The organism is Pyxidicoccus caerfyrddinensis (genome assembly GCF_010894405.1).
Taxonomy (GTDB): domain Bacteria; phylum Myxococcota; class Myxococcia; order Myxococcales; family Myxococcaceae; genus Myxococcus; species Myxococcus caerfyrddinensis.
Map to the genome: position 1 here is coordinate 1 of NZ_JAAIYA010000031.1, position 52,565 is coordinate 52,565.

A 52,565-nucleotide genomic window follows, 5' to 3' on the forward strand; every position below is an offset into this window, starting at 1 on the left:
GCTCGACGAAGGTGGTGCGCAGGGTTTCGTGGCGGCGCACCAGTTCGTTGAGGGCGGCGCGCAGGGCGGCGTCATCCAGCTGTCCGGAGAGGCGGACGGAGACGGAGACGTTGAGGGTGGCGCTGCCTGGAGCCAGACGCTCCTGGACCCACATGCGCTCCTGGGCGAAGGAAGCGGGGGCGCGCTGGAGTTGACGGTTCTTCTCGCGCAGCAGCTCGGCGAGCCGCGCGCGCTTCTGGTCAGGAGTCAGGGCCATGGATGAAGTGTTTCCTCGCGCCACGCGGCTCGACGGTCTCACCGCCGCCCCCTGAGGTGCCCCTCGGGACGTGGTCGACAACGTGCGCTGGCCGGGGAGAATCGCGCAATGTCACGAGATTAGGCCAGCCCAAGTGGGCAGGTTGGCGCGGCTTCACCCGGGGAGTGGTGACGCTTGACTGGTGGTCGTGCGGGCTCGACAGGACCCCGAGGCATCGGCGGCGGCCACATGTTTCGAGGCCCTGGTGGAGCGGGTGGTGCTGACCAGGGCTCCGGCGCTGCTCCAGTCCGCGCCGGAGTCCGTGCACGTGCCGTTCGCCGGGGGCGAGGACATGGCGGACCACGCTGGCGCTGCGCTGGGGCTGAGCCCGGTGGGCTCAGGTGTGACGGGGAAGGCCACCATGCGCCCGCCCCGTCCCGGCCCTGCGAGTCGTGTTCAGCAGCTCAGGATCATCTGGATGTAGTCGACGGAGGAGGCGTCCTGCATCTGGAACTGGAGCATGTCGCCCACGAGGTTCATGTTGAGCGGCATGCACATGGTGGCGACCTGGCCCGGGTTCCACGAGGCCTGGAGGTTGGGCACCACCGGCACGCTGGCGACCTGCGGGAAGGCATAGGTGCCGAAGTCGGTGTTGTAGACGGTGACGCGGTCGTTCTGCGGGACGCCCAGGAGCGCGCGGGCGCGGAAGCACAGCTGCAGCGTGCAGTTGGCCGCGAAGCAGCTGCGCAGGCCGTGGCGCAGCGTGGCCACCGTGTGCTTGCCGGTCGTGCCGTCATCCAGCGTCTTGAGCTGCGCGGTGGGGATGCCCTGCCCGTTGAGGTAGCTGACGAAGTCCGGCAGGGCCGTGGGCGCGTAGGGAAGCGGGTCCGGCCCGCCGGCGAAGTTGTCGATGGTGCCGAAGGTGACGGTGGTGACGCCGGGACACACGGCCTGGGCCTGCGTACCGGTGGACTCGTCCGGGGTCTCCAGCTCGTCCACGGGACCACAGGCGACCAGGGCGAACGGCAGCACGGCGAACAGTGAGCGAAGTGACATGAGTACCTCGGTTACAGCGGGTGGTGGAAGGAGCATGGGGGCTGCCTCCACCCCGCACAACGAAAACCCCGGTGAATCTTCCCGGGCCCTTTTTCGCGTCCGGGCCATGGCGCGACGCGGCGGATGCTCGCGAGGCCTTGATGCCGGGACGCCGCGGTGGGAATGCTAGCGGTCTCTCCCTTCCCCCGAGGTCTCCTCCGCATGTCCCGCTCCCGCCTGTCGCGTAGCCTCGCCGTGCTCTCCCTCGCATTGGCCGCGCCAGTGCTCGCGGGGGCCCAGGAGGCCGCTCCCCCCGCGCGTGAGCGCGAGGCCTCGCTGCTCGTCGGCGCGGTGCTGGGAGGGACGCCGATGCTGGAGGACCTGCGCTCACTGGTGGACGAGGTGGGCGGCCGTGCCACCGGCTCCGACTCCAACCGTCGCTCCGTGGAGTGGGCGCTGGAGCGCTTCAAGGCCGCGGGCGTGACGGCGCGCGCGGAGCCCTTCCGCATGCCGGCGCTGTGGCTGGAGCGCTCCGCCGCCGCCACGGTGCAGGGCCCGGGCGTGCGCTTCGCCCCGCGCGTGGCCGCGATGCCGTTCTCCTCCGCCACGACGAAGGGCGGCTTCAAGGCCCCGCTGCTGGACCTGGGGCGCGGCACCGAGGCGGACTTCAAGCGCACCGGCGAGAAGGTGCGCGGCGCGTTCCTCCTCGTCGAGACGGACGAACTGCGCGACGTGGACGGCCTGTTCCGCGAGTACAACGAGGCGACGGACATCGAGTCCCGCGCCTTCGCGGCGGGCGCGGCCGGCGTCGTCTACATGGGCAGCCGGCCCGGCAACCAGCTCTACCGCCACAACGTCTCCGTGGGCCCGAAGAACACCCGTCCCATGATGGTGATGGAGCGCGACGGCGCGAAGCGCGCGCTGCGCCTGCTGCGCTCGGGCACACCGCTCACGCTCACCGCCGCGCTGGATTTGCAGACGGGGGGCCCCTACGAGTCGCGGAACGTCATCGGCGAGATTCGCGGCACCACCCGGCCGGACGAGGTCGTCGTCGTGGGCGCGCACCTGGACAGCTGGGACCTGGGCGGCGGCGCGCTGGACAACGGCGCCAACGTGGCGATGCTCATCGACCTCGCGCGGCAGATGCAGCGGCTGGGCCTGAAGCCCGAGCGCACCATCCGCTTCGCCCTGTGGAACGGTGAGGAGCAGGGCATGCACGGCTCGGCGGGCTACGTGCGCACGCACGCCGCGGAGCTGGACGGGCACGCGATGACGCTGTCGGTGGACATCGGCTGCGGCCGCATCACCGGCTTCTTCACCAATGGCCGGCCGCCGCTGGTGCCGCTGATGGACAAGGCGCTGAAGCCCGTGGAGGGGCTGGGGCCCTTCGCGCAGGTGGACGTGCCTGTGGTGGGCACCGACAACTTCGACTTCATGCTGCACGGCGTGGCCAACCTCATCGCCAACCAGGAGGCGGCCACCTACGGGCCCAACTACCACGCGCGCTCGGACGAGTTCGAGCAGTGCGATGCCCGGACGCTGCGCACCAACGCGGCCGTGGTGGGCGCGCTCACGTGGGGCTTCGCCAACATGGAGGACAGGCTGCCCCGCCAGAGCCGCGCCGAGGTGGAGGCGCTCATCAAGAGCACCGACCTGGGCCAGCAGATGAAGTCCTTCAACGTCTGGGACGAGTGGGCCGCCGGCACCCGCGGCCGCGCCCCCGAGCGCCAGACGGCGCCCGCCCCCCGCTGACGCGTCGGCGCACGCCTCGCCGCTGGAGCACGTCTGGAGGGCATCCGAGCCAGCAGGCCCTGGCTGGGGTGGGCTGGAGGGGCATGCGCCGGCTGCTCGCTCATTCAAATTCTCTACGGCATGAAGACCCGACCGTTGAGGCAGTCGTGGGTCCTGCTGCTCGCACTCGCCACGCCCGCGTTGGCGGCCGAGGAGGGTGGACAGGAAGGTGTGGAAGGGCGCGTCGACGAGCTGTTCCTGGGAGATGAGGCGCCCCTCAACCAGCGGCATGAGCTGGAGGCGGGCAGCGGCCTCGACTGGGAGGAGGATGATGGCGAGGCCACCTTCGAGGTGCCGCTGCATGTCGAGTACGGACTGACCGACTGGCTCCAACTGCAGGGCGAGGCCGGTCTGTCACCGGACGGCGAGGCGTCCACGCTTCAGGAGGGAAGCGTGGGGATGAGCCTGGCCCTGGTGAATGACGGTGAGCGCGGGCTGGCGGTGTCCGCGGGCGCGCAGGTGCAGGCGCTGCGGGACTCGCCCGAGGAGTCGATGCGTCCGGCCGTGACGCCCTTCCTGCTTGCGTACAAGAACCTGGGCCCGGTGGGGCTCAACGCGAGCGCGGAGGTGGACCTGCTGCCGTCGAGCGGTGGCCGCGACGGCACGGTGCATCCGGACCTGAGCGTGGGTGTGGTGTTGGGGGACGGCGTGCTGCGGCCCACGGCCGAGGCGGCCTGGCGCAACGAGCAGGGGACGAATACCGGCATCCTCGCGCCGGGCCTCTACGTGCACCCCGCGAAGTCCGTGGAGGTGGGCGTCTCCGTGCCGTGGCGCTTGCAGAGCGGCGGTGAGAGCAGCCTCGGTGTCAGCGCCCTCCTCACCTGGAGCGGCGGCGGCTCGGAGTGAGTCCGGCGCGCCTGATGGAGGCCCGGCACGTTCAATCCCGGTCCGGCGCTCCCAGCGGGAAGAGCGGCCGGAACGACCTCGCCTCCTCCACTGCGCGGGCGAAGGACGGGCGCGCGAGCAACCGCGCGCGGTAGGCGCGCAGCACGGGAAAGGCCTCGGAAATCCGGTGCGTCCAGTCCGCGTAGAACAGCGAGGGCGCGGCCGCGCAGTCCGCCAGCGTGAAGTCCGCGCCAGCGACGGCCCACGTCCTGCCGGCGAGCTGCCCTTCGAGCCAGGCGTAGGCGAGCTCCAGCTTCTGCGTGGCAAAGGCCAGTCCCTCCTGGCGCTTCACCGGATCCCCCGTCAGCGCACCGCCCACCGCGTGCTGCACCACGTTCATGACGTGCAGGTCGAAGAAGCGGTCGAGAAAGCGCACGTCCAACGCGGCCATCGGGGCCGCGGGCAGCAGGCGCACGGGGCCGGGATGCACGAGCTGCAGGTACTCGATGATGATGCTGGTCTCGACGATGTTGCGCTCGCCGTCCACCAGCAGCGGGAACTTGCCCAGCGGCCAGCGCCGCAGCCACTCGGCCGAGTGCTGAGGCGTCTCCGGCCCGATGCTGCGGAACTCGAAGGGGATGCCATTCTCGTACAGCGCAATGAGGACTTTCTGCGTGTACGAGGAGAAGGGATGACCGTAGAGCGCGAGTGACATCGTGGGAGTCCTGGTTCACACCACTTGCGGATTGCAAGTGGTCTGAATCCTGCTCCTACCACTTGCGTCCTGCAAGTAGTAATCTCAGGACGATGGCCGTGTCACAGACAGGGCGCTCCGGCTGCCCGATCAACCTGACGCTCGAACAGCTCGGCGACCGCTGGAGCCTGATCGTCATCCGCGACGTCATGTTCGGAAACAGGCGCAGCTACGGCGAGCTGCTCGCGCAGAGCGAGGAAGGCATCGCCTCGAACATCCTCGCAGACCGGCTGAAGCGCCTGACCGCGTCCGGCCTGTTGTCGCGACGCCCCGATCCGAAACACCGGCAGAAAGGCATCTACAGCCTCACGGAAGCGTCCATCCAGCTCGTGCCACTCCTCGCGCACATGGGCGCCTGGGGCCGCCGGCATACGCGCCCGAGCAAGGAATTGTCCGTGCGCGCGGAGCTGCTGGAAAAGGGCGGCGCTCCGCTTTGGAACGCCTTCATGGACGAGCTGCGCCACCTGCATCTCGGCGCGTCGCGTCCGGCGCGCTCGGTGTTCGGCGAGCTGCAGGCCGCCTACGAGAAGGCACTGGCGCACCGCGCCCGCTGAAGGAAGCCTGTAGGTGCCCAAGCCCGGCGCGTCGAACCCTTCGCCGGGCTGAGGTCTGCCAACACGCACTAGCCGAGCTCCACCCGTCCATCCGCCCCCACCCGCAGCACCACCTGCGCGGGTGGGGCGCTCGCGTGCGCGGCGAGCCACTGCGCCAGGGGCGTCACCACGTGCTGCTCCACCGCGCGCTTCAGGGGCCGGGCGCCGTAGCGCGCGTCGAAGCCGGTGCGCGCGAGGTGCTCCACCACGTCCTCACCGAAGGACACCTTCACGCCACGGCGGGTGAGGCCCTCGCGCGTCAGGGCCGCTTCCAGCGTGCGCCGGGCCAGCGCGCGGATGACCTCCGGCGTGAGCGAGCGGTAGGGCACCACCTGGTCCAGCCGGTTCAGCAGCTCCGGCCGGAAGAAGGCGGTGGCGGCGCCCAGGTAGTGCTGCTCCATGTCGCGCACGCTGCCTCCGCCGAAGCCGACCGAGCGCCCCGCGTTGTCCGCCCCCAGGTTGCTGGTGAGCAGCACCACGGTGTTGCGGAAGCTGACGGTGCGGCCGGTGCCGTCCGTGAGGCGCCCCTCGCCCAACACCTGCAACAGCAGGTCATGGACGCCCGCGTCCGCCTTCTCCACCTCGTCCAGCAACACCACGCCGAAGGGCTGCTCGCGCACGCGCCTCGCGAGGCCGCCCTGTTGGCCGCCCACCTCGCCCACCAGCCGCGCGGCGCTGCCGGGCGCCGCGTACTCCGCCATGTCGAAGCGGGCCAGCCGGGCCGTGTCGCCGAAGAGGTACTCCGCCAGCGCGAGCGCCGACTCCGTCTTCCCCACGCCGGTGGGCCCCAATAGCAGGAAGGCGCCCAGCGGACGCGATGGGTCCGCCAGCCCCGTCTTCAGCGTGACGATGAGATTGCGTAGCAGCAGCGTGGCCTCGTCCTGGCCGACGATGCGCTCGCGGAAGCGCCGCAGCAGCGCCTCCGGGTCCAGGCGCACGGACGTGTCCACCAATTCGCGCGGGTAGCCGGTGCGCGTGCAGAAGGCCCGCGTCACTCCGGCCGCGTCCACCTCGCCGGTGGCGGAGGGCTGGGTGCTGGCCGAGCGCAGCAGGGACACCGCCCCACCGGGAGGCGGGCCGTCTCCGAAGCGCTCCGTCAGCTCGGCGGCGCGGTCCAGCGCGTCCAGGCTGAAGCGCACCTTGCGCGCGCGGGCCACCCGCTGCGAGGCCTGCTGGAGCGCGGAGCGCGCGGCCACGGAGGCCAGGGGCGCCACCGAGAAGTGCCGCAGCGCCTGCAGGAAGGCCCCGTGGGTCCGCTCCGCGCGGGCTACGTCCTCCGGGGTGGCCTCCAGCACCAGTGCCACCTCGCCGCCCTCCAGTGCCGGCAACAGGTGGCGCGCCACGTCCAGGCCCGTGTCGCCGCCGCCCAGCGAGAGCAGCTCCGACAGGCTGTCCAGGTGCAGCACCGCGCGGCGCACGCGGAGCGCCTCCACCATGCGCTGCACGCGCTCCTGCCACTGCCCCAGGTAGCGCATGCCCGCCATGATGCGGCCGCCCGACGTGCTGTACACCTCCAGGCCGTGCAGCGGATTGCCGGCCGCGGCGCCCTCCGCGCGCTGCACCAGCTCATGCACCAGCGCCGTCTTGCCCACCGACGGAGGCCCCACCAGCAGCACGCTGGCGCGGGTGCTCGCGGTGACGGCCTCGGCGAGCCGGGCCACCTCCGTGTCGCGCTCCCACGCCCGCTCCAGCAGGCCGGCGCGGGCCTCCTCGTTGAGGCAGCGGCTGGCCTCGGCGAGCCCCGGGGGAGGAGGCGGACGCTTCGGCTGCTTCGCGGCCTCCTCCGAGGCACGGGCCTTCGGCGTCTGCTTCACGCGCGCCGGCACCGACAGCGTCTCCACCGACTCTTCACCCAGGTACGCCAGCCCATGCAGCCGCTCCAGCGGCGCGAGGTACAGCTCGTGGCGGACCAGCTCCTCGACGTACGGCTCCAGGTCCGCCACGTCCTCCAGCGTGCCCTCCACGCCCACGCGAGGCACCCACACCCGCAGCGGCCCCTTCGTGTCGCCCTTGCGCACGGTCCGGGAGCCGCGGCGTCCGCCATGCGTCACCACCGTGAGACGCAAGGGCACGGGCAGCAGCCGCCCATGCTGCATGGCGCGCACGGTGAGGGCCATGCGGCGCTGGCGCAGGTCCGCCCAGTGCGTCACCTCGTCCCACAGCTCACCGCGACGCAGGAGGCGGCCCACCACCTCCGCCAGGTCGAGCCGCGCCGTGTTCAAGTCACTGGCGAACGAGGCCAGGTGCGGGTGTGTCAGCACATGGGCCGCCACGCCCAGTCCCGGGTAGCGGCGCACGAAGAGATGGAAGTCCTTGTCCATGTCAGCCCTCCTCCCGGGCCGTCCGCCGCAGCACGCGTCCCGCCCAGGCGAGCGCTTCGGACGGAGTACGCCGGCTCGCCAGGTGCAGCAGCCCGCTCTCACTTCCCTCCATCACCACGCGGCCCGCGCCCTGCTCCTGTGCCGTCCCCGCCCGCCGCGCCTCGCGCTCCTTCGCACGTACCGCGTCCCGCGAAGCCACCGCCGTCGACACTTCGTCCAGCAGCCCCGCATCGCCTTCCAGCAGCTCCACGCGCACGGGCGCCGGGCGCACCACGTCGCCACGGAGGGTCTCCACCAGCGTGTAGCCCTCCAGCGGCGCCAGCACCTCCGCGAGGCCGAAGGCCGCGAGGCTCACGGCAATGCGGCGCACCCGCACTCCCGCGGGCCGCTGCGAGCCGGGCTCCGCCCAACCGATGCGCCCATCCGGCTCCACACGCTCCTCGTGCACCGCCGTGCGGCCCAGGGACTGCGGCAGTGCGCGCACCACCGCCTCCAGCGCGGCCACCGGCGCATCGCCCAGTCCCTCGATGAGGACCGCCCGCGTGTCCGGCCCGCGCTCACGGCATGCGAGCTGGTGCGCCAGCCACTCCACCTCGTCCCGCAGGGCCACGACGCGAGGCCGGCAGCGGCGCAGCCGCTCCTCGGGAGACACCGGCTGGGGCACGGAGGAATAGGTCGGTCTGGGCCGGAGGCCACCGCGTCCGGGGTTGCGTGGCCAGTAGGGGTCGTAGTTGCGCTCGACTTCCTTCGGCACGGGCTGCTCCAGCTCCAGGAAGTCCCGCTCCGCCAGCTCGTTCTCGCGGATGTCCACCGCCTCCACCGCGAGGCGCTCCAGCCGCTCCACCAGTTCCACCGCTTCCGGGTGCACGTCCGCTTTCCGGGGCCGCGAGGCCTCGCGCGACGTGAGCGCGTCCAGCCGGGCCGCCGTCTCCTCCAGCACGCGGGACACCTCGCCCAGCGACCAGCCGGAAGGGTCCGGCTCCGGCGCCCAGGTGGGCTCGCGCACCATCAGCTCCACGGACAGGCCCATGTCATCGCCCCGGCGGAACAGCTCCACCCGGGCGAGGTCCTCGGCGCCGCGCCGCACCAGGTGGTGGGCCAGGGGCACCGTGAGGCGCCGCTCCAGCGCGCGCTTGAGGGGACGCGCGCCGTAGCGCGGGTCATAGGCCTGCTCCACGAGCAGGTCCAGCAGCGCGGGCTCCACCTCCACCAGCACGTTGCCGCGGCGGATGCCCCGACGCGACAGCAGCGACTCCAGCGCGTGCTCCACCACCACGCGCAGCGCGGCGGGCGTCAGCGGGCGGAAGGGCACCACCCGGTCCAACCGGTTGAAGAACTCCGGACGGAAGAAGGCGCGCACCGAGGAGAGGTAGTGCGCCTCCGCGCTCTCGGCGGTGCGCGCGAAGCCGGTGCGTGCGGCCGCCTCGCGCACGCCCAGGTTGGACGTCAGCACCACCACCGCCTGGCGCGCGTCCACCGTACGGCCGGCGCCGTCCGTCAGCCGTCCCTCACCGAGGAACTGGAGCAGGGCGTCGAAGATGCGCGGGTGGGCCTTCTCCACCTCGTCGAAGAGCACCACGCAGAAGGGCTGGGTGCGCAGCGCGGTGGTCAGCTCCCCGTCCGGCGCGCCTGGCATGCCGAGCAGCCGGGTGATGCTGGACGCGGACACGAACTCCGACATGTCGAAGCGCACCAGCCGCCCCTCGCTGCCGAAGAGGGTGCGCGCCAGGGCCTTGGCCGTCTCCGTCTTGCCCACGCCAGTGGGGCCCACGAAGAGGTAGGTGGCCAGCGGCTTGTCCGGCGGCTGCAATGAGCGCTGCAGCGTGAGGATGGCGTCCACCACCGCGGACACCGCCTCCGGCTGGCCCGCCACCTGCGCGGCCAGCTCTCGCTCCAGCGTCTCGCGCGTCTTCGGCGGCGCGCTGCCCAGCACGAAGTCCGGCAGGCCCGTCTGCTCGCGCATGGCGGAGGTGACGTCCTCCTGCGTGAAGCGGCGCACGCCTCCCTCGTCGGTGCCGGGCCGCGACACCACCCGGCGCAGCAGCCGGACAGCCTTGCCCGGGAATGCCTCGTGCGCGACGAAGCGCTGCTGCAGGTCGAGCAGCGTCTCCAGCGCCAGCGGCGACAGCCGCACCGCACCGGCGTGGCTCGCGGCCTCCAACTCCCGCAGCGTGCCGAGCAGGGCGGGCAGCGTGTTGCGCGCATCCAGCGCGGGCACGTGCACCACGCGGAAGAGCGATGCGAAGGTGGGGGCCTCCTCGCGTACGCGCTCGAAGCGCTCCGGCGTGGACTCGGCCAGCACCGTCAGCTCGCCGCGCGCCAGGTGCGGCTCGATGTACTGCGCCACGTTGGTGCGCTCGTTGCGCGTGCGCCCCGCGTAGACGAGCGAGGCCAGGTCGTCCACGTAGAGCAGGTCACCCACCTCCACCAGCTCCTGCACCACGCCGCGCGCGCGGGCCTCCCACTGTCCCACGTACATCATGCCGGCGATGAACTGGTTGCCGTCCACGCGCCACACATCGCGCCGGTTGCCGGCGGCGTCCTGCCGCGCGGTGAGGCGGCTGACCACCTCGTGCACCAGCGCCGTCTTGCCGGAGCCAGAAGGCCCCACCAGGACGATGGCCGCACCCTCGCGGCCTTCCAGCGCGTCCACCACCTCGCGCACCAGCGCCTCGCGGCCGAAGCAGCGCTCCAGCGCGCCGTCCCGCGCGCCATGGCTCAGGTTGCGCGCCACCGCGCGCAGCTCCACCAGGGACAGGCGGCGCCGGTTGCGGCGGGCCTCACGCTGCTCGGGCGTCTCCGGGGCTGGCTCGCCCTTCTTCTTCTCGGTGGCCTTGCGGCGGCGGGCCACGGTGGGGGGCTTGGGCGGCGTCCGGGGGAGGATGGTGGGCGCGTAGGCATCCACCTCCAGCAGCTCCAGCCGCTCGCGCCCGGAGGCCCAGGCCTCATCGAGATGGGTCAGGTCGCGCTCCAGGCACCACGCGGCCAGCCGGCGCGCGAGCGCCTGGGGCAGCGCATCCGGGGCGTTGATGGCGAAGCGCGCCTCGGGCAGCCGGGTGGGCGTCACCACCCAGAAGTCATCGCGCGGCCACTTCTCCAGCAGCACGGCCATGCGGCCCTTGAGGACGACGCGTGTGTTCTTCTCGCGGTCCCTCGCCTCCGTGTCCACCTTCACGTGGCGCAGCGCCAGGTGAGGGGGGAGCTGGTAGGCCGCGACATTGGCCGCGGGCTCCCTCTCGAAGCGCTCCATCACGGCGAGCGCCAGTTCGTCGCGCAGGCTGGAGAGGCTGGGGCCCACGCCGCTCAGCCGGGGCCAGAAGGCGGGCACCCACGCCTGCACCAGTCGTCCGCCGAGCGGCACCACCACCAGGGGCAGCTTGAGGTCCATGGTGTCAGTCCTCCTCCCGCGCGCCGAAGACGCGCCACTGCACCCACGCTTCCAGCAGCGCTTCCAGGTCCGGGCCCTCCGGCCCATAGCGCTGCTTCGCGCCGGTGCGCAGGTCCTCCAGCGAGCCGCCCACCATGTCGCTGGTGGAAGGACGCACCCGGCGCACCTCCTGCTTCGTCAGGGACTTCTCCAGGTCCGCCAGCGCGGGCATCGCGTGCAGGGACAGGGGCTGCGGCTCGAAGCGGGCACGCACCAGCGAGGCCTGGCTGCCCTCGACGAAGCGGTGCACGCCATGCTCACCCGCGAGCAGCAGCGGCAGCGTGCCGCCGGTGAGCTGCAGCGCATACGCGGCGGGTGGCGGCTTCAGCTCCTCCAGTGGCTTCTTCTTCTCCCAGCCCCAGAAGAGCGGGGTGTCCTTGCGTACGGGCTGCGGCTTCTCGCCTTCCTTCGGCTCGGCGGGCCTCAGCAGGGCGCGCTGGAAGGAGATGGACTGCGACGCCGCCCAGGCCTCGTACGCCTTCGCCAGCACGCACAGGTGTGGCCACGCGCCGCGTCCGGGGACGAGGTAGAGGGTGGCTCCACGCGAGGAGTGGAAGAGGCTGGCGTAGAGGCGCTCGCGCAGGGGCAGGAAGGTCCGCCGCAGCTGCGACACGTCGCGGGCCAGGGACTCCGCCTGTCCCACGGCGCGCGTGAGGTGCGCCTCGAAGAGGAGGTCCTCCACCGCCTCGGCCTGCTGCGCGCAGTCTCGGAAGGCCTTGTCCAGCTCGCGCGCCTCGGACGACTTGCGCGAGGACTCCTCGGCCAGGGCGCGCTCCTCCCAATAAGCCGGCTGCCGCGACGCCTTGTCGAAGACGGACAGCTCGCGGCGCAAGGCCAGCATGGGCTCGGAGCGGCTCCAGCGCTGCACTTCCGCGCGCAGGGTGGCCGACTCCTCCAGCACCTTCTCGATGGCCTGTCGTCCCAGGCCCTCGGCGTCGCCGCCCACGGCCTCCGCGCGCAGCGAAAGCCCCGCGTCACCGGCCTCCACATACAACTTCACCGCGCCGCCCCGGGGGTGCGCGGCGAGCCACGCCGCCACTGGCACCACCAGCTCCCGCTCCAGCGCGCGCTTGAGAGGCCGGGCACCGTAGCGCGGGTCGAAGCCGCGAGCCGCCAGCCAGTCCAGCGCGGAAGGGGAGACTTCCAGCCCCGCGTCGTGGAGGGACAATCCGGGGCGGCGGCACACGGCCTCCACCTCGCGCACCACCAGCCGGCGCAGCAGGTCCGCGGACAGCGGCGAGAAGACGACGACGTCATCCAGCCGGTTGAACAGCTCCGGGCGGAAGAAGCGCTGCACCTCGGCGAGGTAGTGCGCGCGCAGCGCGGCGGTGTCGGGCGCGCCGCCGGTGGAGTCGAAGCCCACGCGGGCCCGCCAGGTGTCCGCGCCCAGGTTGCTGGTGAGGACGAGCACCGCGTTGCGGAAGTCGGTGAAGCGGCCGGACGCGTCGGTGAGCCGGCCCTCGCCCAGCACGCCAAGCAGCGCGTCGTGCACGGCCGGGTGGGCCTTCTCCACCTCGTCCAGCAGCACCACGCAGAAGGGCTGGCGGCGCACCGCCGCGGACAGGTGCCCGGGCGTCTCGCCGTCGCCCAGGAGGCGCAGCAGCGCGTCCGGGCCGGCGTACTCGCCCATGTCCAGGCGGACCATGCGCTCCTTCGCGCCGAAGAGCAGCTCCGCCAGCGCCTTGGACAACTCCGTCTTGCCCACGCCGGTGGGGCCCACGAAGAGCAGCACGCCCAGCGGACGGCGCGTGTCGGCGAGGCCCGCCTTCAGCACGGACACCACGGACGCGGCGCGTTCGACCGCGGCCTCCTGCCCCAGCACGCGCGTGGAGAGGAAGGCGCGCACCTGGCCCGCCTCGAGAGGCACATCGTCGCGCAGGAGGGACTCGGGGATGCCGGACTCGGAGGCGAACTGGCGGATGGCGTCCAGGCGGGTGACGCGCGGCTGCGCGGCGTGCGAGCACGTGGCCAGCAGGCGGCGGAGGAAGGCCACCGCGTTGCCCACCTGCGCGCCGTAGGGCAGGAAGCGGCGGCAGAGGAAGCGCGCCTCGTCGAGCGCCTCGGGCAGCACCGCCAGCGGCTTCGGCCCCGCGTCGTCCTCGGCCACGCGCGCGAGGATGCGGGCCAGTGCGTCCGGCTCCGGCTCCTCCACGCGCACCACGGAGAAGAGGCGGGCGAAGCTGGTGTTGCGGCGCTCCACCTGGGCCCACGTCTCCGGCGTGGCCTCGGCCACCACGGACACCTCGCGGGTGGCGAGCAGCGGCAACAGGAGCTGGGCCACGTTCTGGTCGCTGTGGGCGCTCTTGCCCGCGTCCAGCAGGTCCACCGCATGGCCCAGGGAGAGGAGCGCATGGGACTCGGCGGCCTCGCGGAAGCAGCGCACCACCTGCTGCTGCCAGTCGCCCCACATGCCCTCGCCCGCGATGAGGCGGCTGCCGTCGAGGAAGAAAAAGGGCCGGGCCTTCTCGGACGCGGTGGCGGTGGGGGCGCGCAGCGCCTGGGCGAGCGCGTGCAGCACCGCCGTCTTCCCGACTCCGGAGGGGCCCACCAGCACGACGGACTCGGCGTCCTTCGCGGCGAGGCGCGCGCGGAGCAGCGTCACCAGGGCGTCCTGCTCGTACGCGGCGTCGAGCTGCCCGTCCTGCGCCAGCTTGTGCCAGGGCACCGCGATGCGGTCCAGCGTGGGCGTGGGCGGAGGCTTCTCCGGCTTCGCGCCCGAGTCGCGGCGGGCACGGCGGCGGCGCGGCTCCCACGTGTCCAGGTCCAGCGCGTTCTCGTCGTCGTCATCCAGGCCTGCGTCCGCCTTCTCGGAGGGCGCATCCGGAGGCCGAGGCGGCGGGCGGATGTCCAGGTGGAGCTGGCGCGGGGTGAGGGTGGAGAGTGGGCCAGGCGTGGCCTGCACCTCCAGCTCCACCAGCGACTCGGGTCCGTCCGGGCGCAGCGCGAGAAGACGCGCGTCGGAGAGCTCCTCCAGCTGCTTGCCCAGCCGCTCCGCCGCGTCACTGGGGAGTGACTTGCCCTGGAACCACAGGTGCGTGCCGAGGCGCGGGGCATGCAGTCCAGTGAAGGACTGGTGCGCGGGGGCGACGACGGCGGAGAAGGGCAGCGGCGAGACGGTGTCGTCCACCGTGCCCCAGACCTTGATGCCCGGGACTTCGAGCGTGTGGAGGACGCCGTCCGACGTGGCGATGAACTCGGGCACGCGGCGGGGGTGGACGCGGGTGAGCTGGTCATCCAGCGCGAGCGTCAGCTCCTCGGTGGCCTTCTCCAGCGTGTCCGCATGCACGGCGAGGGAGGGAAGGGCCAGCGGTGTGAGCGTGACCCGTCCGCTGGCATGTCGCTGCACCCAGCATTGAAAACGGAAGTTCATGGAGAAGGCTCACGCTAGCACGGCGCGGCACAGCGACGGCGCGGGCCCGGGGGAGCTGACGGGCTCTCGCGGAGCCCGCGCTCCATGCGCGTGTCCTCGTCGGGCGGGAGGGGCGGGCGCCCAGGCCCGGCCTCTCCCTGGTGACCTTCAGCGCGTCGTCAGGGCGCGAACTTCCAGGGCACCGTGACCGCGGGCTGGAAGCAGTGCACGTTGGCGATGCTACCAGCCCCCAACTCCTGCACCACGCCCGCGCCATAGCCGCGCCCCTGGCACCACCGGCTCACCTCCAGCTTGGAGTCCGCGGAGGTGAAGTTGCCCGCGTTGGACGCGGGCCCGAGCTGGTCCTTGGGCACGTCCTGGATGAGGCCCGCGTTGAAGCAGGCCACCCACGGCCGCGTGGTCGTCTCGAAAATCTGTCCCGTCGTCCAACCCAGGCCATTGCACCAGCGGTGCACGGCAGCGGAGCAGTCGAAGCTCTGCGCCACGCGCTCGTCTGTGCAGCCCGCGTGACGGCGCGCCAGCTCCTCGAAGGTGACGGCGAGGCTCTGGTGCTGGATGGGCGCGCACGCCACGCTCACATCCGTGGTCGTGGCACCGGCCGGCACGCCCAGGAGGGAGATGGGCGGACGGTTGCCGATGAGCTGCTGAATCGTCTCGTACACGTTGGTGCTGGTGGCCAGCGCATCATTCGCCCCGCGCTGCGCGCAGACGCGGTGCATGGCCGACGCGCACGCCTGTGTCCCCAGCGCCGAATACGCATTGCAGCTCGGCTGCTGCTGATTCATGCCGAACTGGCCGCCGGTGGGCGACACCTGGATGGCGTCGTCCTTACAGTCAGAGCCGTACGTCGTCAGACACACGCTGCGGTTGGAGCGCGCGTGCGTGAAGAAGCGGACCTCGTCGATGGCGCCTCGGAACGAGCCCTCGCCGTTGGTGGGGCAGGCCTGCGTGTTCATCACGTTGCCCGCACCGATAGCCAGCGAGCCCGTACCCAGCCGGAACGAGCCGGTGACGACGGGCAGCGCGCGCCCCGTGGATACGCCGTTGAGGTACTCGTTGAACTGCCCGGTGACGCCGTCCCACGTATAGGCGAGCTGGCTCCACACGCCCACAGGAAGCGCGGGGCTCCGGCCCAGCCGCACGCGCTGGCCGTTGAGCTGGAAGGACATCTGCACCGTGTTGTCCACCTCGTAGATGAGGTCCAGCCCACCCGACTTCGCCAGGAGGTAGCGATAGGGATTGCCCGTGCAGCCCTGGTTGATGGCCGCATCCGGACGGATGGCGAGCTGCACGGTGAAGCCGCGCACGTAGGCGCCCACGCCGGGCACCGTGCCATTCGGGTCCGTGAGGTTCACCGTGACGGCGCCGCCGCCCGGAAGGACGAGCGCCTTGCCCTTGCCCTGCGGCTCCCACACCGAGCCCGACGCCGGCTGCGTCACCGCGTTGCTCGGAGAAATCTGCGCCGTGCCCGTCAGCGTGCCCGTGTTGAAGCGGCCGGACAGGTCCGGCGTGCGCGCCAGGTCATACGCTCCCGCCCGCGTGACGAGCTCGTTCATGGGCAGGTAGAGCAGGTGGTAGGGGTCGCTCAGGTCTCCGAGGTCCACCTCGTTGTAGTCCGCCGTGTTGCTGCCGAAGAGCGCGAGCACGTCGTGCGTCTTGGTGACGGGCAGGTAGCGCGTCTCGTTGCTGGAGCCCGGCGGGAAGTTCTGCGCGGGGCTGCGCTCCTGCTCGAAGTTCCACATCGGACCCGAGTAGAAGAGGTGCGCGATGTCGAGCCGGTCCGTATTGAGGCTTCCGTCGATGTGGTACGCCGTCCAGCCCGTGTCCGCGCCAATCAGGCTCATCGCCTCGCGGCGCGCGCCGTCGGTGTAGACCACGGCGGCATAGAGGACGTTGCGTCCCTCGTGGTCCACCCAGGCATAGGCGCCGCGAACGTAGGCCCCCGCGCCGTAGGCCTCGCCGGTGGCGGCCTTCAGCGGCTGCCACGCGAGCGGGTAGCGCTTTACGCCCGCGTTGGTGTCGCTGTACATCGCCGACAGCGGGCGCGGGTTGCTCCAGCCGGACGCAGCGCACGGCGTGGCGTTGTACGTGTACATCAGGTGGTCGATGGCGCCGTCGTTGTTCGGTCCGCCCTGGTAGATGAGCAGGCGGCCGTCGGAGGTCATCGTCGGCTCGATGCCGCGAATCCTCGCGCCGGTGGTCGTCGTCAGCTCCTCCAGGTTGCCGGTGGTGAACGACGAGATGTCCGCCTGCGCCGTGAACGGCAGCGACACGCGCAGGTCCACGGGCCGGCGGCGGAACACGTTGTCGCCGTTGAACATCCGCGAGTCGAAGACGTACGGCTGATACACCGCGAGCCCGCCGGACAGCGTGTACGGCTGGGCCGGGTTGGTGAAGCAGAACGCCAGCGCATTCTCTCCGTTCGTCACGTTGACGGTGCGCCCGGCGGAGAAGGCACTGTCGAAGCCGGGGCGGCCCTGCGCGTCGTACGTCACGGCCTCGGGACGGAACACGCGTGCCAGCCAGGTGGTCGTCGTCGTCGCGTGGTCCTCGCGGATGTTGCCCACGAAGATGCGCCCATCAATCGTGGAGGAATGGCCGTTGGCGCCGAAGGGCGTGCGGATGCGCGTGTTCACCAGCGAGGGACGTCCGGCTGCGGTGGCCTCCAGAGACGCGAGGGACAGTGCGAGCAGCGCCGCGGAGAGCAGCGCGCGCGGTGACGGGGCACGTCGGGCCATGATGGCTCCTTTCGGGGAATGCCATGTATACTTGAATTGACCGGTTAGGGCCGAGCACCTCCGTTGACAACGCAGCGAGCGGCAGGCATCGTGCCGTTCGCTCATGACCCTCGCGCCCGTCACCGCTTGTTGCTGCTGTGAAGCACCTGCGGTGGGCGCCTGTTCGCCAGTGGCCTGAAGAGCCCTGGTAGAGCCGGTCCGGAAAAGCCCACTGCCCGCGAGGGAGTGGGCTTTTGAGTTTCAGGACCCGGACCTGGCCCATCCCATCGCGTCCTCTCGATTCACAACCGAGGTCACGTATGGAAGGTGCAGCAGGTCGTTCCCTCATCCTTGGCATGGGGCTGTTGCTGGCCCCGCTCGCGGGCGCCCAGACAGCCGCGCCTGAAGCCACGCCCGTTCAGCCCGCTTCCTCCGCCGCGCCCGCGGAGCCCGCGCCTCCCGCGCCGGCTGCCCAGCCCGCGGCGCCTGCCCAGCCCGCTCAGCCCGAGGTCATCATCAAGGCCTCGTCGGAGGGCTTCTCCTTCTCGTCACCGGACAAGTCGTTCCTCATCAAGCTGCGCGGCTACATCCATGCGGACACTCGCATGTTCGCGAGCGACGCGGACCGTCCCGGCTCGAGCACCTTCCTGGTTCGCCGGGCCCGACCCCTCGTGGAGGGGACGCTCTACGGCGTCTTCGACTTCCGCCTCCTGACGGACTTCGCGGCGGGAGCTCCCGCGCTGTGGGATGCCTACCTGGAGTTCCGGCCGCGCAAGGAATTGCGGCTGCGCGCGGGCAAGTTCAAGCCGGCGGTGGGCCTGGAGCGGCTCCAGTCCGCGACGAACACCATCTTCCTCGAGCGTGCGCTGCCCACGGACCTGGTGCCCAACCGGGACATCGGGCTCCAGGTCCACGGTGAGCTGGCGGGTGGGGCGCTGACGTACGCGCTGGGGGCCTTCAACGGCACGGCCGACGGCGCCAGCACCGACACCAACCTCGACGACAGCTTCGATCTCGCGGCGCGCGTGTTCGCCCAGCCCTTCAAGGCCGGTGGCCCGAGTCCTCTGTCGGGCCTGGGCCTGGGCGTCGCCGCGACGAATGGCCAGGAGTTCGGCTCGGCCACCTCCACGGGCCTGACGGTGCTGCGCACCACGGGCCAGCAGACCTTCTTCAGCTACCGGACGGGCGCCACCGCGGCGGAGACCGTCATCGCCAGTGGCAACCACTTCCGCTTCACGCCCCAGGGCTACTTCTACGCGGGGCCGCTCGGGGTGCTCGCCGAGTACGTCAGCTCCGCGCAGGAGGTGAGCCGGGGCCCGGAGCACGCCCGCCTCCGTCACACGGCGTGGCAGGCCACCGCGTCCTTCGTCCTCTTCGGCGGTGACGCGTCCTACGAGGGCGTGCGCCCGCGCAACCCCTTCAAGTCGTCCGGAGAAGGGTGGGGCGCGGTGGAGCTCGCGGGCCGCTACTCCGAGCTGCACGTGGACCCGGACGCCTTCCCCATCTACGCCGACCCGGTCCGCTCCGCCCACGACGCCGCGGACTGGGGCGTGGGTGCGAACTGGTATCTCAACTCCAACGTGCGCGTCGCCGCCAACTTCGACCACACCACCTTCGAGGGCGGCGCCGCCGAGGGCGACCGCACCGCCGAGTCCATCTTCATCTCCCGCTTCCAGGTCAGCTGGTGAAAGGCTCCCGCTCCATGCGCACCCAGATTTTGCTTCCCCTGTTCCTCGCGCTCTCCCTGGCGGGTTGCTCCAAGTCGAGCAGTGACGCGTCCGCGCCCTCGAAGGGCACCGAGGACGTCACCCTGCTCAACGTCTCGTATGACCCGACGCGCGAGCTGTACGCGGACTTCAACGCCGCGTTCGCGAAGCAGTGGGAGGCGAAGCACGGGCAGAAGGTCACCATCAAGCAGTCCCACGGCGGCTCCGGCAAGCAGGCGCGGGCCGTCATCGACGGGCTGGATGCGGACGTCGTCACGCTGGCGCTCGCGTACGACGTGGACATGCTCCACGACAAGGCCCAGCTCATCCCCCAGAACTGGCAGACGCGACTGCTGGACAACAGCGCTCCGTACACATCCACCATCGTCTTCGTGGTCCGCAAGGGCAACCCCAAGGGCATCAAGGACTGGGAGGACCTCGTGAAGGAGGGCGTCTCCGTCATCACCCCCAACCCGAAGACGTCCGGCGGCGCGCGGTGGAACTACCTGGCGGCGTGGGGCTACGCGCTGCGCAAGCAGGGTGGCAGCGAGGCCACCGCGCAGGCCTTCATCGAGAAGCTGTTCCGCAACGTCCCCGTGCTGGACTCGGGCGCGCGCGGCTCCACCACCACCTTCGCCGAGCGTGGTCTGGGTGACGTGCTCATCGCCTGGGAGAACGAGGCCTTCCTGCTCACGAAGGAAGTGGGCAAGGACAAATTCGAAATCGTCGTCCCGTCGGTGAGCATCCTCGCGGAGCCGCCCGTCACCGTGGTGGACAAGAACGTGGACAAGCGCGGCACCCGCGCCGTTGCCGAGGCGTATCTCCAGTACCTCTACTCGGACGAGGGCCAGGAGCTGGCCGCGAAGCACTACTACCGGCCCCGCTCGCAGGCCGTGGCCGCGAAGCACGCCGCGCTCTTCCCGAAGGTGAGCCTCTTCACCATCGCCGACGTCTTCGGCGGCTGGAAGAAGGCGCAGGCCGCGCACTTCGACGACGGCGGCGTGTTCGACCGCATCTACGTCCCCCAGGCCCGCTGAGAGGGCGCCCGCACCATGGCCGTGTCCTCCCGACGCCGCGTCCTCCCAGGCTTCAGGCTGTCTCTGGGCTTCAGCTGGTTCTATCTGGGGCTCCTCGTCCTGCTGCCGCTGTCCGGCCTGTTCCTGCGGACCTTCACGCTCACCTGGGCGCAGTTCTGGGAGACGGTGACGTCCGCGCGGGCGCTCGCGGCGTACCAGCTCACCTTCGGGGCGTCGCTCGCCGCGGCCCTGGCCAACGTCGTCTTCGGACTGCTGGTGGCCTGGGTGCTGGTGCGCTACCGCTTCCCGGGGAGGGATTTGGTGGAGGCGCTGGTGGACCTGCCCTTCGCGCTGCCCACCGCGGTGGCGGGGCTGACGCTGACGACGTTGTTCTCCGCCAACGGCTGGTATGGCCGACACCTGGAGGCGCTGGGCCTCAAGGTGGCGTACACGTCGCTCGGCGTCGCGGTGGCGCTCACCTTCATCGGGCTGCCCTTCGTCGTGCGCACGGTGCAGCCGGTGCTGGAGGACATCGACGTGGACGTGGAGGAGGCCGCGGCGACGCTGGGCGCGACGCCGTGGCAGACCTTCGCGCGCGTCCTCTTCCCGGGCATCCTTCCCGCGCTGCTCAGCGGCTTCACGCTCGCGTTCGCCCGGGCGCTGGGCGAGTACGGCTCGGTCGTCTTCATCTCCGGCAACATGCCGCTGCGGACTGAAATCGTCCCGCTGCTCATCATCACCAAGCTGGAGCAGTACGACTACGCGGGCGCGACGGCCATCGCCGTCGTCATGCTGACGGCGTCGTTCCTGTTGCTGCTGGCCGTCAACCTGCTCCACCGCTGGAGCCACCGCCGGCTGGAAGCCCGGTCCGGACACTGAGCCGCCATGCACCCCTCCACCCTCGTCCTCCGGCGGCGGACCCGGACCCTTGGCGGGCCGGCGGTCATCCGCTGGACGCTCATCGGGCTGGCGCTGCTGTTCCTCGGCGTCTTCCTCGTCGTCCCGCTGGTGGCCGTCTTCACCTTCGCGTTCCAGAAGGGCTGGGAGGCCTACGCCGCGGCCATCAGCCACCCGGAGGCGCTGTCGGCCATGCGCCTGACGCTGACGGCGGCGGCCATCGCCGTGCCCCTCAACCTCGTCTTCGGAGTGGCCGCCGCGTGGCTCATCGCCCGGTTCCGCTTCCCCGGGCGCTCGCTGCTCATCACCCTCATCGACCTGCCCTTCAGCGTGTCGCCGGTCATCGCGGGGCTCATCTTCGTGCTGATGTTCGGGCGACAGGGCTGGCTGGGCCCATGGCTGGCGGAGCACGACCTGCACGTCATCTTCGCGGTGCCCGGCATCGTGCTGGCCACCGTCTTCATCACGTTCCCCTTCGTCGCGCGCGAGGTGCTGCCGGTGATGCAGGCCCAGGGCAGCGACGAGGAGGAGGCGGCGCTGACGCTGGGCGCGAGCGGCTGGCGGATGTTCTGGCGTGTCACGCTGCCCAAGGTGAAGTGGGGCGTCATCTACGGCGTCATCCTCTGCAACGCGCGGGCGATGGGCGAGTTCGGCGCCGTGTCGGTGGTGTCCGGGCACGTGCGCGGCGTCACCACGACGCTGCCGCTGCACGCGGAGATTCTCTACAACGAGTATGACTTCGTCGGTGCCTTCGCCGTGGCCTCGTTGCTGACACTGCTCGCGCTCGTCACGCTGGTGGTCAAGAAATACGTGGAGTGGAGGAGTGTGGCGTCATGAGCATCATCGTCGAGCAGGTCACCCGGCGCTTCACCGAGAAGGGGACTCCGGCCGTCGCGGACGTCTCCTTCCAGGCGCCCGCGGGCGCCATCACCTCGCTGCTGGGGCCGTCGGGCGCGGGCAAGTCCACGCTGCTGCGGCTCGTGGCCGGGCTGGAGGTGCCAGACGCGGGTCGCATCCACATCGACGGCGTGGACTGTACGTCCATGCCCGTGCAGCAGCGCGGCGTGGGCGTCGTGTTCCAGAGCTATGCCCTGTTCCGGCACATGACGGTGCGGGAGAACGTCGCCTTCGGACTGGAGGTGCGGGGCACGCCGCGCGCGGAGACGGCCGCGCGGGTGGACGAGATGCTGCGCCTGGTACAACTGGAGGACCTGGGCAGCCGCTTCCCTGGACAGCTCTCCGGCGGGCAGCGGCAGCGCGTGGCCTTCGCGCGCGCGCTGGCCATCCGTCCCCGCGTGCTGCTGTTGGACGAGCCCTTCGGCGCGCTCGACACACGGGTGCGCGAGGAATTGCGCGAGTGGCTGCATGACCTGCACACGCGCACGGGCCTCACCACGCTGCTGGTGACACATGACCAGCAGGAGGCGCTGGAGATTTCGCAGCACGTCGTGGTGATGAGCGAGGGCCGGGTGGCGCAGGCGGGCTCGCCGGAGGACGTCTACAGCCGGCCCGCGTCGCCCTTCGTGGCCTCCTTCATCGGCGGGGCCAGCGTGCTGCGCGGGCAGGTGCGCTCGGGCCGGGTGGCCATGGGCTCGCTGTCGGTGGACGTGCCGGCGGCGGCGCGCGAGGGCGAGTCCGTCCAGGCCTTCGTTCGGCCTCACGACATCAAGCTGGTGAAGTCACCGGTGGGCGCGGTGAACGGGCACGCGGCCACCGGCCGGGTGGAGCGCTTCAAGCCCGTGGGCGGTTACGTGAAGGTGCTCCTGCGCCTGCCCACCGGGGACGAAGTCACAGTGGAGGTGCCGCGCTCGGAGTTCGACGCGCTGGGGGTGGCCGAGGGCGACGCGGTGCGCGCGGATGTCCGGTCCGCGACTGTCTTTCTCGGCGACTACGCCATCTGAGACCGAGCCAGGGACGGCCAGAAAAGCCCGGACTTTCTCCATTCATCGAAAAAAGTGTTTTAGCATGCGGTCCCGGCGAGTAAGTCCAGGGTGGATGTCCTGGGCTTCCCTTCCCGGAGAGTGACATGCACAGACGACAGGTTGGGCGTTCGATGCTGTGGGCCGCGGGCGTGCTGGCGCTGGCCAGCGGGTGCGGCGCGGAGAGTTCCTCCGCGCCCGAGCCGCTTCCGCTCGAAAGTCAGGCGCAGGGCGAGCTCGGGTATGACCCGGGGCCGGGGTGGAACCTCGGCTGGCAGGACGACTTCACCGGGACGGCGCTGAATGGCGCGAACTGGACCGTGCTGACGAGCAACTACGACCCCGTCACCAACAACTGCAACTTCGGGACGGGCGAGCTGGAGTTCCCCCGCGCGCAGAACGTCACCGTCGGCGGCGGCAAGCTGGTCATCACCGCGGAGCGGACCGGGGATGGGCCCATGGACTCGCGTTGCACGGGCTACGGGCCGCGCTCGTTCTACTCGGGCCGCATCCACACGAAGGGGAAGGTGGAGCGGCGCTACGGGAAGCTCGTGGCCAGCATCAAGGTGCCGTCCGGCTACGGCATGTGGCCGGCGTTCTGGACGCTGGGCGGCAACATCTCCACGGTGGGCTGGCCGAGCTCGGGCGAAATCGACATCCTCGAGTGGCACTCCAATGAGCCGACGTGGATGAAGTCGGCGGTGCACTACTTCGCCAACGGGGCGGCGCAGCACTTCGGCACGGGCGCCAACCGGGGCTACAGCCTCGCGGACGGCTTCCACGTGTACGAGGTGGAGTGGACGGCGGGGCAGATGGTGTTCCGGCTGGACAACCAGGTTCGGGCCACCGCGGACTTCTTCCACAACCAGCCCGCGTTCCAGCAGAACCACTACATCCTCCTGAACCTGGCGCTGGGCGGGAACTGGTACGGCAACGCGCCGGCCAGCTCCATCGCGCTCGCGTCGGGCGAGCGCAAGACGATGGAGGTGGAGTGGGTGCGCTGGTACGACGCGGGCAGCGTGCCGCCCGCGACGCTCACCAACCCCGGCTTCGAGTCCGGCATGACGGGCTGGGCGACGTGGAGCCCCAACGCCACCGAGGCCGCGGACTTCAGCGAGACGTACAACGGCGGGCACTCGGGCAGCTACCACCTGACGCACTGGAACAACGGCTCGCCGTTCGAGGTGTGGACGTACCAGGTCGCTTCGGGACTGCCCTCGGGCAACTACAAGGTCCGCGCGTGGGTGCGGAAGGGCGGCGCATTCGACATCGCGCGCCTCCAGGCGAAGACGTGCGGCGGCTGCGCGCCCGTGTACACGGACCTCGGGACGTATGGGGCGTGGACGCTCGTGGAGACGCCCGCCATCTCCGTCACCGGCGGCTCCCTGGAGCTGGGGTTCCACACGCGGGCCACGGTGGGGAACTCGGGCAACTTCATCCACATGGATGACGTGGAGCTCATCCGCCTCTGAGGCTCACGAGGAAGCCATCGAGGGCCCGGTTGACGTCACCGGGCCGCTCGAGGTGCACCCAGTGGCTGCCTTCGCGGAGCACCTGGTGGGGGAAGCCCCTGCCCAGCCGGTGGAAGCTGTGCTCCGTGTCATTGGAGGGCAGCACCAGTGAGAGGGCGGGCCCGGGATAGCGCGCGAGCGCGGTGACGGGGTCGAAGCACAGGTGGGCGCGCTGGATGCCCACCACCGCCTCCTTCGGTGTGGCGTCCAGGTCGCGCAGGAGTCGCTCCCGCACCTCGGGGACCGCGCCCACCATGCCCAGCCAGTCCTCCCGGATGACGCGCGCGTAGGCGTCCGACGCGAGCGACGCGATGTACGCCTCCTTGTCCGCCTCGGGGAAGTGACGCGAGTCGCTCATCGGGTCCACCAGCAGCAGGCCGGCGACGCGCTCGGGCCAGGCCGCGGCGCAGGCCAGCGCCACGCCACCGCTGATGCTGTGGCCCACCAGGACGAAGCGCCCGAGCCCGAGCACCTCCGCCGCCGTGGCCACGTCCTGCGCGAGCGCCTCCAGGGAGTAGTCGCCGTCCCGAGGTGGCTCCGATCCTCCATGGCCGCGAAGCTCGACGGCCACCACGCGCCGGGAAGGGGCGAGGTGCCGGAACTGGGCCTCCCAGTGCGCCGCATTGCCGGCGAGGCCGTGGACGAAGACGACCGGCAGCGCGTCCGTGCTCGCGCCGGGGACGTCTACGACGCTCAGGCTCCCAGCCGGTCCGGCAATCCGTCGTGGCGTCACGGGAGTGGGCCCGCCACCGAAGCGAAGGGTACTTCGTAGTGCGTCACGTGTAAGTCCTTGTCGATGAGGTAGCGGTCGTCCTCCGGGTAGAAGACGGCCTGCTCCGGGGAAGCGCCCGCGAAGCGGCGGATGGCGTCCATGGACTCCCAGAGCGTCACCAGGAGGAACTCGGCGCGCCCGTCGGAGACTCGCCGGAGGCAGTACGCGCCCAGGTTGCCCGGAGTGCCCCGGTAGTTCTTGAGTCCCGTCTGCTCCAGGTAGGCCTGGTACGCATCCGCGTCGGTCGCCGTCGTCACTCCGCGCCAGGTGCGGGCCAACATGGAAACACTCCTCGCTCTGGAGCCCCACCGTTGAGGCCCCGGTCTGCTCCCTAGCCGGTCCGCACTCCGGTTACAGCAGCAACCGCCACGACAGCCCGGCGAGCGTGGTGTAGCCGACCACGGCGCGCTCCACGCGGCCCTCGGACGACAGGAAGAACACGGTGGGGAAGGTGTCCACGCGCCAGTCGCGCTGGATGCCGTCATCCCCGAGCAGCACGGGGTAGTCCACGCCATGCTCCCGCGCGAAGACCCGCACGGCCTCCTCATTGTCGTAGGCCACCGCCACGGAGACCACGTGTGCGGAGTCACCCGCGAGGCGCTGGAGCAGCGACAGGTTGGACGACTCCAGCTTGCAGACGCCGCACCAGGGGGCCCAGAAGGCCAGCACCACGGGCTTGCCGCGCAGTGCGTCCAATTGCACCGTGTCTCCGGACAGCGTGTGCAGGGTGAAGTCCGGCGCGGGCGTCCCGCCCCCGGGCAGGCGGCGCGTCTGCCACGCCGTCACCGCCGCGACGATGAGCGCCAGCAGGGCCAGGTCCACGCCCCAGCGCACCCACCAGCGGCGCCTCGCCATGTCCCAGGCGGCCCGCATCCGTCCCAGCGCTCCGGTACCGCCCAGCATTCAACGCCTCCTCGGAGGCCGCCACGGTAACACCGGGAACGGCCGCCCCGGGTGGGACGGCCGTCCCTGGCTCACGTCACGACAGGGCGGGCGCCTCCTCGGGCTGCCACTCGGCCGTCCGCAGGCTCTCGCCGGCCGTCCGCTGGGCGCGGCCCACCGCCTTGCTGACCGCGTTGCTGGCCCGGTCCAGGGCCCGGTCCACCGCCGCCACGAGCGTGGTGTCCTTCGACTCCAGCGTCAGCTCCTTGCCGTGCTCCAGCCGCAGCGTCACCTTGCACGTCTTGTCCACGCCTCCGCGCGGGCCGTTGGTGTCCTCCAAGCGCAACACCACCTCCTTGACGCGGTCCGCCAGTCGGTCCAGCGCGAAGCGCACGCGGCGCTCGCAGTGGGTACGAAGGGTCTCGGTGAGGGGGATGTGACGGGCTCGGATTTCGATGCGCATCCAGGACGCTCCTTCTGGCCCCCCATTGGGCCTATCTCTTCTCTGTCCACGAGGAGCCTTTGGCGCAATTGCGAAAAACCCCCGTGGCACTTCGGAAAAACCGAAGGCACACGGGGGTAGGGTAGGACGAGGGAGCACCAGGCCCCACTTCAGGGCCGCGACTACGGAGGCGTCGTCGTCGCCGTGGTGGCGGGCTTCTGGGACGTCTTGCCCGGCGCAGCCACCGTCTTCGTGGCGTTCGTCGCGGCCTTCGCCGCATCGGCGGGGGCCTTGGCCTTGTCCGCCGCGGGAGCCTCGGCGGTGGCCGTGTCGGCCTCGGTGGGCACCGGCTTCTTCTTCTCCGGGAGCGCGAAGATGGGCTTCTCCGGGACGGCCCGGGCGCCGATGCGCTCCTGCTGCTCCACCATGCGGGACCAGAGCGACGGCTTCGGGGCCAGCAGCGCGTTGTCCGCCAGCTCCAGCGTGCGCACGTCCTGCGCGCGGCGGTACAGACGCGGCGCCACGTCCGGCTGGCTCGGGTCCGAGTCACTCACCTGCACCTGCTCCTGCACGCTGATGCCCTTCTCGTCGTAGGTGAGCGTGGACGTCAGCTCGAACTTGCGGCGCAGCCCGTTGGGCAGCTCGAACTCCAGCTCGCGCGACAGCGGGAACCACGCGGCGCCCAGGCACGCGCGGGCCTTGTCGGACACGGACTCGGTGAAGAAGCGGTTCTGCCGCAGCGGCATGATGCGCGCGTGCCGGCGGCACACCTCCTCGCCGTCCGTGGTGCAGGCGTCGCCCTCCGCGACGAGGATGTTCGTGCCCTGCACCTTCTCCAGCCGCAGCTTCGCGTTCTTCGGCATGGCGCGCAGCGAGCCCAGCGCGTCCACGCGGAAGCCCTGCTCGGTCGTCTCCACCAGCGCCACCGGCCCGAGGGCCTCGCCGTTGGTGAAGCGCCGCGTAATCACCCACACCAGCCGCTGCCCGGCCTGGAGCGTCTCCATCACCAGGTCCTCCTCCGTCAGCTTCTCCGGAGGGGGCAGGGGGAGGGAGTCGGGGCCGGCCTCCACGCACTCGTCGGCGGCGGGGTCTTGAGACCAGACCGGAGCGCCCGTGCAGTCCACCGCGGGGCGGGGCGCCGCGCCGGTGTCCTTGTCATAGCCGTGCAGCAGCAGCGCGAACCATGTGTCCGGCGTGGGGAAGGAGCGCGCGTTGGCGCCCGCCTCGGCGAAGCACATCGACGACGGTTTTTGCGCGGTGGCGCAGCCGGCCAGCAGGGACAGCGCCACGGCGGAGACCTGGAGCGTTCGTTTCATGGGTTCTCTCAGGCATTGGCGAACTGGAGGTCCCAGTCGCCTTCCGCGGTCAGGGCCACATGCAGCTTCGGGGGCACCGCGCCGCCCACCAGGTGCTGCAACAGCTCACGGGAGAGCACGGGCATCAGCGAGCCCTGGAGGATCTGCTCCATGTTGCGCGCTCCCATCTCGGACTCCGTGCACCGGCGCGCCAGCTCGTCGAGCAGGTCCGGCGCCAGCGTCGTCTCCACGTTGTGGGCGGCCCGCAGACGGCCCACCAGCTTCGCCAGCTTCATCTCGGCAATCTGGCGCATCACGTCGCGCTGCACCGGACCGAAGGGCACAATCGTCATGCGCGCCAGCAGCGCCGGCTTGAAGTGCTTGCTGAGCGCGGGGCGGATGGCCGCCACCACCTGCTCGGTGGTGGGCTCCGCGAAGTCCTCGTACATCCGCATCACCGCGTCCGAGCCCAGGTTGCTGGTGAGGATGATGACGGTGTTCTTGAAGTCCACCTGCCGGCCTTCACCGTCCGTCAGCGAGCCCTTGTCGAAGACCTGGTAGAAGAGGTTCATCACCTCCAGGTCGGCCTTCTCGCACTCGTCCAGCAGCACCACGGAGTAGGGGCGCTGGCGCACGGCCTCCGTCAGCAGGCCGCCCTCGCCGTAGCCCACGTAGCCCGGCGGCGAGCCGATGAGCCGGCTCACCGTGTGCTTCTCCTGGAACTCGCTCATGTTGAGCGTCGTCATGAAGCGCTCGCCGCCGTAGAGCGTGTCCGCGAGCGCCAGCGCCGTCTCCGTCTTGCCCACGCCGCTGGGGCCCACGAAGAGCATGACGCCAATCGGTGTGTCCGGGTTGCGGATGCCCGCCTGGGAGATGCGGATGATTTCCGCCACCTTCTTGAGCCCCGCCTCCTGGCCGCGCACGCGCGAGCGCAGCTTGTCCTCCAGCGTCAGCACCGAGGCGAGCAAGTCACTGCGCATCTTCCCCACGGGCACGCCCGTCCAGCCCGCCACCACCCGCGCGACGATGTCCGCGTCCACGTCCGCGTGCACCAGCGGCACCTCGCCGCGCACGTCGGCCAGCTTCTTCGCCGCCGCGTCCACCGCCTCCTTCAGCGCCGCGGTGTCCGCCTCCGGCTTCGCCTCGCGCAGCGCCTTGCGCGCCTCCATCAGCGCCGCCACCGCCGTGCGCTCCGTCTCCCAGCGCGCGTGCAGCGTGGCCCGCGCGTCCTGCGTGGCGCGCAGCTTCTCCAGCGCCTCGTTGAGGGCGTCCTGCTCGTCCTCGCCGCCGGTGCCCTCCGCCAGGTCTCGCTTGCGCGCGTCGCGCTCGCGCTCCAGCGCGGCAATCTCCTGGTCCAGCGCCACCAGTTCCTCGGGGCGCGTGGACAGCTCAATCTTCACGCGGGCCGCGGACGTGTCGAGCAGGTCCACCGCCTTGTCCGGCAGCTGCCGGCCGGAGATGTAGCGGCTGGACAGGCGCACCGCGGCGCTGACGGCCTCGTCGCGGATGATGACGCCGTGGGCCGCCTCGTAGGTGGGGCGCAGGCCGCGCAGCATCAGCTCCGCGTCCTCCACGCTCGGCTCCTCCACCTTCACCGGCTGGAAGCGCCGCTCCAGCGCCGCGTCCTTCTCGAAGTACTTCTTGTACTCGGCCCACGTGGTGGCGGCGATGGTGCGCAGCTCGCCGCGCGCCAGCGCCGGCTTGAGCAGGTTGGACGCGTCCGTGCCGCCCTGCGAGCCGCCCGCGCCGATGATGGTGTGCGCCTCGTCGATGAACAGGATGATGGGCGTGGGGGACGCCTTCACCTCGGCGATGACGGCCTTGAGCCGGTTCTCGAACTCGCCGCGCACGCCCGCGCCCGCCTGGAGCAGGCCCAAATCGAGGCCCAGCAGCTCCACGTTCTTCAGCGCGTCCGGCACCTCGCCGCGCACAATCGCCCAGGCCATGCCCTCGACGAGCGCCGTCTTGCCCACGCCGGGCTCGCCCACCAGGATGGGGTTGTTCTTCCGGCGGCGGGAGAGGATGTCCACCATCTGCCGGATTTCACGGTGCCGGCCGAAGATGGGGTCGATCTTCCCCTCGCGCACCCGGCCCGTGAAGGACGTGGCGAAGCGCTTGAGCGCCTCGTCCCCGCGCCCGCCCGGCGCACCGGCCGCGCCACCCCCCGCGGCGGCGGCGTCCGCGGAGGCCACCTCCACATTCTCCGGAGAGGGGCGCAGCACCACGTCGAGCGAGGACATCAGCTCGTCGCGGCTGATGGCGTCCAGCTCCTGGAACAGCTCCGCGGTGTAGCGCGAGCGCCGGCTGATGAACTGGGCGAACAGCACGCCCGAGCGCAGCCGCGTGGCGCCCTGCTCCACGGAGGCCAGCAGCCACGCCTCCTCGAACCACTGGAAGAGCGTCTCGGAGAACACGGGCCGGCCCGCACTTCCGGCACGCAGCCCCTGCACGGCGCGCTCCATGCTGGCCAGCAGCGTGCGGCGGTCCACGCCGAACTGCTGGAGGATGCGCGCGACGTCCGAGTCCTCGGGCTCCAGCATCTGCACGAGCATGTGCTCGGGCACGATTTCGTAGAACCGCCCGGCGCTCGCACGGGCCACCGCGGCCTCGAGCAGACGGGTAGAGGTCGGCGTCAGACGACGGACGAGCGCTTTCGGATCGACGCGAATGGGAGCCCCCAGAAAATGACAGCGATGGTGGACGGTATACCGGGCGGGCAGAGCGCCGTAAATCCCCGGCCCTCGTGCCCGCCCGCTCGGGATTTCATCTCGCCACGGGAACGCTGAGGTGTGTCTGCTGACTGTTGCCGAGCCATGTGTCCCGGCCCAGCTTGCTCGGCTCCTGGCGGGACAGGCGGAACTGCTGCTTCACGCCCTCGGTGAGCCCCAGCTCCAAATCGTACTCGAGCGGGTCCTTCACGAAGAGGGCCACCACCTCGCGCACCAGGGGCAGCAGGTCTCCCTCCGGCATCAGGCGCCGGTAGGCGCGCGGCGGCAGCGGGCTGACGTGGATTTGAATCTTCCCCGTCCGGTCGAAGGCCTTGCCGCCCAGGAGCATGTTGCGCCCGAGGATGTTGTTCAGGCGGCCCAGTTGCACCCGGGCGTCGATGTCCACCCAGCGGCCCACGAACTGGCGCACCGTGACGCGCGCCCCCTCCAGGTCGTCGCCCATGACGTCCTGGAGCGCCACCTCCAGCTGCTCCGCCGTGCGGAAGCGCCCGGCCAGCAACGGGGCGATGCGAAGCAGGCGCCAGGTCGGCAGCTTGCCCTCATGGGGCTTCTCGTACGTGTCGAAGCCGCCCAGCGCCAACAGCCGCTTGGACCACTGGTCCTTGAAGGACGTGTCCGTCTCGCTGGTGACGCGGTACTTGGACTCAATCCGGTACAGCAGCGACAGCAGCCGGTGGTGGAAGAGGTCCAGGAACTCGCGCCGCACCGGGTAGTCCGGGTCCTCCTGCGCGACCTCCTCCGCGAGGTAGTGGGGGAGGGGGCTCACCGAGCCCGTCAGGCCGAGGAAGCTCGTCACCACCTCGAACAGCGGCCGCTTGGAGAACGGGTCGTCCGCGCGGACCAGCACCTCGTGCAGCGTCACCTCCTTCACGTCGCCGCTGGGAAAGCCCAGGGACGGGTCGTGCCGGAAGCGAATCATCTCCTCGTTGACGGGGCCGGGCCCGCCCACGCGCACGGCCTCGGCCGTCAGCCGCTCCAGGTAGGCCACCAGGGGGAAGAAGCCCGCCCGGGGCGCCATCTCCGCCAGCTGACGCGCCGCCGCTACAAGAGCGTCTGAGTTCCGTTCCTCGGAAGCCACGTGTACTCCGTCTGCGAGGGGTGGAGCCGGATGCTCAGCTCGTTGAAGGAGTTGATGGTGACGTGGGACGCGAGCAGCTCCTCGAGGATGCAGCCGAAGAGGAACGAGTCACCCACGCCCATGAAGTTCTCCTCGTCCATGTCCACCCGCGTCTTGTGGCCCCGCAGCGGCGCGCCCTCCAGGAAGCGCGTCACCGGCTTCGTCTCCACCGCGCGGATGGCGTTGATGCGCAGGCGGCTCGCGCGCGCCGCGAGGTTGTCCGTGAGGGAGTGGAAGTTGTAGAGGTCCATCAGCCGCCGCAGCGCCGCCGCGTCCGCCAGCGAGTGCTGGTTGATGGCCAGGTGCGACAAGAGCCGCCAGTGCAGCTCCGAGCCCAGCGGCGCGCGCGCCGGCCGGCTCACCGGGGAGATGTTCTTGAACTTCGCCTGCGTGGGGCTGGCCGCCGTGGAGGCCGTCAAGTCACCCACCTGGAGCCGCGAGGGCAGCGAGCGGTTGGTGCACGTGAGGTCGATGGAGAGCGCCTCCTCCGAGCCCAGCACCGGCGCCACGTTCCGCGGCGTCTCCAGGGTGATGTACGTGTCGATGCCGTCGTCCAGCGGCGAGTGTGCGCGGCGCAGGCGGTAGAAGGCCTGCTCCGCGTCGCCGCCGGAGGTGTGGCTGAACTCGAAGAAGGGCCGGTACAGGCGCCGCTCATTGCGGCCGGCCTGCAGGCCCGTCACCGTGTCCACCGAGTACACCTCGGCGTGGTTGGCCGGCAGGTCCGACGCGCGCAGCAGGTGCTCCTTGTCGAGCACGTGGTGGAGGACGGGGTCCGACGGCACGTTGAAGAGGTTGACGGCCGGCGCGCAGTGCAGCCGGAACATCTCCCGGTGGATGCGCGCGTCCAGGGGCGGCGGCCGCTCCAGGTGGAAGGCAATCTCGAAGCGCTCGTCCTTCACACCCGCCGCTGCGTCCAGTCCGCGCACGTCGAAGAACAGGAACTTCTCCGGCAGTGTCAGGTACTCCTGCAGGTGCCGGTAGCCCTCGCTGGCGCGCGGCCACGGCAACAGCTTGAAGTCCCGGTCGAAGCCCACCGGGTGGATGGCGTTGGCCGGCAGCTTGAAGCCCTCGCCCTCCGAGGACGCGCCGCGCACGCGCACCTGGCGGCAGTAGCGCAAGAGCCACAGCAGCACCACCGACGCGGCGGACATCTCACCGTGGATGAACAGGCGCAGGCCCTGCGGGCGGAACACCTCCGCGCGGCCCTGCTCCGTCGTCTGGAAGAACAGCCGCAGCACGGGGGACGTAATCGACGCGCGGTCCAGCAGCGCGTCCGTCAGCTGCAGCGGCAGCAGGTCCACGTCCGAGGTGGTGCGGAAGACGCAGGACGTACCGTCGATGGGCTGCGACGCGACTTCCGCCCCGGCGGCCAGGCGCGAGCGGCCTCGCAGCGCGCGCAGGTGCGGGGAGAACTCGACGATGGTGGAGGCCGGCAGCGGGCGCAGGTAGTGCGGGAGCAACAGCTCCGTGAGGCCGTGCACCAGTTCGGGCACGTCGTCGTCCACGCGCTCGCGGATGCGCGCCGTCAGGAAGGCGAAGCCCTCCAGCAGCCGCTCCACGTCCGGGTCCGCACCGCGCTCCACCAGCAGGCCCGCGACGGAGGGGTTGGCCAGCCCGAAGGCACGGCCCATCTCCCGCAGGTACGACAGCTCGCTCAGGTAGTACTTGCTGAACATCCTCGCCCTTTGCCACTCACCCCGTGGCTCACCACAGCTCCACGCGTCCGCCCGGATGCACCTGCGTGTGGAAGCGCACCGTGCCCCGCCTGTCCCGCGTCGCCAGCTGGGCGCTGATGTCGAAGCGCAGGGCCGTCGGGTCGGCCGGGTCCGCCGAGTACTGCACCACCACGTTCTTCAGCCGCGGCTCATAGTCCTGGATGGCCGTGCGGATGGACTGCGTCATCCTCGGAATGGCCGACGGGTACGAATGGACGATGTCGTTCAGGTCCAGGATGCCGTACGCCGGAGCCGCCACGGACTCGCCCCTGCGCGTGTTGAGCAGGTTGCGCAGGTGCTCGGCGATGGACTCCACCACGTCGCCCGGCGGCGCGAGCGTGCCGTTGCCATCGGCGATGCGGGACAACAAGCCTCGGGAGCCCATGGGTGTCTTTCTGTCTCTTCAGCCGGAAAGCCCACCCCCGACCGCCCGCGTACACGTCTGCACGGGCGGCCGGCGGGAGGAGCGCATGACTAGCGCTGGGTGTCCCAGGTGTCCTCGTGCGTCACGCCACCGTTGGTGATGGTCCAGTTGATGGTGTGGAACACCAGGGTGATCTCCTCCATGGGAGGAAGGTTGGTGCTCGCCGGCACGAAGGAGTCCGGGACGTACTGCTTGATGCTGTTGACCCGGGCCTTCTTGATGGACGTGGTGAAGAACTGCTCGGTCGTGCCGTCGCCGGTCGGGTTCGGGCGGAAGAACTTGAAGGTCGCCTCGATGACCTGGTTCTCGCAGAGCGCCTTCATCAGCAGGGGCGACGACTTGTCGATGCGCTTGCGGAAGGTGATGCCCTCGTACTGGCGGCGGCCCGTGGCCAGGCCGGAGCCGGCCTCACGCGCGGTGAAGACCTTCTGGTCGTAGTAGACGCACTCGATGGAGTTCTCGCGGCCCAGGGACGTCTGGGTGCTCTCGCCCGTGATGTCGGTGCCGTTCGCCTTCAGGTACAGGTGTACTGACTCAGCCATGCTTCAACCTCTTCGCAATGCGCGCAACGCGCGCCGTGGGTCCGGGCTCACTGCGAGCCCGGGTGGTGGGGCCCCTACAAACTAGCTGATTCGACCGACAGTGCGTGAGCCGCGCTCACTCTTTGTCCAGCTTGCCCACCAGGGACAAGGTGAACGACGCGCCCATGTACTTGAAGTGCGGGCGCACCTGCAGGCTGCAGCGGTACCAGCCGGGCTGGCCGTCCACATCCTCTACCGTCACGCGCGCGGCACGGAGCGGGCGGCGCGAGCGCACCGCGGGCGCCGGGTCGTCCATGTCCGAGATGTACTGGCTCATCCAGTGGTTGAGCTCGCGCTCCAGGTCCGACTTCTCCTTCCAGCTGCCAATCTGCTCGCGCTGCAGCACCTTGATGTAGTGCGCCAGGCGGGTCATGATGAACATGTACGGCAGCTGCGTACCCAGACGGTAGTTGGTCTCCGCCGCCTTGCCCTCGGGCGTGTTGCCGAAGAACTTGGGCTTCTGCACCGAGTTGGCGCTGAAGAACGCGGCGTTGTCCGAGTCCTTGCGGAAGACGAGGCCGATGAAGCCCTCCTCGGCCAGCTCGTACTCGCGGCGCTCGGTGAGCATGACCTCGGTGGGAATCTTGGTCTGGATTTCCCCCATGGCCTCGTACTGGTGCAGCGGGAGGTTCTCCACCGCGCCGCCGGACTGGGGACCGATGATGTTCGGGCTCCAGCGGAACTTGGCGAAGGAGTCCGCCACGCGGCTGGTCATGGCGATGGAGGCGTAGCCCCAGAGGTAGCGGTCGTGGCTGCCGACGACGTCCTCGGTGAAGTTGAAGGCCTTCACGGGGACGGTCTTCTCGCCGTAGGGCAGGCGCAGCAGGAAGCGCGGCAGGGCGAGGCCCACATAGCGCGCGTCCTCGCTCTCGCGGAACGAGTGCCACCGGGCGTACTGCGGGCCCTCGAAGAGGGACTTGAGGTCCTTGAGGTCCGGCAGCTTGAGGAAGCTCTGCTCGCCGAAGACGTCCGGCGCGGCGTTGGCGATGAAGGGCGCGTGGGCCATGGCGGCCACGGACGCGCACTTGCGCAGCAGGTCCATGTCCTGCGGGCCGACGCCGAAGTCGTAGTTGGCGTTGATGATGCCGTAGGGCTTGCCGCCGAACACGCCGTACTCGTTGGAGTACACGAGCTTGTACAGGCCGCTCTTGGTGACTTCCGGCGCGTCCTCGAAGTCCTTGTGGAGGTCTTCCTTGGAGACGTTGAGCATCTCCACGCGGGTGTTCTCGCGGAAGTCCACGCGGTCGACCAGGAACTTCAGGCCGCGCCAGGAGGCCTCCAGCTTCTGGAACTCCTTGGCGTGGAGGATTTCGTTGACCTGCGCGGACAGGCGCTTGTCGATTTCGGCGATCATCGCGTCGACGAGGGCCTTGTCCACGCGCTCCTCGGAGCGGTGCGGCGCCAGCATCTCCGTGATGAAGGCCTGCACGCCGCGCTTGGCGACGTCATAGCCCTCGTCCTTCGGCTTGAGCTTGGCCTCGGAAAGAATCTCGTCGAGGAGGGACAGGGAGGCGTCAGCGGCGACGCCGGTGGACTTCGGTTGGGTCTGGGTCTCGTTAGGCATGGTGTCTCAAATCCCCCGGAAAGGGCTACTTGGTCTCGTCCTTGAGGCCCAGTTCCTTGATGAGTGCCTTGCGGCCCTCCTCGTCGGCGAGCATCGACTGCAGCTTCTTGCGGAACGCGGGCAGGTTGCCCAGGGGCCCCTTGAGGGCGTTGAGCGCGCTGCGCAGCTCGAGCAGCTTCTTGAGCTCGGGCACCTGGTTGACGACGCTCTCGGGAGAGAAGTCGTTCAGGTTCTTGAACTGGAGCGTGACGTTCATCGTCGCGTTCGGGTCACCGGCGAGCTTGTCGGCGGCGGTGAGGGTGACCTTCAGACCCTGCTGGGCCATCACCTCGTTGAAGTTGGCCTTGTCGACGTTGATGGGCGCGCGCTGCTCCAGCGGGCGGTCATCGGCCTGGCCGGTGAAGTCCCCCATCATGAGGACCTTCAGCGGCAGCTCGACCTGCTCCTGGGCGTTGCCGGTGGCGGGCTTGTAGACGATGTTGACGCGCTCGGTAGGGGCGACAGAACTCTCTTTGCTCATCTGCGGCTTTCTCCTTGAGTGCTGCGTTTTTGGCGCGGGCGTCGCATGGGGTGGAGCTTCGCCGCGGTACAACAGGGTTGCATCAGGCGCCGACGCGCAACGCGGCAGAAGAATCCAACCGCGCTAGACGACGATACCGGTTTCGAATCTTCGCTGCCACCCGTCCCCCCTCCTTTTCCCCAGGGGCGCGCGTCGACAACCAGCCTTCGAGGCATGCGGCCGCGAGGGCGGGCTCCCACGTGTCGAGAGAATGGGCAGACACCTCCTCGTCGAGCGCGTCGTAGACGGCGCGGGCGAGCGGGAGCTGTCCCGCATTGGCGCACAGCCGCGCCAATGCCAGTCGTGAAAGGAATCGGGCGCGGCCGGTGGTGGCGGCGGCGATGGCGCCCTGCAATCGGGTTACGGCTTCGTGAACGCGGCCCTCGGCCAGCAGCGCGCGGGCTTCATCCTCCAGGGCAGGGCTGCTTCCAGCAGCGGACGTTTCGGACGGAAGCGACAGCGGCGGCAGGGCCAGCGGCGAGGCGGCGGAGACGGGGCCCGTGGAAGCGGTGGCGGAGGATGTGCTCGTGGGGATCACCTGCGCGCGCAGCCAGGCGCGGGTGACGTCGTCGGTGAGGGGCTTGCCGTTGGCGGCGACGAGTTCCTCGACGCCGGGCATGCGGCGCAGCTGGGCGCCCAGCTCCTGGACGAGCGCGGCGTGGGCGGCCGCGTGGGATTCGCCCAGGCCGGTGAGGGCGGCGGCGCTGAAGCGGTGCAGGCCGAGCGCGAAGCGGTGCTGGCCCAGTGCGGACTCGGCCTCGTCGAGCAGGTCGGCCCAGCGCTGGTTGTTCTCCAGCGTCTCCAGCTTTGTGCGCAGCGCGTCCGGCAGCGGCTGCAGCGGGGTGCGGCCATTGGCGCCGGCGGCGGGCGGCCGGGCCAGGTGCAGCCACAGGCCCATGCGCATCAGCCGGTAGGGCAGCGGGTCCGCGACGCTTGCGCGGCGCAGCGCCCCGGCGGCGCCCAGGAGCGCGGTGCCCACGTTGCGCAGGAAGTCCGTGACGGCGTCCGCGGTGGACAGGTCCGGCGAGGCCGGCAGCGCCGGAAGGGCAGGCACCGCCACGGGCGTGGAAGGCGCGACGGTGTTCCGGGCGGGCGCGGCCTGCACGGTGGAATTCCCGGCGGCCTTCGCTGCGGCGGTGTTCCCGGAAGCGCCGTTCGCGGCAGTCGCATGCCCCGCGGCGCCGTTCGCGGTGGCGTTCCTTGCCGCCGCGTTCCCGGAGGCCCCGTTCGCGGAAGCAGGGTGTCCCGAGCCGGCATTCGCGGCGGTGCTCCCGGAGTCCTCACTCGCGGAATCGCCGTTCGCCGGCGAGGCGTCCGACTGCGCGGAGTCTCGAGGCGCCGGCGCGGGCTCGGGCGGAGGCAGTCCGGCGCGCAGCCGGGAGATGGCGTCCTGCAGCGGGCCGAAGGCGGGCGCCGAGTCGGCGAAGCGCTCGCGGGACAGCTGCGACAGCCGCTTCAGCGCGACGGACAGCGTCTCCAGCGACTCCGCGCTCACGCTGGCCTGCTCCACCGAGGGGAGCATGCGGCCCAGCCGCTCCACGAACCAGCCCACGGCGTTGGCCCGGCCGCGCAGCCGCTTCAGCTCGGGGAAGAGGTCCGGCCAGTACCGCTCGGCCACCTCGGCGATGACGGCGGCGCCGGTGGCCGCGCCGTCCAGGCCGCGCGTGGCATACAGGCCATAGGCCATGTACGAGGCCAGCCAGAGGTCCTTGGTGGTGCCCTTGAGCAGCTCCCCCGCGCCCTGGACGACGTCGTCCCAGCGTACGCCGCTGGAGGCTGGGGACTCCAGCCGGGCCACCTCCGCGGCGATGGCCTCGTAGGCCGGCTCGTGCTTGGCCTGCACCCCGGCGGGGGCGGCGCCGGGCACGGGCTCGGTCCAGGGTCGGGCGCGCTCACGAAGCTCTTCGAGGGTGGGCGGCATAGAGGCAGACGGGTTTCAGGGAGCCAGCGCGCGCAGCAGCTGCTCGAGGGTGGTGGAGGGAGCGTCGATGACCTGGCGCGCGGCGGCCTTGAGGCCCTTGCGCGCGTTGTCGATGGCGGCGGGCCGCTCGGTGCGCAGCGGCCACACCTGGGCGCCCGGACGGCCAGGCTGGGCCAGGGCCAGGAAGAGGGCTGGAGTGGCCGCGCCCAGGCTGAGCAGCAGCCGGGGCTTGTCGCCCTCGGACCAGAAGAAGGCCGGGGGCTGGCTGGGCCAGCGCAAGAGGCGCGAGGACAGCTCCAGCCACGCCACCGGGCCCACGCGCGTGGAGAACGGGCAGTCCAGCGCCACGCCCGCCGCGGACTGCTCGCGGCCGCGCTCGCCGACGCACGCGGTGAGGAAGGTGTGCAGTGCGTAGTAGCGGCCGCCGTCCGGCGTGCCCTCCACCACCGGGCCCAGCAGGTCCTGGGTGCGGTGCTCCGCCAGCGCGGCGTCACGCAGCCGCTGCGCCACGCTGAAGTCGCCCGGGCCGGGCAGGGGCAGCGCCGCCGCGCGCTCCAGCAGCTGCGGCACGTCCAGCTCCGCCGCGGACCGGGCGAGGACACCGGCGGCGCGAAGGAAGGGCTGGAAGGCCTCCGGCGTCAGCGCGTAGCGCGGGGCCGTGGCCGCCGAGGCCACCTCGGTGAAGACGGCGAGCGGGAAGGCCCGCCCGACGCTGTCCACGCTGGGCGCCATCAGCCCCACCAGCGCCTGCTTCTGCCCGGGCACGGTGAACACGAAGTTCACCGGCTCGGAGGGCAGGTCCACCCGGGCCCTCCGCGCGCGCTCCACCCCTTCCTCCATCCAGCCGTAGAGCTGGAGGGCGAGAGGCGTGGCGGCGTTGAGCTTGATGAACTCGGCCTGGCGGGGCGTCTTGCCCAACAGGCCGATGCGCTGCGACTGCACCGTCATGTCAGGGGACTCCACCCGAGGCGACGGGCTGGGGTCCGCACCCGGACTTCTTCCTCGAGATGCCCAGGGGAGGCTGCAGGCCCGGATCCCGGAAGATGGCCAGCAGCTTCGAGGTGTTGCCGCCCAGCCCGAAGAACGGGTTGGCGGTGCGCTCGGGGCGGAAGTCGATGGAGACCATCGCCCCGTTCATCTCCTCGATTTCCCACGTGGCCGTGAAGTAGCGTCCGTCCGCGCTGGGCTCGATGCGCTTGACGCGCTCCAGCAGGCGGAACAGGCCCCACTCGCCCTCGGCCTCCAGCGCCGTCTCGGTGGCTCCGTCCGCGCTCTGCACGAGGATGCGCGCGCCGAGCTTGCCGGCCTGGCCGGGCCAGATCATCGGCTTCCACACCGTGTCGGGGCCGTTGCGGTACGTCTCGTCGGTGCCGTCCAGCGTGAAGGTGATGGAGGAGATCTGCGACGCCGTGCCGTCCGCGGAGACGCCCGGACGCAGGCGGACCTGGAAGCGCACCAGCGGGTCCACCGTGTCGCCGCCCGGGAAGAGGGTGGTGGACAGCGCGCCCGTCTTCTCCAGGAAGGTGAGCAGATCCGGCCGGTACATGGCGCCGCCCGACGAGGTGAACTCCCACTTGCGTCCGGTGGGCACCACGTCCTCCAGCAGCTGCTCCTTGACGAACTTGCGCACCAGTCCGCCCTCGGGCCGCAGGAACTCGGCCACCTCCGGCAGCGGCGCATCCTTCTGCGACGCGCGGTCGAACGGGTAGAGCCCCTTGAAGGCCTGCTGGAAGGGCGACACCACCTGCTCGCACCACAGCTTGCTCTTGCTGTCCGCCACGCCCTCGAACACCACCGTGCGCATCTCCTGGAAGGGCGGCAGCAGCAGCCGCTCGAAGATGGCGACGTTGTCCGACTGCTTGCGCACCATCAGGTCCACGTCGGTGCGGGTGGACTCAATCTTGTCCAGCAGCAGGCCCGACTCGGCCGGCTTGTCCTTCACGGCCAGCAGGGTGCTCTGCACCATGGTGAGCTGGTCCTCGTAGGACATCAGCGCCGTCAGGTCCTCCTGGTCATCCGGCGAGCGGATCTTCTCCGTGGTGAAGCGGATGAGCGAGGCGAACTCCCGCGACACGTCTCGCGCCGTCACCTCCTGTGCGCCGGACGGGGAGCTCGGGTCCAGCAGCTCCCGCTTCGGCTCCGCGGCCTTCTGCGGGTCGGAACCGAACAGCTTGCGCAGCGACTCGGGCATCCGGCTGGCCACCGTCTCCGCCGCCTTCTCGCTACGCTCCAGCTGCAGGTTGTGGGCGAGCGCATCGAAGAGGCGGCCGTAGGGCTTGGGCTTGCCGCGCGTCAGGTTGGTCAGCAGGCTTTCCATCTGCGTGAGGTTCTCCGGCGCCTGCACCCGGATGGACATGAGGAAGTCCCGCCACTCCTGGATGTAGGCCTCGAAGTAGCGCGTGCGCAGCTCGCGGCGGGACTCCACCGCGTCCACCTTCTCGTCGCGGTCCAGCACCCAGGACTGCTGATCCTGGAAGGCCCGCTCCAGCCGCTCGCGGATGACCTGGTCGTACGCGGTGCGCGTGAAGGCGCCGCGCACCCGGTTGGTGGCGTTCATCTGCGGCACCGAGCCCATCAGCTGCTCCAGCGACTGGTCCGGGAACTCGTTGCTGACGTTGGCCACCAGCTGCGCCAGCTCCAGGCGCACCAGGGGCACGTTGTTGAGCGAGCGCCGCGCCGAGGTGATGACGCCCTTCTCGCGCGGGAAGGCGATGCGCTCGGCCCGCGCCGGCTTCTGCTCCTCCGGAAGCATCTGCTCGTTGGCGAGCATGCGCAGGTACGTGGACGCGTGGTTCTCCACCGCGCGCTCGTCCACCGAGTCGCCCCGCACGCGCTTCCAGTGGCTGACAATCTGTTGCACCAGCCACTTCTGCTGCGTCTCGTCCAGCTCCGGCTCGCTCGGGTTCCGGGGCGTCGTCACCAGCAGGTACAGCTTCAGGTCGTCGAAGTACTGCCGGTACGCGTCGAAGTGCTTGCTGTAGTCGGAGTCGTTGCGCACCGTGAGCAGGTCCGGGTTCTTCCCGAAGGCGTCCAGCCGCTGCTGGATGAGCTCGAACTGCTTGCCCAGCAGCACCCGCCGCAGGGCGGCGTTATAGAACTGCCGCGCCTGCGGCAGCATCTTGTCGCCCTGGTAGAGGCCGAAGCGCATCCACAGGGGCGCGCCATGCTCGTCGTACTCGGTCAGCTCCTGCAGCCGGTTGCGCAGGGGAATCAGGTCCTCCACGCGGCGGATGTCGTCGCGCGGGTCCAGGCTCACGTCGGTGATGGCCTTCGTCACCGCCTGCGCCATGGAGCGGTTCTGGAAGAAGGACAGGGTGGGCAGCGACAGCATCAGCGCGGTGGCCGCCAGGGCGGCGCTCGCCAGCACCAGCCGTTGCCGGCGCACCCTCGCTTCCTCCAGCGAGCTGCGCACCGCCATCTGCTGGTCCTGGAACATCACCTTGGTGAAGACGTCCCAGAGGAAGTAGCTGCGGCCTTCCGTGGCGCCGTCCGTCTGCGCCCGGCCGTTGGTGCTGCCGAACAGCTCCGAGGCGGACGGGGACACCTTGTCCACCGCGCGCACGTCCTGCGTGCCGCTGTTGAAGTACAGGCCGCGGAAGACGGGCGTGTCCTGGAACACGTTCTCCAGGAAGAGCGGCTGGAGGAACTCGGAGAGGTTCTTCCGGAGCGCGTCGAACTTCTGCGGGAAGCCGTAGATGTTCTCGCGCGTCTCCAGCCGGCGCTCCTGGCCCAGCCGGCGCAGCGAGCGCTGCTCCAGCACGGAGAGCATCTCGTCGAAGCGCTCGCGGAACAGGTCCGTGCTCGCCTCGCGCTGCTGCTCCACCGGCACCGTGAAGCCCCAGATCTGCCCGCGCTCCACGCGCGACAGGTCCGAGAACATCTCCACGAACCCGGGCAGCAGGTCGCACTTGGTAATCATCACGTACACCGGCACCAGCATCTTCAGCCGGGTGGTGATTTCATCCAGGCGCTCGCGGATGGTCTGCCCCATCTCGCCCACGGCCTGCGGGTCCGCGTTCATCAGCTCGCTGACGCTGATGGCCACGATGAGGCCGTTGATGGGACGGCCGGGGCGGTGCTTGGCCACCGTGTCGATGAAGGCCAGCCACTCCGGCCGGTCCTCCTCCGCGCTGGTGTAGCGGCCCGCCGTGTCGAGGATGACGGCCTCGTTGGTGAGCCACCAGTCGCAGTTGCGCGTGCCGCCCACGCCGCGCACGCCGCCGCGCGCGGAGAGGTAGGGGAACTTCAGCCCGGAGTTGCGCAGCGCCGTGCTCTTGCCCGCGCCCGGGGGACCGACGATGAGGTACCAGGGCAGGACGGCCAGGGCGTCTTTGCCGCCGCGCGCCAGCTTGGAGGTCTTGAGCGCCTCCACCGCCTTGGTGAACTCGGCCTGCATGGCCTTGATTTCAGGCTGCAGGTCCGGCCGCACCGTGGCCGTCTGTTCCTCCGCCTGCGTCGCGAGCGCGCCCTCCAGCTTCTTCGCCGCGCGCCGCGCGCGGATGCGCTTGACCAGCCAGACCACGCCCATGGCGAGCAGTCCCGCCAGAGCGGCGATGATGGCCGCCTCCTTCGGCGAGAAGCCGAGGAAGCTCAGGAGCGCGAAGGTGGGCGCGCCAATGCCCAGCAGTGGCAGCAGGTAAGCCATCATTGCGCGCCCCCCGTGGAGGCCGTGGTGTCGGCGTTGCCGCCCGTGCTGGCCGTGTTCTTGGCTGCGTGGACCTCGATGCGGCTCTTCAACTCGCCCACCGTGTCATTGATGAAGAACTGCAGCACCCCGTAGAAGAGCACCGCCACCGCCAGCGCGCCGGCGGAGATGCCCAGCATGGAGGCCTTCTTCCGCTTGGACAGCAGCGACTCCGTGGGGCGCTCGCCGTGGGGCGACAGCACGTCGAAGTCGAAGGGGCGCGCGCGCTCCAGGTCCTTCTGCACGGTGTCGATGAGCGTCATCAGCTCCAGCTCGCCGCCGCGGATGCGGTAGCGGCCCTGGAAGCCGAAGAGCATGCACAGGTAATAGACCTGCAAGACTTCCGCGCGGTGCGGGTCTTTGCGCACGGTGTTGAGCCGGGCGAAGAAGCCGTCACCGGCGACGTTCTCGTTGAAGTAGTGGAGCTGCAGCGGGTTGGAGCTCCAGAACTGGCGGTACTCCTCCGGCCGGCCGAGCACCACCTCGTCGATGAGCGCCACCATCGCGTACGCCATGTCCTGGGCGTCCTGATGGCTGAAGCCCAGCACCGCGGCGCGCCTCAGCATCTCGTCCACCACTCCGCGCAGGCGGTGGTGCAGCGTCTCCGGCGGGGGGACGGCTGCTGAATCCGAGCCGCGCAATTGAATGGCGGCGTCGAAACAGTCCTTCGTGGCTTCAGTGACTCGGTCCATGGGCAGGGCGGGGCGTCAGCGATTGGCGGTGGGGACCGCGAGCAGCTCGACGCTGGTGCGGCTCGCGTCGAAGGGCTGCGGCAGATAGAGCGCGAGGTTCCGGTCTCGCATCACGTTCTTCCAGTAGCCGTCATTCATGCTGAGGCTGAAGTAGACGGTGCCCGGCTGCACCGGCACTTCCGGCGGCGGGCGGTACGTCACCGCCAGCGGCACGCCGGGCGCGGCGGCCTGGAGGAGCGCGCGGATGTCGTCCCACGCGGCCACCTTGGACAGCTTGGGCAGCTGCTCCGCCACCGTCTTCTCCGGCAGCTCGCTGCGCACGGCGAGCAGGAACTGGCCGCAGCGCTCCAGCCGCTCGTCCTCCAGCCGCCCGCGGAACATGCCGTCGGTGCCCACCGAAAGGTCCACCGTCAGGCACTGCTCCAGCGCCACCGAGCGCATCAGGTCGGTGATGCGGCGGAACAGCTCCTCGTACGTGGCCCGCAGGTTGGTGAACTGGAAGGAGGGCAGGGTGGACGGGTCCGCGCTCGCGGAGAACGTGCACAGCTGGCCCGCCGTCTGGATGAGCGTGAGGTACACGTCGCGCGGCGGCAGGTTGCCCGCGTCCAGCGCGTGCTGGAGGTAGGGGATGGTGCCGTTGAGCGCGTTGAGCTCCAGGAAGAGCGTCACGTCGCCCGCGGTGAACTCCAGCGCGGACGCGTCGCGGTGCCGCCGGCGCGAGGAGAGCTGGCGCTGCTTGGACACCATCAGCCGGAGCAGCGTGCGCAGCTCGTTCATGATGAACGGCGACGCGTCGATGCGCAGGCAGGGAGGGATGTACGTCTCGACGAGCGTCAGGTTCCCCGACTTGTCGCGGGACAGCTCGCACAGCTTGATGGAGTCGAAGTCGTCGCGCGGCTCGGTGCCGAACAGCAGCCGCACGTTGCGCTGGCCGAAGGCCACCTGGGAGATGGACGTGGACGCCGTCAAGTCGCTGATGGGACGCGCCGAGGGCGTGTAGCGCGGGCTGCCGCCCAGCCGCTCCCCGCTGCCGAAGCTCTCCACGCCGCTGCGCTCGCGCGGCACGCCGAGGTACACGTCCAGGGTGCGCTGGGCGGGCGGGAAGTAGCCCTCCGCGGGGCGCGCGGGCGGGGCCTCGGCGTCACCGGCCTCGAAGGCCACCGGCAGCCCGTCCGGGAGCACGCCCATGAAGCGCGACAGCTGGACGGTGCCCGCGCGCAGCGCCTCCATGTCCACCTCCAGGGACACCACGCCCCACGGGTACGGCTCCAGGGCCGCCAGGCGCAGGTCCAGGAGCTGCTCGTGGTAGAGGTCCTGCTGCTGGAGGTGGTGGGGGCTCATGAACATGCCCTCCGACCACACGACTCGCTGCACGGACTTCATACACCTCTCCGCGGCGACGCGCTGTCGCCCGCTTGGGGTTGGACCTCCGGAGCCCGCGTGGGCGCCCGCGTGGGCGCCTGCGTGATGGGGCGGAACAACAAGTCGATCTGGTAGCCCTGCAGCCGGTAGCGGAACACCTCGTCCTCCGGCTTCGGCTCACCCTGGTCACCGGCGGGGCGCTCCACGCACTGGGACTCCTTCACCACCGGCAGCACCGCGACGGTGCGCCACGAGTAGCCCAGCGGCTGGCGGAAGTGGCCCATGGCCAGCACGAAGCGCGCCTTCGGATCCCGCTGCACCCAGCGCGTCACCTTGCGGCCCGGCGGCACCACCACCTCCGCCACCTGCAGCAGGTCTTCCTTCAGGAGCTCCTCGGGTTTGCCCCACAGGTCCTTGAAGCCCGCGCGCTCCAGCCGGACGCTGTCCTTGAGCTGGACAATCTGCACCACCGTCGGCAGTGAGCGGCCGCGCGCGTCCGGATTGAGCTGCTCCGACGCGTCCACGACGACCTGGAAGGGAGGAGGCGTCTCACACGCCTGGGGAATGCGCTTCGCGCAGCCTGCACTCCCGCCCAGGACGAGCGCGAGCGCGGTGACCACACCCCACCGAAGACACCGGACGGCCATCCCCCCCGTACCGGCGCCAGTGTGTCTTTGCGCCAACATCCAGTTTCCTTGGAAAGAGCGCCCGTAACGCCGAGCGGTTACGTGCAAAGCGTAAACTGCCAGACAGGACGGAGTGGTTTCAAGCCACCACCCCTTTCGCCTGCCCGGTTGCTTCTAGTTTTCCGAGATCTTCGAGCCCTTGATGATGACGTCACCGCTGGCGGTGACCTCGATCTTGGCGCCCTTGATGACGACGTCGCCGTTCTTCTTCACCTGCAAGGTGGCGGAGCCGACCTTGAGGGTGAACTGCTCCTGGGCCACCAGGGAGATTTCCTTGGCGGACAGGGTGTAGGCGTCCTTGGCTGCGTGGTTCACCTTGCCGCCCACGCTGACGAGGAGGTCCTTCTCCACCTTGAGGGTGCGGGACTTGCCGACCTCTTCGGAGAGGTCTCCGCCCACCTGCATGGTGCGCGAGCCCTTCACCGTCTCTGACTTCTTGGCGCCCACCACCTCCACCTTGGCGCCGCCGACCTGCTCCGACTTGAGCCCGCCCACCAGCTCGTTGAAGGCCGCGCCCACGGTGACGGCGAGCGCGCCGCCGACGTTGAGCATCTTCCCCAGGCCCACCGTCTCCGCGGAGGCCATGGCCACGTTGAGGGACTGGTTGCCGCTGACGCTGATGGACTGGTCCCCCGCCACCGCCTCGGTGTGGTTGCCGGCCACGGTGGTGGAGCGGTTGCCGGTGACGGCGAGCGTCTGGTTGCCCTGGACGGTGCTGTCGTCGTTCTTCTTCACCGTGAGGGCCTGGTTGCCCTCGATGGTGCGCGAGCGGTCCTTCTTGACGAGGAGCGTCTCGTTGCCGCGGACCTCCTGCGTCTTGTCGTTCTCGACGACGATGTTGAAGTCCTTCTGCGCGTGCATGTAGACGAGCTCGGAGCCGGCGGCGTCCTCGAAGCGCAGCTCGTTGGAGCCGTCCCCGCCGGGGCTGGAGCTGGAGCGCAGGGTGCTCTGCGTCTTGTTGCCGGGCAGGTCGATGGGCGTGGGGTTCTGCCCATTGTAGACGCTGCCGGTGACGATGGGCCGGTCCGGGTCGCCCTCGAGGAACTCCACCACGACTTCATGGCCGATGCGCGGCAGGTACAGCGCGCCCCAGCCCGGGCCGGCCCAGGCCTGGCTGACGCGAATCCAGCAGGAGCTCTTGTCGTTCTGCTTGCCCTCGCGGTCCCAGTGGAACTGGACCTTGATGCGGCCGTGCTCGTCGGTGTGGATCTCCTCGCCCGCGGGGCCCACCACCATGGCCGTCTGCGCACCGGGAATCACCGGGCGGGGCGTCACGCGGGCCGGGCGGAAGGGCACCTCGGCCGGCTGGCACAGGAACTCGTTGCGGTAGCCCTCGCGGCTCTTCAGAGAGCCCTGCTCGATGCTGATCGCCTCGGACTGGTGGCCCACGTGCCGCACCGACACCGGCAGGTACTTGCGGTTGAGGGCCTCGTCGGGGTGCTCGGCCAGCTCGAAGGAGTGGCCCACGCAGATGCGACGGCTGTAGCTGGCGCCCGTCACCGTCTCCGCCCGCGCGCGCAGCTCCTCCAGGCGCACCTTCGCGAGGCTCTTGCCGGGGCCCGGCTCTTCGTAGCGGCCGGGGTAGTCGTAGATCTCGAGCGCCGTCTCGCCGCCCTCGGCCTCCGAGGACGCGCCCAGGTCCTGGGCGGGGCGCAGGAAGTTGTAGTCGCGCAGCGCCACGGCGCCGGGCTGCACCTCGGTGCGCGCCACCAGTTCGTGCACGTACTCCGCGGAGGCCACCATGTGGCTGCGCTCGCGGTAGACGAGCGTCGCGTCGCCCTGCATGGCGGGGTTGGCGGAGTCGCCGTCACCCAGCACCATCATGTGGGCCTCTTCGCCGTGCTCGAAGAAGTAGAAGATGCCCTCCTCCTCGAGGAGGCGGGACACGAAGTCCAGGTCCGACTCGCGGTACTGCACGCAGTAGTCGCGCTTGGGGTAGTCGCCGTTGAGGGCGAGCCGGTGCTCCACCTTGGCCTCGTCCAGGACCTTGTGGACGATTTGGGGGACGGTCAGCTCCTGGAAGATGCGGCTCTTGCGGCGGTGGCGGAGCGTCCACAGGCGCGGCACCACGGTGGCGCGGTAGCGGCGGCGCTCGGGGCCGCTGCCCTCGTCCCAGCGGGACATGCGCGAGACGATGCCGTGGAAGAAGCGCGCGGTGCCGTCGCCCAGCATGATGGTGAGGCGCGCGTCCTTGCCCAGCAGCGACTTCTCCTCCACCTCCACGTCGGGCTTCGCCGCCAGCGCGACTTCCACCGCGTAGGGCTGCGACAGCGTCTCCTCGGCCTCGAAGCCGAGCACCGCCAGCTCACCGGAAGTGAAGGGACCTGCCTGGAACTCGAACTCGGCCTGATTGGCGAGCAAGGCGGCGTTCGCGATCATCTTCAGTCCCCCGGCGCAAGGCCTCGCAAGGAATGCGGGGCCCGTGAGTGGTTGAGCAGCATGCCATGAATTGGCGTAGCAAAGATCCCTGACACGAAATTTTCATTGGAGCGGAAGAGCGGGCGGGCAATTTCGAAGGGGCCATCCGACGTGGGTCGGGTTTCGGTGTAGAGTGGAAAAGGGGGGCCGGCTTGAAACCGTGGGTAGCTCCGGGGTACCCAGACGGCTTCCACCCGGGAGAACCATGAGAAGAAGAAAGCTCCTGCACCGTGGGCTCGCGCTGGCACTGGCGCTGACGTCCACGGCTGCTGTGTCCCAGGACGCGTCGCCGCTTCAGCGAGGCTTCGACCTGGAGCGACTGGAGTTGAATCCCGGGGCGGAGGGCTCGCTGTTGGTGGGCCTGGGCGAGCTGCTGCCCGCGGGCACCTTCCGGGCGACGCTGCTCGCGCAGTACGCGCACAACCCGCTGCTCTTCGTGGACACCGGGAAGGAGTTGTCCGTGGTGGGCCAGCGCGCCACCGCGCACCTGGCCGCGGCGTATGCGCCGCTGACCTGGCTGCAGGTGGGGCTGCAGGTGCCGCTCGTCGCCTTCCAGGGCGGGGACTCGGAGCTGTTGCAGGCGAAGAACATCGCCGCGCCCGCGGGCCAGGCGCTGGCGACGCCGGTGTTCAGCGCCCGCTTCGGGCTGCTCACCCAGGACGAGCAGGGCGGGGTGGACCTGGCGGCGGAGCTGGGCGTGGGGCTCCCGGTGGGCAGCAAGGACGCCTTCTCCCGGGATGGAGACTCGCTGCGGCTCGCGCCGAAGCTGATGGTGGGCCGCCACTTCGGCCGCATCCGCGCGGGCGCGGAGGTGGGCTACACCCAGCGCCCCAAGCTGCTGCTCACGCAGAAGCAGGGAGACCTCGAGGACGAGGTGGGCGCGGAGCTGCGCGTGGGTCTGGCGCTGGCCACCACCGGCAGGCGGCTGCGCTGGGAGCTCAACGTGCGGGGCATGGTGCCGCTGACGGACCAGCCCAGCTCCGTGGAGCTGCTCCCGGGAGGGCGCTACCTCGTCAGCAACTCGCTGGAGCTGTTCGCGCTGGCGGGCATGGGCATTGGCGCCGCGCCGGGCACGCCGCTGTTCCGGTTGATGTTCGGCGGGGCCTTCGGCCAGGTGACGCCGCCGCGCGGGCCGGGCGAGTCCTCGGTCCGCTGCGAGATGGGGCTGGCGCCGGACGCGAAGATTCAGGAGTGCCCGGACCTCGACGAGGACCATGACGGGGTCCGCAACGCGGACGACAAGTGCCCGCTCATCGCGGGCGACGTGGCGCGCAACGGCTGCTCGGCGCAGGACACGGACGGCGACGGCATCGAGGACATGCTGGACGGCTGCCCCGTGGAGCCCGGGCCGGCCGCGCGGCAGGGCTGCCCCATCCCGGACCAGGACAAGGACGACCTGCCCGACGAGCTCGACAGCTGCCCCACGGACCCGGGGCCGGCGGACAACCGCGGCTGCCCGGTGCGCGACACGGACAAGGACGGCATCGACAACGACAAGGACGAGTGCCCGAGCGAGGCCGGTCCGGTCGAGCGCAACGGGTGCCCGGAGTCCGACACGGACAAGGACACCATTCCCAACCGCGCCGACAGCTGCGTGAACGAGCCGGGTGACCTGAAGAACATGGGCTGCCCGCTGCACCTCCTTCCGTTGGTGGAGCTCAAGCCCGACCGGCTGCTGCTCATCGGGAAGGTCTTCTTCGAGCCCTCGCAGGCGCGCCTCCAGGGTCGCTCCTTCGACGTGCTGGACTGGGTGGCCCGCGTCGTCAAGGAGCACCCGGAGATTCCCAGCGTCGTCGTGGGCGCGCACACCGACGACCGCGGCTTCCCGGACGTCAACCGCCGGCTGTCGCAGGCGCGCGCGGAGGCGGTGCGGCAGTACCTCATCAACAAGGGCGTGGACCCCGCGCGGTTGCAGGCGGTGGGGTACGGGCAGGACCGCCCCATCGACAGCAATGCGACCTCCATCGGTCGCGAGAACAACCGCCGCGTGGAGTTCCTGCTGGTGGCACCGGAAAAGGAGAAGACGGGCACCCCCCGTCCCTGAGCCATGAGCCCTCCTCGAAAGAGATTCGCGATGAAGAACAAGTGGCTCAAGAGTGGGCTCGCGAGCGCGGTGCTGCTCGCCGCCCTCGCCGCAGTGGCCGGCCCGGATACGTTCTTTCTGGGGTCGGGGGCGGTGACGGGGACTGTGCTGACCGTCCCGGCCCCCGGCGCCGGCCAGCCGACCGTGGTGCAGGTCAACACCTATGCCCAGGTCACCGCCATCAGCGCGACCACGGTCACTCCCATAGGGCTGCCCCAGCTGGCGACCGGCTCGAAGCAGCGGGGGGTCGTGGCCACTTCCGTCGATGCCGACGACTTCGCGGCCAACAAGCTGGTGATGGTGATCCAGACGACGGGCTTCACTCCCACGACGGCCCCCCCCGCGGGTACGGAACAGGAGGTCCTCGACCTGAGCAACAGCCAGGTGGGCCGCTGGGAACTGGCGAAGATCCGCACCTACGACGGCCAGACTGGCACGATGGTGCTGACGGAGCCGCTCAAGTACACCTATTCAGACAACAGCACCCAGGTCGTCACGGTTCCCGAGTACCAGTCCGTCGCCGTCGCGGACGGAGCGAAGATCGAGCCGCTCCCGTGGGATGGCCAGGTCGGCGGCGTGGTGGCGTTCCTCGTCAGTGGGACCATCAACCTCAACACGTCCGGGTCCATCAGCGCGGCGGGGAAGGGGGCCCGGGGGGGGGCGTACTCGGATGAAAATGGTGCGACGACTACCGGCTGTATGACGACAGGGGACGTCAATACGAATGACCCCAAGTACGGCACGAAGGGCGAGGGACTCTCGACTGCCCGGTATTCCGCTACATCGCGAGGACTCCCGAATTTCACGAGCGGCGGCGGCGGCGGCATCTGCGCCAACTCGGGCGGAGGCGGGGGTGGAAACAGCGGGTTGGGCGGCGTGGGTGGCAACACGACGGAAGCCACCCCCCGTGAGGTGGGGGGGCTCGGCGGCGCGCCGCTGAGCTACTCCCCCCTCGACCACCTGACTTTCGGAGGTGGCGGTGGAAGCGGGCAGGGGACTGCCAACAACAACACCCCCAATGGAGGGCGAGGTGGCGGCATCATCTTCTTCCGCGCCAACCAACTGTCGGGCGGCACGGTCACTGCGTCGGGACAGTCCGCTGCGCTCAGCGACGAGAGTGGGGGCGGCGGCGGTGCCGGTGGAAGCATTTCCATCCGACTGGCGGACCTGTGCTCCACCACGAACATCGTGGCGAACGGTGGCAACGGTGGCTCGGTGAACGTTGAGCAGACGGCCAGCGTTACCGCGCCTGGCCCTGGCGGTGGCGGCGGTGGTGGGCGGGTGCTGCTTCAGGCCAAGGCGTCCGACTGCTCCCTTTCGGTGGCCGCTGGCACCGCGGGCAGGACCAAGCCTCCCACCAACGGGACGGGGTTGGAGCGCGGCGCGAAGCCCACCGCGAGCGTCGCCAACCTTCCGCCCTACGTCGGCACCGTGACGTTCCTCGCGGGGGCGCTCGCACAGATTCCCCAGCCCACGATTGCACCCGCGCTCCCCTCGCTGACAAACGCCCCGACCCTGACCGTTGGCGGAACGGGGACCCGGAATGCCGCGCTGCTGGCCTACAGGCAGGTGCCGAACACCGCGGACGCGAAGGTGGCTCAGGGCGTCATCGATTCCAGCGGCAGCTTCTCCCTGGGGGTGCCGCTCCTGGAGGGTGACAACACGCTCAAGTTCGCCGTGGAGTTCAAGGGGCTCCAGGGCCCGTCCACCACCACGTCCACGGTAAAGCTCGACACGAGACCGCCCGACACGACGGCCTCCACCGCCCTGGCCCTGCCGACCAGTGCGGCGAGCATCAGCTTCACGGTGGCGGCGAGCGAGGCCGATCTCTCGCCTTGCCCCACCTGCCCCCTGACGTGCCAGCTCACCCTCCCCAATCAGTCGGCCCCCGGCTACGGCGCTTGCCAGGCCAGCTACAACCTCACGTCCGTAGGGGCGTACAAGTTCGAGGCTCGCGCTCGGGACCTCGCACAGAACGAAGACCCCACGCCGGCCGTCATCAACTTCACGGTGGATCGCACCGGGCCAGACGTGACGATCAAGGCGACGGATCCCGTGCCCCCGTTCCTGTTCACCCGCGCCACCACGGCATCGTTCGGTTTCTCCTCCACCGCCCCGGACTTCTTGCGCTTCGAGTGCCGGCTGGACTGGCGGCCGGCGGGGGGCGGCGCGACCACCAATGGAAGCTGGGACCCCTGCCCGGCCACCCACTTCCTGTCCGGTCTCCAGGACAACCGGCGGTACACGCTGTCGGTGCGAGCGGTGGACCAGGCGCTGAACGTGTCGAACCCCGTCGCCGACCATTCGTGGACGGTGGATACGGTGAGCCCGGACACGTCGCTTCCCCTCAAGCCTCCGCCGGAGACGCAGACGAACGACCCCTTCAACTTCAGCGGTGACGACCCGAGCATCGGAGCGAGCAACTACGAGTGCAGCCTGGACGGGGCGGCCTTCGTCGGGTGCGGCACGCCGCACACGCCGACGCTGACCGTCGTCGAGGGCGAGCGCAAGCAGCACACGCT

General features: G+C 70.4%; 38 protein-coding genes. 12 read left to right on the forward strand and 26 right to left on the reverse strand.

Going from position 1 to position 52,565, the window contains the following annotated elements; translation table 11 throughout:
* Positions 1-256: condensation domain-containing protein (locus G4D86_RS44755; protein ID WP_164001216.1), on the reverse strand; the 256-nt coding region annotated here is incomplete at its 3' end.
* Between the two features lie 187 nt (positions 257-443).
* Between G4D86_RS44755 and G4D86_RS44760 the strand changes: the two genes are divergently transcribed.
* Positions 444-719 carry a hypothetical protein gene (locus G4D86_RS44760; protein ID WP_164001218.1) on the forward strand — a complete coding sequence of 92 codons (276 nt, stop codon included), beginning with the start codon at positions 444-446 and terminating at the stop codon, positions 717-719.
* On the opposite strand, the gene G4D86_RS44765 is transcribed toward G4D86_RS44760, so the two are convergent.
* Positions 692-1,291, reverse strand: coding sequence for a hypothetical protein (locus G4D86_RS44765; protein WP_164001220.1), 600 nt, complete (start codon positions 1,289-1,291; stop codon positions 692-694). The two genes, G4D86_RS44760 and G4D86_RS44765, sit on opposite strands and share 28 nt — an antisense overlap.
* A gap of 201 nt (positions 1,292-1,492) precedes the next feature.
* On the opposite strand from G4D86_RS44765, the gene G4D86_RS44770 reads away from it, so the two are divergent.
* Both G4D86_RS44770 and G4D86_RS44775 read left to right on the forward strand, forming a co-directional pair.
* Positions 1,493-3,022 carry a M28 family metallopeptidase gene (locus tag G4D86_RS44770; RefSeq protein ID WP_164001222.1) on the forward strand — a complete coding sequence of 510 codons (1,530 nt, stop codon included), beginning with the start codon at positions 1,493-1,495 and terminating at the stop codon, positions 3,020-3,022.
* Between the two features lie 120 nt (positions 3,023-3,142).
* The gene (locus tag G4D86_RS44775) at positions 3,143-3,907 is read left to right on the forward strand and encodes a hypothetical protein (RefSeq protein WP_164001225.1); all 765 of its coding nucleotides are present in this window, start codon (positions 3,143-3,145) and stop codon (positions 3,905-3,907) included.
* 31 nt (positions 3,908-3,938) lie between these two features.
* On the opposite strand, the gene G4D86_RS44780 is transcribed toward G4D86_RS44775, so the two are convergent.
* Positions 3,939-4,601, reverse strand: a complete 663-nt coding sequence (locus G4D86_RS44780; RefSeq protein ID WP_164001227.1) for a glutathione S-transferase family protein — start codon at positions 4,599-4,601, stop codon at positions 3,939-3,941.
* A 92-nt stretch (positions 4,602-4,693) separates the two neighbouring features.
* Here G4D86_RS44780 and G4D86_RS44785 point away from each other — a divergent pair, with 92 nt between their 5' ends.
* Entirely contained in the window at positions 4,694-5,194 is a 501-nt protein-coding gene (locus G4D86_RS44785; protein WP_164001230.1) for a winged helix-turn-helix transcriptional regulator, read from the forward strand.
* Between the two features lie 68 nt (positions 5,195-5,262).
* Here G4D86_RS44785 and G4D86_RS44790 read toward each other — a convergent pair whose 3' ends face one another.
* The 4 genes from G4D86_RS44790 to G4D86_RS44805 form a co-directional block, all read right to left on the reverse strand.
* Positions 5,263-7,554 carry an AAA family ATPase gene (locus G4D86_RS44790; RefSeq protein ID WP_164001232.1) on the reverse strand — a complete coding sequence of 764 codons (2,292 nt, stop codon included), beginning with the start codon at positions 7,552-7,554 and terminating at the stop codon, positions 5,263-5,265.
* 1 nt (position 7,555) lies between these two features.
* Entirely contained in the window at positions 7,556-10,942 is a 3,387-nt protein-coding gene (locus G4D86_RS44795) for an AAA family ATPase (RefSeq protein WP_164001234.1), read from the reverse strand.
* 4 nt (positions 10,943-10,946) lie between these two features.
* Positions 10,947-14,351, reverse strand: coding sequence for an AAA family ATPase (locus G4D86_RS44800; protein ID WP_164001236.1), 3,405 nt, complete (start codon positions 14,349-14,351; stop codon positions 10,947-10,949).
* A gap of 158 nt (positions 14,352-14,509) precedes the next feature.
* Positions 14,510-17,089: a LamG domain-containing protein gene (locus G4D86_RS44805; protein WP_164001238.1), complete on the reverse strand. Its 2,580-nt coding sequence runs from the start codon at positions 17,087-17,089 to the stop codon at positions 14,510-14,512.
* Between the two features lie 299 nt (positions 17,090-17,388).
* Here G4D86_RS44805 and G4D86_RS44810 point away from each other — a divergent pair, with 299 nt between their 5' ends.
* From G4D86_RS44810 to G4D86_RS44835, 6 genes are all read left to right on the forward strand, one after another.
* Positions 17,389-18,756: an OprO/OprP family phosphate-selective porin gene (locus G4D86_RS44810; RefSeq protein WP_164001240.1), complete on the forward strand. Its 1,368-nt coding sequence runs from the start codon at positions 17,389-17,391 to the stop codon at positions 18,754-18,756.
* Positions 18,757-18,770: 14 nt separating this feature from the next.
* Positions 18,771-19,811 carry a sulfate ABC transporter substrate-binding protein gene (locus G4D86_RS44815; protein WP_164001242.1) on the forward strand — a complete coding sequence of 347 codons (1,041 nt, stop codon included), beginning with the start codon at positions 18,771-18,773 and terminating at the stop codon, positions 19,809-19,811.
* Between the two features lie 15 nt (positions 19,812-19,826).
* A complete protein-coding gene (gene cysT / locus G4D86_RS44820; RefSeq protein WP_164001244.1) occupies positions 19,827-20,669 on the forward strand; it encodes a sulfate ABC transporter permease subunit CysT in 843 nt (280 codons plus the stop codon).
* Between the two features lie 6 nt (positions 20,670-20,675).
* Complete coding sequence (gene cysW, locus G4D86_RS44825; protein ID WP_164001246.1) at positions 20,676-21,524, forward strand: sulfate ABC transporter permease subunit CysW; 849 nt, start codon at positions 20,676-20,678, stop codon at positions 21,522-21,524.
* Positions 21,521-22,588 (forward strand): sulfate/molybdate ABC transporter ATP-binding protein, encoded by a 1,068-nt coding sequence (locus G4D86_RS44830; protein ID WP_164001248.1) that lies wholly within the window; start codon positions 21,521-21,523, stop codon positions 22,586-22,588. Before cysW ends, G4D86_RS44830 begins: the two co-directional genes overlap by 4 nt.
* 125 nt (positions 22,589-22,713) lie before the next feature.
* On the forward strand, positions 22,714-24,078 hold the full coding sequence (locus G4D86_RS44835) for a glycoside hydrolase family 16 protein (RefSeq protein ID WP_164001250.1): 1,365 nt from the start codon (positions 22,714-22,716) through the stop codon (positions 24,076-24,078).
* On the opposite strand, the gene G4D86_RS44840 is transcribed toward G4D86_RS44835, so the two are convergent.
* The 19 genes from G4D86_RS44840 to G4D86_RS44930 all read right to left on the reverse strand — a co-directional run bounded on the left by G4D86_RS44840 (position 24,065) and on the right by G4D86_RS44930 (position 47,921).
* Positions 24,065-24,850 carry an alpha/beta fold hydrolase gene (locus G4D86_RS44840; protein ID WP_240360835.1) on the reverse strand — a complete coding sequence of 262 codons (786 nt, stop codon included), beginning with the start codon at positions 24,848-24,850 and terminating at the stop codon, positions 24,065-24,067. The genes G4D86_RS44835 and G4D86_RS44840 overlap by 14 nt on opposite strands.
* The gene (locus G4D86_RS44845; protein ID WP_205520354.1) at positions 24,847-25,170 is read right to left on the reverse strand and encodes an antibiotic biosynthesis monooxygenase family protein; all 324 of its coding nucleotides are present in this window, start codon (positions 25,168-25,170) and stop codon (positions 24,847-24,849) included. The genes G4D86_RS44840 and G4D86_RS44845 overlap by 4 nt, the downstream gene beginning before the upstream one ends.
* Positions 25,171-25,240: 70 nt before the next feature.
* Positions 25,241-25,792 carry a TlpA family protein disulfide reductase gene (locus tag G4D86_RS44850; RefSeq protein WP_164001252.1) on the reverse strand — a complete coding sequence of 184 codons (552 nt, stop codon included), beginning with the start codon at positions 25,790-25,792 and terminating at the stop codon, positions 25,241-25,243.
* 76 nt (positions 25,793-25,868) lie between these two features.
* Positions 25,869-26,234 (reverse strand): HPF/RaiA family ribosome-associated protein, encoded by a 366-nt coding sequence (locus G4D86_RS44855; protein ID WP_164001254.1) that lies wholly within the window; start codon positions 26,232-26,234, stop codon positions 25,869-25,871.
* 161 nt (positions 26,235-26,395) lie between these two features.
* Positions 26,396-27,529, reverse strand: a complete 1,134-nt coding sequence (locus G4D86_RS44860; protein ID WP_164001257.1) for a hypothetical protein — start codon at positions 27,527-27,529, stop codon at positions 26,396-26,398.
* Positions 27,530-27,537: 8 nt separating this feature from the next.
* On the reverse strand, positions 27,538-30,189 hold the full coding sequence (tssH, locus tag G4D86_RS44865; protein ID WP_164001469.1) for a type VI secretion system ATPase TssH: 2,652 nt from the start codon (positions 30,187-30,189) through the stop codon (positions 27,538-27,540).
* An 82-nt stretch (positions 30,190-30,271) separates the two neighbouring features.
* Complete coding sequence (tssG, locus tag G4D86_RS44870; RefSeq protein ID WP_205520355.1) at positions 30,272-31,315, reverse strand: type VI secretion system baseplate subunit TssG; 1,044 nt, start codon at positions 31,313-31,315, stop codon at positions 30,272-30,274.
* Positions 31,279-33,030: a type VI secretion system baseplate subunit TssF gene (tssF, locus tag G4D86_RS44875; RefSeq protein ID WP_164001259.1), complete on the reverse strand. Its 1,752-nt coding sequence runs from the start codon at positions 33,028-33,030 to the stop codon at positions 31,279-31,281. Before tssF ends, tssG begins: the two co-directional genes overlap by 37 nt.
* Positions 33,031-33,058: 28 nt before the next feature.
* Positions 33,059-33,454, reverse strand: a complete 396-nt coding sequence (gene tssE, locus G4D86_RS44880) for a type VI secretion system baseplate subunit TssE (RefSeq protein WP_164001261.1) — start codon at positions 33,452-33,454, stop codon at positions 33,059-33,061.
* An 89-nt stretch (positions 33,455-33,543) separates the two neighbouring features.
* The gene (gene tssD, locus G4D86_RS44885; RefSeq protein WP_164001264.1) at positions 33,544-34,035 is read right to left on the reverse strand and encodes a type VI secretion system tube protein TssD; all 492 of its coding nucleotides are present in this window, start codon (positions 34,033-34,035) and stop codon (positions 33,544-33,546) included.
* 115 nt (positions 34,036-34,150) lie between these two features.
* Positions 34,151-35,638, reverse strand: a complete 1,488-nt coding sequence (tssC, locus tag G4D86_RS44890; protein WP_164001266.1) for a type VI secretion system contractile sheath large subunit — start codon at positions 35,636-35,638, stop codon at positions 34,151-34,153.
* Between the two features lie 25 nt (positions 35,639-35,663).
* A complete protein-coding gene (gene tssB / locus G4D86_RS44895; RefSeq protein ID WP_164001269.1) occupies positions 35,664-36,158 on the reverse strand; it encodes a type VI secretion system contractile sheath small subunit in 495 nt (164 codons plus the stop codon).
* 82 nt (positions 36,159-36,240) lie between these two features.
* Positions 36,241-38,118: a type VI secretion system protein TssA gene (tssA, locus tag G4D86_RS44900; protein ID WP_164001271.1), complete on the reverse strand. Its 1,878-nt coding sequence runs from the start codon at positions 38,116-38,118 to the stop codon at positions 36,241-36,243.
* A gap of 15 nt (positions 38,119-38,133) precedes the next feature.
* Positions 38,134-39,066, reverse strand: a complete 933-nt coding sequence (gene tagF, locus G4D86_RS44905; RefSeq protein ID WP_164001274.1) for a type VI secretion system-associated protein TagF — start codon at positions 39,064-39,066, stop codon at positions 38,134-38,136.
* Between the two features lies 1 nt (position 39,067).
* Positions 39,068-42,766, reverse strand: a complete 3,699-nt coding sequence (tssM, locus tag G4D86_RS44910; RefSeq protein WP_164001275.1) for a type VI secretion system membrane subunit TssM — start codon at positions 42,764-42,766, stop codon at positions 39,068-39,070.
* Positions 42,763-43,494 carry a DotU family type IV/VI secretion system protein gene (locus G4D86_RS44915; protein WP_164001278.1) on the reverse strand — a complete coding sequence of 244 codons (732 nt, stop codon included), beginning with the start codon at positions 43,492-43,494 and terminating at the stop codon, positions 42,763-42,765. The genes tssM and G4D86_RS44915 overlap by 4 nt, the downstream gene beginning before the upstream one ends.
* 15 nt (positions 43,495-43,509) lie before the next feature.
* Positions 43,510-44,877, reverse strand: a complete 1,368-nt coding sequence (gene tssK / locus G4D86_RS44920; RefSeq protein ID WP_164001279.1) for a type VI secretion system baseplate subunit TssK — start codon at positions 44,875-44,877, stop codon at positions 43,510-43,512.
* A complete protein-coding gene (tssJ, locus tag G4D86_RS44925; RefSeq protein WP_240360837.1) occupies positions 44,874-45,476 on the reverse strand; it encodes a type VI secretion system lipoprotein TssJ in 603 nt (200 codons plus the stop codon). The genes tssK and tssJ overlap by 4 nt, the downstream gene beginning before the upstream one ends.
* A gap of 180 nt (positions 45,477-45,656) precedes the next feature.
* On the reverse strand, positions 45,657-47,921 hold the full coding sequence (locus G4D86_RS44930; protein WP_164001283.1) for a type VI secretion system Vgr family protein: 2,265 nt from the start codon (positions 47,919-47,921) through the stop codon (positions 45,657-45,659).
* Between the two features lie 244 nt (positions 47,922-48,165).
* On the opposite strand from G4D86_RS44930, the gene G4D86_RS44935 reads away from it, so the two are divergent.
* Positions 48,166-50,004, forward strand: a complete 1,839-nt coding sequence (locus tag G4D86_RS44935) for an OmpA family protein (RefSeq protein WP_164001285.1) — start codon at positions 48,166-48,168, stop codon at positions 50,002-50,004.
* A gap of 30 nt (positions 50,005-50,034) precedes the next feature.
* Positions 50,035-52,565 (forward strand): adventurous gliding motility protein AgmC (gene agmC / locus G4D86_RS44940; RefSeq protein WP_420821890.1); only part of this gene is annotated, 2,531 nt, incomplete at its 3' end.

Excerpts from the sequence above, each read along its gene's own strand:
- G4D86_RS44765 (WP_164001220.1), bottom strand. The coding sequence starts at position 1,291 with ATGTCACTTCGCTCACTGTTCGCCGTGCTGCCGTTCGCCCTGGTCGCC.
- G4D86_RS44770 (WP_164001222.1), top strand. The coding sequence starts at position 1,493 with ATGTCCCGCTCCCGCCTGTCGCGTAGCCTCGCCGTGCTCTCCCTCGCA.
- G4D86_RS44775 (WP_164001225.1), top strand. The coding sequence starts at position 3,143 with ATGAAGACCCGACCGTTGAGGCAGTCGTGGGTCCTGCTGCTCGCACTC.
- G4D86_RS44780 (WP_164001227.1), bottom strand. The coding sequence starts at position 4,601 with ATGTCACTCGCGCTCTACGGTCATCCCTTCTCCTCGTACACGCAGAAA.
- G4D86_RS44785 (WP_164001230.1), top strand. The coding sequence starts at position 4,694 with ATGGCCGTGTCACAGACAGGGCGCTCCGGCTGCCCGATCAACCTGACG.
- G4D86_RS44790 (WP_164001232.1), bottom strand. The coding sequence starts at position 7,554 with ATGGACAAGGACTTCCATCTCTTCGTGCGCCGCTACCCGGGACTGGGC.
- G4D86_RS44795 (WP_164001234.1), bottom strand. The coding sequence starts at position 10,942 with ATGGACCTCAAGCTGCCCCTGGTGGTGGTGCCGCTCGGCGGACGACTG.
- G4D86_RS44800 (WP_164001236.1), bottom strand. The coding sequence starts at position 14,351 with ATGAACTTCCGTTTTCAATGCTGGGTGCAGCGACATGCCAGCGGACGG.
- G4D86_RS44805 (WP_164001238.1), bottom strand. The coding sequence starts at position 17,089 with ATGGCCCGACGTGCCCCGTCACCGCGCGCGCTGCTCTCCGCGGCGCTG.
- G4D86_RS44810 (WP_164001240.1), top strand. The coding sequence starts at position 17,389 with ATGGAAGGTGCAGCAGGTCGTTCCCTCATCCTTGGCATGGGGCTGTTG.
- G4D86_RS44815 (WP_164001242.1), top strand. The coding sequence starts at position 18,771 with ATGCGCACCCAGATTTTGCTTCCCCTGTTCCTCGCGCTCTCCCTGGCG.
- cysT (WP_164001244.1), top strand. The coding sequence starts at position 19,827 with ATGGCCGTGTCCTCCCGACGCCGCGTCCTCCCAGGCTTCAGGCTGTCT.
- cysW (WP_164001246.1), top strand. The coding sequence starts at position 20,676 with ATGCACCCCTCCACCCTCGTCCTCCGGCGGCGGACCCGGACCCTTGGC.
- G4D86_RS44830 (WP_164001248.1), top strand. The coding sequence starts at position 21,521 with ATGAGCATCATCGTCGAGCAGGTCACCCGGCGCTTCACCGAGAAGGGG.
- G4D86_RS44835 (WP_164001250.1), top strand. The coding sequence starts at position 22,714 with ATGCACAGACGACAGGTTGGGCGTTCGATGCTGTGGGCCGCGGGCGTG.
- G4D86_RS44845 (WP_205520354.1), bottom strand. The coding sequence starts at position 25,170 with ATGTTGGCCCGCACCTGGCGCGGAGTGACGACGGCGACCGACGCGGAT.
- G4D86_RS44850 (WP_164001252.1), bottom strand. The coding sequence starts at position 25,792 with ATGCTGGGCGGTACCGGAGCGCTGGGACGGATGCGGGCCGCCTGGGAC.
- G4D86_RS44855 (WP_164001254.1), bottom strand. The coding sequence starts at position 26,234 with ATGCGCATCGAAATCCGAGCCCGTCACATCCCCCTCACCGAGACCCTT.
- G4D86_RS44860 (WP_164001257.1), bottom strand. The coding sequence starts at position 27,529 with ATGAAACGAACGCTCCAGGTCTCCGCCGTGGCGCTGTCCCTGCTGGCC.
- tssF (WP_164001259.1), bottom strand. The coding sequence starts at position 33,030 with ATGTTCAGCAAGTACTACCTGAGCGAGCTGTCGTACCTGCGGGAGATG.
- tssE (WP_164001261.1), bottom strand. The coding sequence starts at position 33,454 with ATGGGCTCCCGAGGCTTGTTGTCCCGCATCGCCGATGGCAACGGCACG.
- tssD (WP_164001264.1), bottom strand. The coding sequence starts at position 34,035 with ATGGCTGAGTCAGTACACCTGTACCTGAAGGCGAACGGCACCGACATC.
- tssC (WP_164001266.1), bottom strand. The coding sequence starts at position 35,638 with ATGCCTAACGAGACCCAGACCCAACCGAAGTCCACCGGCGTCGCCGCT.
- tssB (WP_164001269.1), bottom strand. The coding sequence starts at position 36,158 with ATGAGCAAAGAGAGTTCTGTCGCCCCTACCGAGCGCGTCAACATCGTC.
- tssA (WP_164001271.1), bottom strand. The coding sequence starts at position 38,118 with ATGCCGCCCACCCTCGAAGAGCTTCGTGAGCGCGCCCGACCCTGGACC.
- tagF (WP_164001274.1), bottom strand. The coding sequence starts at position 39,066 with ATGACGGTGCAGTCGCAGCGCATCGGCCTGTTGGGCAAGACGCCCCGC.
- tssM (WP_164001275.1), bottom strand. The coding sequence starts at position 42,766 with ATGATGGCTTACCTGCTGCCACTGCTGGGCATTGGCGCGCCCACCTTC.
- G4D86_RS44915 (WP_164001278.1), bottom strand. The coding sequence starts at position 43,494 with ATGGACCGAGTCACTGAAGCCACGAAGGACTGTTTCGACGCCGCCATT.
- tssK (WP_164001279.1), bottom strand. The coding sequence starts at position 44,877 with ATGAAGTCCGTGCAGCGAGTCGTGTGGTCGGAGGGCATGTTCATGAGC.
- G4D86_RS44930 (WP_164001283.1), bottom strand. The coding sequence starts at position 47,921 with ATGATCGCGAACGCCGCCTTGCTCGCCAATCAGGCCGAGTTCGAGTTC.
- G4D86_RS44935 (WP_164001285.1), top strand. The coding sequence starts at position 48,166 with ATGAGAAGAAGAAAGCTCCTGCACCGTGGGCTCGCGCTGGCACTGGCG.